Origin of the sequence: Brevundimonas sp. UBA7506 (genome assembly GCF_002479495.1) — a bacterium.
Classification (GTDB): Bacteria; Pseudomonadota; Alphaproteobacteria; order Caulobacterales; family Caulobacteraceae; genus Brevundimonas.
Genome location: NZ_DLNQ01000015.1, coordinates 137,476 through 192,346, shown reverse-complemented (window position 1 = coordinate 192,346; position 54,871 = coordinate 137,476). Strand labels below are relative to the sequence as shown.

The window sequence follows — 54,871 nt, the reverse complement described above, 5'->3', positions numbered from 1 at the left end:
CCGAGCCGCCGGTCACTGTCAGCCGCCCGCCCTCGATCGCCAGCCCGTCGAAGGCCAGCCTGGCCCGTCGTCGCGGGATCAGCCGCGACAAACCGCGCGCCAGGCCTTGCGCCTTCTTCTGCTGGCGCGCCTCCAGCTGGGCCGAGACGGCGCGGGTCAGGGCCCCGACCTCGCGCGCCACCTGGAAGTAGCGGCGCATGAAGCGCTCGACCGCCAGCTCGTCGCCACGCCCGCGCCAGCCCATGCGGCGGGCGATCTCAGGCTGGAAGTCGAAGGTCAGCTTCTCTTCGGCACGGCCCGCCGCCAGATGCAGATGGATGCGCACGCTCCACAGGAAGCCGATGGCCTCGCGGAAGCTGCGCAGCTCGCGCGCGCTCAACAGGCCCTCCAGCGCCGCCTGTCCCCGCTCGCTGTCCGGCGCCAGCGACCGGGCGATCCAGAACAGGGTGTTCAGGTCCCGCAAGCCCCCCTTGCCGTCCTTGACGTTGGGCTCGACGCGATAGCGCACCGCCCCGGTCTTCTGCAGGCGGACGTCGCGCTCCTCCATCTTGGCGGCGATGAAGGGGCGGGGATCGGCCTTGGCGACTTCGGCGCGAAACCGCCGCAGCAGGTTGGCGCCGAGAGCGGCGTCCCCCGCCAGCACCCTGGCTTCCAGCAGGGTGGTGCGCACCGTCATGTCGCTGCGGGCCAGGTCCAGGGTCTCGCCGACCGAACGCGAGGCCGAACCGACCTTCAGCCCCAGATCCCACAGGACATAGTGGACAAACTCGATCACCGCCTCGGCGCGAGCGCCGGCTATCTGGCCGGGCCGCAGGAACAGCAGGTCGAGATCGGAAAAGGGCGCCAGGACGCCCCGCCCATAGCCGCCGACCGCCAGCAGGCTGAGGCGATCCTGCGGCGCCGGATGCAGGACCTCGGTCGCCGTCCGCCACAGGCTGGTCAGCATGACATCGGCGGCGGCGGCGTAGAGGCGCGCCGCCTCGGCCCCGTCGATCCCGCCTTCCAGCCGCCGGGCGACGCGGGCGCGGTCAATGGCGAAACTCTCGCGAAGAACGGCGGTGACGGCGGCGCGGGCGTCGGGCGCCGAGGCGGCCTGAACCAGACGCGGATCGAGGGCCGCCGCGCCGGTCACGAGCGCGACAACCCCTTCAGCCGATACAGCGCCTCCAGCGCCTCGCGCGGCGACAGCTCATCCGGGTCGATCCCAGCCATGGCGTCGTCCAGCGCCGAGTTCATCGGCGCCGGCGCAGGCTCGGCCACGGCGGCGAACAGGGGCAGGTCGTCCAGACGCGCCGCCGCCGCCTTTTCGCTCTCCAGCCGCTCCAGCACCTCGCGGGCGCGACCGACCACGGCCGTCGGCACCCCGGCCAGCTTGGCCACCTGCACGCCGTAGGAGCGGTCCGCCGCGCCGGGCACCGCCTCGTGCAGGAAGACCAGGTCGCCGTTCCATTCGCGCGCCTTCATCGACAGGTTGCAGACGTGGTCCAGCCTTTCCTCCAGCTGGGCCAGCTCGTGATAGTGGGTGGCGAACAGGGTCCGCGCGCGATTGGTCTCGTGCAGGGCCTCGGCCGTGGCCCAGGCGATGGCCAGGCCGTCATAGGTGGCGGTGCCGCGTCCGATCTCGTCCAGCACGACAAAGCTGTGCGGCGTGGCCTGGGTCAGGATGGCGGCGGTCTCGACCATCTCCATCATGAAGGTGGAGCGGCCGCGGGCCAGATCGTCGCCAGCCCCCACACGGCTGAACAGACGGTCCACCACCCCCAGCCGCATGGCGCGCGCGGGCACGAAGGCCCCAGCCTGGGCCAGCACCACCAGCAGGGCGTTCTGGCGCAGGAAGGTCGACTTACCGGCCATGTTGGGGCCGGTGACGATCGACAGGCGCGAGGCTCCGGCGCCGTCGCCGGCCAGGCGGCAGTTGTTGGGCGTATAGGGGTCGCCCTGGGCCGTCACCGCCGCCTCGACCACCGGGTGGCGCCCCGCCTCGACGTCGAAGCAGAGGCTGTCGTCGACCACGGGGCGGACGGCGCCGACCTCTTCGGCCCATTCGGCCAGGGCCGCATGGGCGTCCAGTTCGGCCAGGGCCTCGGCCACGCCCTGCAGCGGTCCGGCCAGACGGGCGACCTCGCGCCGCCAGGCTTCGAAGGTCTCGCCCTCCATGGCCAGGGCCCGATGCCCGGCCTGGCTGATCCTGGCGTCCAGCTCGGACAGTTCGACCGTGGTGAAGCGGACCTGATTGGCCAGGGTCTGGCGGTGGATGAAGGGGCTGTCGGGCCCCGCGCGCAGCAGGTTCTCGGCGGCCTTGGCCGAGGCCTCGAGGAAGTAGCCCAGGACGGCGTTGTGGCGCACCTTGAAGGCCACGCCGCTCTCGGCCACGGCGCGGGCCTCAAGGTCCGCGACCACGCGGCGGCTGTCGTCGCGCAGGGTGCGGGCGGCGTCCAGTTCGGGGCGGTGGCCGGGGTTCACAAAGCCGCCGTCGCGCGCCAGATGCGGCGGCTCCCCCATCAGGCCGTCGACCAGATCGGCCAGCAGGTGCGACAACTCTCCGCCCAGCGTCAGCCGGTCGAGGCAGGCCAGAACCCGCGCGGGCGGCCCGGCCAGAGGATCGCGCGTCGCGGCGGCGAACAGGCCGGCCAAGCCTTGCGCCGTCGTCAGGCCCGAGCGGATGGCCGCCAGATCGCGCGGTCCGCCGCGGCCGAGGGCCAGACGCGAGGTGGCCCGCGCCACGTCGGCCGAGGACCGCAGCCCGTCGCGCAGATCGCGCCGCAGGTCGCGCCGCTCCAGCAGCCATTCCACCGCGTCCAGCCCGGCGTTGATCGCCGCCGGGTCGCGCAGGGGCCGCGAAATGCGTTCCGCCAGGGCCCGCGCCCCGCCCGAGGTGACGCTGCGGTCGATGCAGTGCAGCAGGGAGCCGTCGCGTTCGCCCCTCTGGGTGCGGTCGATCTCGAGGCTGAGGCGCGTCGCCGGATCGATGGCCAGAAAACCGCTCTCGCCCGAGCGGCGCGGCGGGGCCAGGGCCGGGATCTTGCCGGCCTGGGTCGTCTCCAGATAGGCGGCGATCAGGCCGAGCGCCGAAACCTCGGCCTCCTCGAAGGCCCCGAAACCGTCGAGCGCCGAGACGCCATAGAGCCGCTGCACCCGGTCGCGCGCGCCGACCGGCTCGGCCAGGGCCTGGGGCATGGCCTGAACCACCCCGCCGGAGCCGTCCAGCGCCCCCTTCAAGCCGTCGTCAGAAAACAGGCGGTCGGGGACCAGCACTTCGGACGGCCGGAAGGCCGCCAGCGCCGCGCCCAGATCGCTCAGGTCGCAGGCCACCGAGTCCACCGCCCCGGCGGACAGCTCGACGACGGCCACCGCCGCGCGCCCCTTGCGGATCGCCACGGCGGCCAAACGGTTGGCGCCGCGCGCATCCAGCAGGCTGTCCTCGGTCAGGGTGCCCGGCGTCACCACCCGCACCACGCCGCGATGCACCACCGCCTTGGAGCCCCGCTTCTTGGCCTCGGCCGGGTTCTCCAGCTGCTCGCAGATGGCCACCTTGAAACCCATGCGGATCAGCCGCGCCAGATAGCCGTCCATGGCGTGAACCGGCACCCCGGCCATGGGGATGTCCTCGCCCTGATGCTTGCCGCGCTTGGTCAGGGTGATGCCCAGGGCCGCCGCCGCCTTGACCGCATCGTCAAAGAACAGCTCGTAGAAGTCGCCCATGCGGAAGAAGAGGATGGCGTCCGGCTGATCGGCCTTGGCCGCCAGGAATTGCGCCATGACCGGGGTGGTTCCGGCGTCGGGCTTCAGATCGACTTGCGGGGGATGGGACAGGGGCGCGTTCATACGCCGCGCAGGGTGACGGATCGGGGCGCCCGCCTCAAGCGCAGGCTTGCAAACAAGAAAAAGAAATGATCCGTTTCATCGGGGATCGGGGAAAATTTCTATGACAAAGGCCTCGCGCACGCCGCGCAATCTCATCGGCCTGTGGAGCGCGGTCGAGGTCGTGGGCTGGCTCTATGTCGCCTCAGCAACTGCGGGGGTTTTCATCTTGCTCGCCTTGGCCTTCGCGAGCGGGGCAATGGCAGAGACCGCGGCGGTCGCTTCCGTCATCGTCGGCGACCTTATGGCTCTGTTCTATCTGCTCGGCGCCATCCTGACCCTGATCTGGTATTACTGGTCCACTCGCAATCTTCACGCCATGAACCTCAAGGTCGGCAGCAGCCCGCTCTGGGCCGTGCTCTGGTTCTTCATTCCTTTTCTGTCGCTTTGGAAACCCTATGGGGTCACGGCCGACCTCTGGGCGGCTTCGACGCAACCTGACACATGGCGAAAGACCCGGGAGCCGATTTTCCTGCGCTGGTGGTGGGGTCTTTTCCTGGCCGGAAGCATCCTGTCCAGTATCGCCAACGTCTTGCTGCAGCGCGCCTCGCCGGATGGCCTCCTGATCCTGGCCCCCGGACTGGCCTGCCTGGCCGCCAGCGGCGTGATCTTCCTTCGCATGGGGCGCACCGTCAGCCTGCGCCAACGCGATCTCGTTCGCGCGAACTATCGTCGTGCGCCTGCCGAAAACACGCCTCGTTGGGCCGATTGACCCTTACGCGGCGTTGCTGACGTGCAGGCGCAGGCGCGAGGCCACGGCGGCGGGGGCCTCGTCCAGGGCCAGGGCGTCCCAGTCGATGTCGGGCTTGGCCGCGTGCGAGGCGGCGACGATGGCGCGCAGTTCGGCGGCCGAGGCCACGCTGGCGATCACCGAGGCCACGCCGGGCAGGTTCAGGGCATAGGCCAGGGCCGCCTGCATCGGATCGACCCGGGCCTCGGCCAGACGCCGACGCGTGCGCGACAGGGCCATGCCGTGCGCGGCCAGTTCGGGCGGCAGGCTCTCGCGATTGGCGAACAGCAGGCCCTGGGCGAAGACCGAGGCCAGGTGCACCTCGACGCCCTGCGCGGCCAGGGTCTCGATGACCCCTCCGCGCGCGGCGCGTTGATCCAGAATATTGCAGGCGACCTGCACCACGTCAGGCTGGAAGCGGCGGGCGATCAGGGCCGGGCCGTCCTCGACGGTGGCGACGAAGCCGATCTTGCGGAAGACGCCGCGTTCCTTGAGCGCCTGCAGGCGAGCCCACAGGGCGCGGCCCTCGGCCCCGGCCAGATCAGAGGCGTTCTGCACCAGAACGGCGTCGCCGCGCGGCAGGCCCATGCGCTCCAGCGAGCGGCGGGCGCGGGCCTCGACCCGGTCCAGACCGTCGGCCAGGGGCACGGTGCGCACGGTGACGCGGAAGGGAGAAGGGAAGGGCCAGGCCTGACCCAGCAGGCGCTCGACGTCGCCTTCGGGCCGGGTCGCCACCAGACCGACGCCCGCGTCGCCCGCCGTTTGCAGCAGATGGCGCATGGCGTCCTCCCGCTGGCCGGGCGGCAGCGGGCGGGACCGTTCGGGCTCTGTCACCACAGCGATGGCGAGCCGGTCGGCCGGAGAGGGCGGAAGGGCGAATCTCACGACGCTGATCTTCAGCGCCAAAGCTTAAGGGAGATTGACCGAAATCAAGGCTGTTGGTGAACGAACAGGCTTAATCCGCGTCCGGTTGATTGTCCGGATGCGCCGCAATGAAGGCCGGATGGACTTCGGCCCGCATCTCGATCTCCAGCAGATGCGGAAACGGCGTCAGATCCACGTTGAACCGGCGCGCCGAATAGATCTGCGGAATCAGATAGCAGTCGGCCAGGCTCGGGACGCCGCCGAAGCACCAGCCCTCGCCGTGCCGCGCCACGAGCGCCTCCAGCGCCGCGAAGCCGTCGAGAATCCAGCGCCCGGCCCAGGCGTCCACCCCCGTCTGATCGGCGCCCAGCTCGCGCACCGCCTTCAGCACCCGCAGATTGTTCAGCGGATGGATATCGCAGCCGATCAGGGCCGACATGGCCCGCACCAGGGCGCGGTCGGCGGCGTTCGACGGCAGCAGGGCCGGGGTCGGATGGGTTTCCTCCAGCCACTCCAGAATGGCCGGGCTCTGGGTCAGGACCTGGCCGTCGCCGGTCTCCAGCGCCGGAACCAGACCCTGCGGGTTCAAGGCGAGGTAGGCGTCGGATTTCTGCGCCCCCGTCCGCAGATCGACCGGCGCCGTCTCATAGGCCAGCCCCTTGAGACTGAGGGCGATACGGGTGCGATAGCTGGTGCCCGAGCGCCAGTAGCCGTGCAGGATCATGGTTTCACCGTGAAGCGAAGCGGGGCCAGACCGTCGATACGCGCCTCGACCCGGTCGCCGGGAACCAGAGGTCCGACGCCCTCGGGCGTGCCGGTGAAGATCAGGTCCCCCGGTTGCAACGACCACAGCTCCGAGGCCTTGGCCAGAATGCCCGCCGGATCCCAGATCATGTCCGACAGACGGCCCGACTGGCGCGTCTCGCCGTTGACCGTCAGTTCAATCACCGCGTCGGCCTCGGGCAGGGCGCCCAGCGTCAGGGCGCCGCAGGGCGCCGACTGGTCGAAGGCCTTGCCCGCCTCCCAGGGTCGTCCCTTGGCCTTGGCTTCGGCCTGCAGGTCGCGCCGCGTCAGATCGACGCCGACGGCCCAGCCCGCGATGGTCCCGCCTTCACCGACGGCGACGACCAGCTCGACCTCATGGTGCAGGTTGGCGGTGGCCGAGGGATAGGCCGGATCGGCGCCGTCGACGACCAGGGCGTCGGCGGGCTTGGCGAAGAAGAAGGGCGCGGGCTTGTTCGGGTCCGCCCCCATTTCGCGGGCGTGGGCGGCGTAGTTCTGACCGACGCACAGGATGCGCCGGACGGGAAAACGTCGCGGTTCGCCGACAATCGGAAGCGAGGGCGTGGGCGCGGGCGGGAACAGCCATTGGGTCATGGCGTTGGTTCTAGAACGACGGTTCGAACGACGCCAGAAGGCGGCTTGCGCGACGGACAGGGTCTTGCTGCAGTGCAGGAACCTTGGTCGTCGGTGTGGCGTTCGGGGCGGGGGTTCTCTATTTAATCGTCAAGCTTACACAGAAGCGGAGCGCGCATCATGGCCACGACCAAGGCTCGGGAAGACATCAAGAACGATCTCAAGACCCTCAAGGAGGATCTGAAGACCGGCGCGCGCGAGGAAACGCAGCGCCTGAAGGAAAAGGCCGCCGCCGCCGAGGCCCGCCTGCGCGAGCAGGGCGACGAGCTGCGCGAGAAGGCCCGCGGCTACTATGACGACGCCCGCGTGCGCGGCCGGGAGTATTACGACGAAGCCGCCGAGCGCTTCGAGGAAGCCCAGCGCTATGTCGTCGAACGCGTGCAGGAGCGTCCGGTGCAGTCGACCGCCATCGCCCTCGGCGTCGGCTTCGTCCTGGGCCTGCTCATCGCCGGTCGTCGCCGCTGATGATCGGGCGGGGGCTGATCAACCGCGCGGTGGCGACCTTTGTCGCCGCCGGCGCGGGCTTCGTGGCCATGGTCGCCCTGGGCGCCACGGTCTATTATCTGCTGGCGCTGGTCGTCGTGCCTCTGGCGGCGGCGGCCATCACCTCGGCTCTGTTCGCGGTCATCGCCCTGATCATCGCCCTGGTCTTCGTGCGCCGCGCACAAGGCGAGGACGATGAAGAGGAACAGGAGCCCGAGAGTCTGGGCGTGCGCGCCTTCCACCTGTTCCAGGAACGGCCCATTCTGGGCGTAGCCGCGGCCTTGGCCGGCGGCTTCATCTTCCTGCGCAACCCGGCCCTGGCCACCATGGTGGCGGCGGCCTTTACTGAAAAAAGCCGGCCGCGGCGCCGATAAAAGATCGGAACGGCCAAGCCTCCGAGGCGTTGTGAAGTCAGGCGGAACGGTCGACGGGAGGGGTCGACGGTTTTGCTCTCTTCAACACTGTTTCGGAGGGTCGTCCATGCTTCGCTGGGCCATCATTTTCTTCATCATCGCCCTGGTCGCTGCTGTTCTCGGCTTCGGCGGAATCTCGGGCATGTCGTTCGAGATCGCCAAATTCATCGCCATCATCGCCGTGATCCTGTTCGTGGTCTCGCTGGTGGTGGGCGGCATGCGCGGACGCGGCCCGCGCATCTGACGTCGCGTTTCACGTGAAAAAACAAGAGGCCCCGACGATCCGTCGGGGCCTTTTCGTATCTGTCTCAAAGAGCGGCGGCTTCCATTTCGCCGGGCGTCGCCGGATCGGGCGCGGTCTCGACCCGACGCGTGTCCTGACGGCGCGGCAGACGCCAGGTCTGATGATCCTCGAACCGCTTGCCGGTCCAGACCACAGCCGTGACCACGATCTCCTTCGCGTCCCACTCGATCCGGTTGAAGCTGGGCGGCGCCCCGCGTTCGCGATGCGACAGGGTCCCGCAGCCGATGGCGTAGGAACAGCGATCCGACAGATCGATGCCGAGAGCGAACGGCACATGGACATGGCCCGTGGCGATCAGGTCCACCCCCGCCTCGGCGAAGATCAGCGCCGCCTTGTCGCCGCGCTTGACCTCACCGGTCATCGGCGCGCCGATCATCTCGATCAGGGGATGGTGACAGGCGAGGATCCGCAGCGCCCCGATCGGGGCGTGGCGCAGGGCCTCGGCCGCCCGACGCGTCTGGTCCAGGTCGATGACGCCCTTGGACCAGTTGGGCCGGGCCTGCCAGCCGCGCGCCGTGGTCACGCCGCGCACCATCAGATCAGGACTCTTGAACTCGTGATCATGGGCCGGATGGCCGGTCGCCCTCTCGAACGCTCGCCACGGCCAGAACAACCGCGCCATCACGTCCCAGTAGGGCACGTCGTGATTGCCCACGGTGACGAAGACCGGCTGGGGCATGGCCCGCACCCAGTCGCCCGCCGCCGCGAACTCGGCCGGCAGCCCGCGCTGGGTGATGTCCCCGGTGATTAGGACCAGGTCGTGGGGCGTGGCGTGCGCATACTCCAGGGCGGCGGCGACGGCGTGTTGATGCTCGCAACCGAAATGCACGTCCGAGAACTGCAGGACCCGCCCCATCAGACGCTGTCCTCGGCCGCCGGGGGTCGAGGCGCCAGGGCCATGAAGGCTCGCGGCAGGAAGCTGATGCTGGCGTCGCGGCCCAGCAGCATGGGTTCGCCGTCGATCACCGCCGGAATCTTCGAACGCGCCGCAACGCTGATCCGACGCGCCGGCTGGGTCGTTACGTTGGGATCATGGCGCCAGTCGTCGAACAGGGCTCGCGCCGCCAGGCCGAAAGCCTGGGCCGCGTCGGAGGTGGTCATCGCCGCCGCCTCCAGCCCCACCGGCTCGTCCATGGCCTTGGAGATCATCGGGCTGATCAGAACCAGGGCCTCGGCCCGACGCCGGGCGCCGCCGTCAAGGCTGAAACGGATATGGCCGCTGAAGGCGCGCTTCAGCGCCCGACGCCCGTGCATCCAGGCCTGTTTCAGCTTGCCGGTCCGGATCGCCTCGCGCGCGGGCGCCCACAGGGCCGGCGCCCCCAGAATGGCCGCGCAGTAAAAGGCCTCGCCCTCCACCACCCCGCCGGAGACCGCCAGGGGGGCGCCCTCCTCCAGCGCGCGTCGCAGGGCCAGCTTCCAGTCGCCCGTGCCGTATAGCGCCTTGGGCAGCATGTTCATCGTCCCGCCCGGCAGGGGCGCCACCAGCGGCCCCTTGGCCCCGGCCCGCGTCGCCACCGAGCGCGCCGTGCCGTCTCCGGCCAGGACGAACAGGACGTCGGGTCGGGCCTCCAGCGCCGCGGCGATCTGGTCAGGGATCCGGGCGCCTTCCAGAACGACCACGGTCGCCTCGAAATCATAGACCGACAGAATAGCCTCGGCTTCGTCCGCGGCTTGCGGTCCGACCCCGCCGGACAGGGGATTGACCAGTATGGTCACCCTCTTCATCGGGACATGAGGCGTAAGACGGGGCGTCTCGGGCGCATCTACCGGCACGCCGGTTTCAGAGGAAACGTCGATCATGGTCGGCGAACGCCTCGTTTCCCGGCCCGGTTCCGCCAAACCGCAGACGGCGAACAAAATAATGTGAAGCTTGTCGCCGTCGCCCCGGAACCGCCCCGTTTCACCTGCGTTCTTCAGGCTTCAGGGGAGCCCCCTTGGCATGAAGGACAGATCCATGAACAAGGCGATCATCGCCATCGCCGGCGCCGGCCTCCTGGTCACCGCCTGCGCCAGCGACCCGTATTACGGCGGCGGCAGCAACGAAACCGTGCGTCAAGGCGCGATCGGAGCCGGCATCGGCGCCGTCGCCGGCGCCATCATCGGCAACAACGTCGGCGGCGGCAACGCAGCCACCGGCGCGGCCATCGGCGCCCTCGCCGGCGGCGCGGCCGGCGCCATCCGCGGCTCCAGCCAGGACCGCAACAACCAGCAGCGCTATCGCGACAACCAGGGCCGTTATTACTACTGCTACGATAACCGCCAGACCGAATGCTACTGGGAAAACGGCCAGCGTCGCTACTAAGACGACACTGGCGCCCGACGGTTTTTCGGGTCAGGTTCAAGGGGCGGTCCGTTGGTGCGGGCCGCCCTTTTTGCTGACGTGAAATGTGCGCGCCCGGGGCTGGGCGCCTTGTCGAGGGGCTGAATGATGAAACCGATCCTCCCGATCATCGCGGCTGGACTGACCCTGGCGTTGCTGGCGGGCTGTTCCACGCCCGGCGTCTTCAAGAAGCGCAGCGATCTGGTCAGCAATCCCGCCGCCTGCGGCGCCAAGCGGTTCGAAGTCTATTTCGATCAGGACCAGGCCCGTCTCACCACCGCCGCACGCGAGGCCATCAGCCTGACGGCCACCCAGCTTCAGGGCTGCGACGTGACCAAGGTCCAGGTTCTGGGTCTGGCCGACGCCCGCACCGGCACCCCCGCCTCCAACCAGTCGCTGTCCGAGCGCCGCGCCCGTTCGGTGGCCGAGGCCCTGGCCGTCGCCGGCCTGCCCGCCCCCGCCTTCGAGATCGCCGCCGCCGGCGCCGAGGGCGCGGTGGTCAACGGCGTCAACGACCCCCTGCGCCGCCGCACCGAGGTGCTGATCCAGGCCCAGCCGCGGCGCTAGGCGTCCAGGGCTTTCGCGAGGCTGCGTCAGCGCGTCCCTCTTCTTGCGGCGCGGCACGGTGGCTGTCGGGCGGTTCGGCGGTTAAGGTCGCCGCCTGTTCTTCGTCGCCCGGTGTCGCCCCTTGCGTCTTCTCGCCGCCCTTCTCGTCTGGCTGACCTTCACCGCCGCCGCCGTCGCCGCCCCGGCTCAGACGGCGCTGGAGCAGGCGTTGAAGGCCGGGGCCGCCACCATGGCTTCCGGGACGCAGCGCACCGAAAGGATCGAGGCCGAGCTGGTCCCCATGAGCGCCTGGGCCACGCCCGGCGCGACGGCGATCGTCGCCGTGCGTCAGAAGATCAAGCCGGGCTGGCATACCTACTGGCGCAATCAGGGGGATTCCGGCGGCCCGACGACGCTCAGCTGGAACCTGCCCGACGGCGTCATCCCCGGCGACATCCTCTGGCCCCTGCCCGAGCGCCAGCGGCTGCAGAGCCTGATGAACTACGGCTATTCGGACGCGGTCCTCCTGCCCGTTTCGCTTCAGATTCCCGGCTCGATGCAGCCGGGCCAGACGCTGTCCTTGCGCGTCGCCGCCCACTTCTACGTCTGCAGCGACGAGATGTGCGTGCCCGAGGACCTCGATCTGGCCCTCAGCCTGCCGGTGCGCGACAGCGCGGCCCCGCTGGACCCGCGCTACGGCCAGGCCATTCAGGCCGTGGTCGCCTCGGCCCCCCGTCCCGCCGGGATCGAGGCCCGCGCCGCCTTCGCCGACGGCCGGCTGACCCTCAGCGCCGTCGGCGGGCCGCTGGCGGGCGCCACGCCGAAATGGGCCTATTTCTTCCCTTTCGAGGGCGGGATCATCGACCACGCCGCCGCCCAGACCGGCCAGCGCGGCGCACAGGGCCTGACCCTGACCCTCGCCCCCGGACGCGGCCTCGCCGCCAACGGTCTGAAGCCGCCGCTGGCGGGGGTCCTGTCGACCGATCTCGGCGCCTGGGAGATTTCGGCGGAACAGGGCGCCGTCCTGCCCGGCGCCTCGGGCGAGGGCGCGCTCGGCGACGGCGAAGCGGCGCAAGCCTCCGCCTCGTCCACGGCGCCGGTCGCCTTCCTTCAGGCCGCCCTCTTCGCCCTTCTGGGCGGACTGATCCTCAACCTCATGCCCTGCGTCTTCCCCATCCTGGCGATGAAGGCGGCGGCGCTCAGCCGTTCAGCCCACGAACCGGCCGAGGCCCGCCGCGACGGCCTGGCCTTCCTCGCCGGCGTGCTGGCCACCTTCCTGATCCTGGCCGGGGTCCTTCTGGCCCTGCGCGCGGGCGGCCAAGCGCTCGGCTGGGGCTTCCAGCTGCAATCGCCGGGCGTGGTCGCCGCCCTGGCCCTGCTGATGCTGGCCGTGGCCCTGAACCTGTCGGGCGTCTTCCACATCGGCGCGGGCCTGCAAGGCGCGGGGCACGGTCCGCTGGCCCGCCTGCCGGGCGCCGCCGGCGCCTTCTTCACCGGCGTTCTGGCCGTGGTTGTGGCCGCCCCCTGCACCGCCCCCTTCATGGCCTTCGCCCTGGGCGCCGCCCTGCTGATGCCCTGGCCGATGGCGCTCGCGGTCTTCCTGATGCTCGGCCTAGGCCTGGCCCTGCCCTATGTCCTGATCAGCCTCAGCCCGCGTCTTCTGTCGCGCCTGCCCAGACCCGGTCCGTGGATGGAGACGCTTCGGAACCTCCTGGCCTTCCCCATGTACGGCGCCGCCCTGTGGCTGGCCTGGGTCTATGGCCGCCAGACGTCTGACGCGCTCGCCTTGCTGTTCGGCGCGGGCCTGATGCTGGCCCTGGCCCTGTGGCTCTGGGGCCGTTCGCAGGCCGCGCCCGGCAAGGGCCGCCTCGCCGCCATCGCCGCCGCCCTGTCCCTGCTCGCCGCCCTTGGCCTTGGCGTTCTGGCCGCCCGCGCCGCGCCGGCCTCGACCGACGGCGCGGCCTCCTCCGCCCATCTGCCGTCGCAGCCCTGGTCGGAACAGGCCGTGCAAGCCGCCCTGGCCGAAGGCCGCCCGGTTCTGGTCAACTTCACCGCCGACTGGTGCGTCACCTGCAAGATCAACGAGGGCGCGGCCCTGTCCTCGCCCCGCACCGCCGAGGCGATGCAGGCGGCGAACGCGGTCTATCTGGTCGGCGACTGGACCCGTCGCGACGACGCCATCACCGCCGAGCTGCAACGTCACGGCCGCTCGGGGGTGCCGCTCTATCTGCTCTATGCGCCGGGCCGAACCGGGCCGCGCATCCTGCCGCAGCTCCTGACCGAGGGGACCGTCGTCGACGCTCTGAAAGACGCCGCCCGCTGACATTCACTGAAGGAGACCATCCGATGATCCGTATTCTGACCGTCGCTTCCGCCTCGCTTCTCCTGCTCGCCGCCTGCCAGCAGCAGCCCGCCGCCGAGCCCGACAAGGCCGCGCCCGCCGCAACCGAAACCGCCGCCGTCGCTGGGCCGGGCGACATGGCCCCGGCCTTCACCCTGATCGACGCCGAGGGCGTTCAGCGTTCGCTGGCCGACTTCAAGGGCAAGACGGTGGTGCTGGAATGGACCAACGAGGGCTGCCCCTTCGTGAAGAAGCACTACAGCGGCGCCATGCAGGCCCTACAGCGCGATGCGACCGCCGACGGCGTGGTCTGGCTGACCATCATCTCCTCCGCTCCCGGAACCCAGGGCTTCGTCGAGGGCGAAGAGGCGAAGGCCTGGAAGGCCAAGCACAAGGCCGCCTTCACCCATCTGCTGCTGGATCCGACCGGCGAGGTGGGCAAGCGCTATGACGCCAAGACCACGCCGGACATGCGCATCATCGATCCCGAAGGCCGGCTGATCTTCGTCGGCGGCATCGACGACCGGCCGACCAACAAGGTCGAGGATCTGGAAGGCGCGAACAACTTCGTCCGCGCCGCCCTGGCCGACGCCAAGGCCGGCCGTCCCGTTCAAGCCGCCTTCGCCCAGCCCTACGGCTGCGCGATCAAGTATCCGGAGACGGTCGCAAGCTGAGGAAGGTTACTCAGACCCCGCCCCCTCTGCGAAGCGGGATTTCAAAATGGGGCTCAAGTAGCCCGAAGGGCGATAGCCCCAGAACTAATGCCTAGACCTGCTGTCTTTCAGACAGCCGGTCTAGGCGGCGAGGTGATGACCTCGACGTTGTCGTTCAACAGATAGGCCAGTTCCTCCAGCGCGACCTTGCGCTCGGCGGGGTTGGGGGCGGCCTCAAGGGCGGCGACCTTCTTGGGCATGTCTTCCGAGATGCCGCGCAGGATGCATTTCAGATCATTGTCCGTGCCGCGGTCTTTCAGCACCAGATGGCCCTGCATGTCGCGCTCGGCCAGTTCGACCGTCTGCGCCTTGAAGCCGGTGAAGGCGGCGCCGGCGAAGAAGCCCTGACCGTCAGCCTCGCCGGAGGCGATCCAGCCGTCGACGATGGCTTTCAGCGACCCCGAGCGCGTGACCAGATCGGCGAACAGGGGCTCGTGCGCCACCGAAACCGGCGCGTCCGCGGCGACAGGCGGCTGGGCCGCGGCTTCAGCCACGGACGGATCGCTGAGCATCAGCACGGCGGCGAGGATCAGTCCGCAGGACATGGGCATCCCTTCTCACTGGCGGCCGGGTCGAGAGAATTTCCACACGGAAACCCATGTTGACCGGGCCATTGATTGAACTCTTCTAGGCCTGAGCCATAAACAAAGACTTGCAAACGCCGTACCAGACCACGGGACGGCGATGGGGGGAGCCGTCGATGCCGCACGCCGCCTGGACCGAACTGGAAGCCGTGGCGCGCCGCGACGCCGACGCCCGCATCAGTGATCAGTTCGCCGCCGACCCCGCCCGCCTGTCGCGGCTGACCGTGGACGCCGCCGGCCTGCATCTCGACCTGTCCAAGCAGAGCTGGACCCGCGCGGGCTTCGACGCCGCCTTGGCCCTGGCCCGCGCCGCGCAGGTCCCTTCGGCCCGTGGCGAGATGTTCGGCGGCGAGGCCATCAACTTCACCGAGGGGCGCGCGGTCCTGCACCCCGCCCTGCGCGCGCCCGTCGGGGCGGCCTTCCACGCCCTGGGCGAGCCGGTCTCGGCCGAGGTGGACGCCGTGCGCGGCCAGATGCGCGACTACGCCCACGCCGTCCGGTCCGGCATCGAGACGGGCGCCGCCGGCCGCCCCTTCAAGGCCGTGGTCCATATCGGGATCGGCGGCTCGGACCTGGGGCCGCGCCTGATCTGGGACGCCCTGCGCCCGCTCGATCCGGCCATCGAGGTGCGTTTCGTCGCCAACGTCGACTCGCGCGACATGGCCGAGGCCCTGACCGGGCTGGACCCGGCCTCGACCCTGGTCGTGGTCGTCTCCAAGACCTTCACCACCCAGGAGACCCTGGCCAACGCCGAGGTCGCCCGTGCCTGGCTGGCCGCCGCCCTGCCCGCCGAGGGCATGGACAGGCATTTCATCGGCGTCACCGCCGCCCCGGAAAAGGCCGCCGCCTTCGGTTGCGGCCGCACCTTCGCCTTCCGGGACTGGGTCGGCGGCCGCTATTCCCTGTGGTCGGCGGTCAGCCTGTCGTGCGTCATCGGTCTGGGCTGGGACGTCTTCCAGGGCTTCCTCGACGGCGCCGCCGCACTGGACCGGCACTTCCTCGAGGCGCCGTTGGAGGCCAACGCCCCGGTCCTGCTGGCCCTGGCCCAGATCTACAATGTCGACGGCCTGCACCGGCCTGCGCGCACTGTGGCCCCCTACGCCCACGGCCTGCGCCGCCTGCCGGCCTTCCTGCAGCAGCTGGAGATGGAGTCGAACGGCAAGCGGGTGCGCCGCGACGGCTCGCCTGTCGGCCGCCAGACCTGCCCCGTCGTCTTCGGCGAGCCGGGCACCAACGGCCAGCACGCCTTCTTCCAGCAGATCCATCAGGGGCCGCAGGTGGTCCCGGCCGAGTTCGTCATCGTCACCTCGACCGACGGAATGACCTCGGAGGCCCCGCTCTGGGCCAACGCCCTGGCCCAGGGCCAGGCCCTGATGCAGGGCAAGACCGAGACCCAGGCCCGCGCCGAACTGATCGCCTCGGGCGCATCCGAAGCCGAGGCCGACCGCCTGGCCCCGCACAAGACCTTCCCCGGCAACCGGCCCTCGACCGCCGTCCTGATGGACCGCCTGACGCCCCAGACCCTGGGCGCCCTGATCGCGCTTTACGAGCACAAGACCTTCGTCGAGGGGGTGATCTGGGACATCAACAGCTTCGACCAGTGGGGCGTCGAACTGGGCAAGGTTCTGGCCAAGGCGGTGCTGAAGGACGTGGCGGCGGGGTCCCCCTCGCCCGAGCTCGACCCCTCGACCGCGGCCTTGCTGACCCGGCTGCTGAAGTGACCGTCGTCGCGCCGCTCTGGCAGAGGCTGGAAGGTCTGGCCCTGCTGGCCGTCTCGGTGCTGGTCTATGCCCGGTTCGGCGAGGGCTGGCTGCTGTTCGCCGTCCTCTTCCTGACCCCCGACCTGTCCTTTCTCGGCTACCTGGCGGGGCCGCGGGTCGGCGCCTGGGCCTATAATCTGGCCCACAGCCTGATCGGGCCGCTGTTGCTGGCGGCGACGGGCGGGCTGACCGGCGGGGGACTGCCCGTCGCCCTCGCCCTGATCTGGCTGGCCCACGTCGGCTTCGACCGCGCTCTCGGCTACGGCCTCAAGTCGCCGGACAGCTTCGGGATCACCCACCTGGGCCTGATCGGCAAGGCGCGGGCCGCGGCTTAGGCGACCGGAACCCCGGCGTCGGCGTCGTCGTTCCCCGGACTCAATCAGGAAGCCCCGATGTTCAAGCCCCTCTTTATCGCCGCCCTTGTCGGCGCGCTGGCCCTGCCCGCCGTCGCCCAGGACCATTCACGCACCGAGCGAGTCCAGTTCGCGCGGGGAAGCTCGTCCGCCGCCCTGCACGGCAACATCCACGGCTATGACACGGTCGATTACGTCCTGAGCGCGCGCGGCGGGCAGACGCTGAGCGTGCGGCTGCGGACCAGCAACACCTCGGCCTATTTCAACATCGCCCGACAGGGTGCGGACGAGGCCCTGTTCATCGGATCGACCTCTGGCAATCAGTTCACGGGCCGCCTTCCGGCCAACGGCGACTACGTCGTGCGGGTCTATCTGATGCGCAACGCCGCCCGCCGGGACGAGCACGCCAACTACACCTTGAGCATCGGCGTCCGCTGACGCCGGGCACGAAAAAGGCCCGGCGTCGCCGCCGGGCCTTCCTTAGTTTCAGCGCCAGAACCTACCAGCGGCGGTCGTAGCGGTAGTCGCGGTCGCGGCGGTTCTGGTGGCTGCGCCACTCGCCGTGGTTTCGCCAGTAGCGGCCGTCGCGGTAGTAGCGGCCGTCGTTCCGCTCATAGCGGCCGTTGTAGTAGCCGTCGCGGCTGTTGATGCCGTGATCGCGCTCCCAGTGGCCCTGGTTCCGGTAGCAGCGGCCGCCGCGATAATAGTTGCAGCCGTCGCGGTCGCTGTCCGAGGCCACCGCGCCCAGACCGGCGCCCGCCAGGGCGCCGCCGGCGATGTAGCGACCGTCGCCCTGGCCGATGATGGCCCCGGCGACGCCGCCGACGACGGCGCCCAGCACGGCGTCACGGCCGGTGTTGTCGCGATCTCGGTCGCGATAGGACTGGGCGGCGGCGGGGGTCGTGGCCAGCATCGTCAGAGCGATCGCGCCGACGCCGATCTTGGAAATGGTCTTCATGTCGGGGCTCCTTTCGAAAGCCGGTTGATCCGTTGTCCCCTTTCTAGAGAGGCCCCGCTGAACGACCCCAAGGGGTCCCGTTCATATTCAAGTCATCTTGGAGCATCGCCAACCGGGCTCCCGACCCGCAGGTCGAGAGCCTCGACGGCGCGGCGTTAGCGTCCCGCCGGATACTGCATGGCCACGCTGACCCGCGCGTCGCCGCTCGCCGGCACGGTGAACTTGACCCGGTCAAAGGTCGGGGCCGCCCTCAGGGTCTCGCCGCGGAACATGGCCCAGCCCTCGGCGGGCATGCCGTTCGCCATGGCCATTTGCTGATCGCCGTTCATGTCGTGCAGGACCGAGACGGAATAGTCGCCCGGCGGCACGTCCTTCAGGGTCACGACCCGGGTTCCGGCGACCGGCGACTTGATGATCTCGCCGTGATCGCCCTCGTGCTTCAGGAACTGGGCCGAGGTCTGCAGTCCGACCAGCAGGTCGCCGCCGCGCGCCTGGACGCCGGTGACGGTGATGACGACATCCCCGGCCAGGGCCGAACCGGCCCCCGCCAGCACCAGGGACGACAGGGCGGCGGCCAGGGCCGCCTTTTGAACCGCTTGCATTTCTCTCTCCTCCTCTCGTGACCGGAGCCAGGGCGGCCCCTTGGGTTTCACGAAGACAATGAACTTTGTAATTTAAAGTTCTTGGAGTCAACAGGCCGAAATCGGGCGATGTTTCGCCGCCCTCGCCTTGACGCCCCGCAGCCGCCCTCCTACTTGCCCGATGCGTTAGCACTCTTGACGGTCGGCTGCCAAAGGGGCGACCGCCAGGGGGCCGCCCACCATTTCAGAACGCCCCGCTTCGGGGGTTTAAGAGGGAGAAGTCCGATGGCGTTTCGTCCGCTCGGCGATCGCGTGCTGGTCAAGCGCGTGGAAGAAGAATCCAAGACCAAGGGCGGGATCATCATCCCCGACACGGCCAAGGAAAAGCCCCAGGAAGGCGAAGTCGTCGCCGTGGGCCCGGGCGTCCGTGACGAAGACGGCAAGCACGTCGCTCTGGAACTGAAGGCCGGCGACCGCATCCTGTTCGGCAAGTGGTCGGGCACGGAAGTGAAGATCGACGGCGAAGACCTGATCATCATGAAGGAATCCGACGTCCTGGGCGTGCTGTCCTAAGCGAAATCGGTCCGGCGCAACGCGCCGGGCTCAGATATTCGCGTCGGCATAAAGCACCCGACGTCCGTCCTCATCGTCCAGAACATACGCATAAAGACAGGAGCAGCCCGCAATGGCCGCCAAGATCGTAAAATTCAACACCGACGCCCGCGACAAGATGCTGAAGGGCGTCAACGTCCTGGCTGACGCCGTCAAGGTGACGCTCGGTCCGAAGGGCCGCAACGTCGTGATCCAGAAGTCCTTCGGCGCCCCGCGCTCGACCAAGGACGGCGTCTCGGTCGCCAAGGAAATCGAGCTGGAAGACGCCTTCGAGAACATGGGCGCCCAGATGATCCGCGAAGTCGCCTCCAAGGCGAACGACAACGCGGGCGACGGCACCACCACCGCCACCGTCCTGGCTCAGGCCATCGTGCAAGAGGGCCTGAAGGCCGTCGCCGCCGGCATGAACCCGATGGACCTGAAGCGCGGCATCGACCAGGCCGTCGCCGTGGCCCTGGATGAGGTCAAGTCGATCTCCAAGCCCGTCGCCAACAACTCCGAAATCGCCCAGGTCGGCACCATCTCGGCCAACGGCGATGAAGAAATCGGCGCCCTGATCGCCCAGGCCATGGCCAAGGTCGGCAACGAAGGCGTCATCACGGTCGAGGAAGCCAAGACGGCTGAAACCACCGTCGACATCGTCGAAGGCATGCAGTTCGACCGCGGCTACCTGTCGCCCTACTTCATCACCAACGCCGACAAGATGGAGGTCGCCCTCGAAGAGCCCCTCATCCTGCTCCACGAGAAGAAGCTGACCTCGCTGCAGCCCATGCTGCCGGTGCTGGAAGCCGTGGTTCAGTCGGGCCGTCCCCTGCTGATCATCGCCGAGGACATCGAAGGCGAAGCCCTGGCCACCCTGGTGGTCAACAAGCTGCGCGGCGGCCTGCGCGTCGCCGCCGTCAAGGCTCCGGGCTTCGGCGACCGCCGCAAGGCCATGCTGGAAGACATCGCCATCCTGACAGGCGGCCAGGTCATCTCGGAAGACCTCGGCATCAAGCTTGAGACCGTCACGCTCGACATGCTCGGCAAGGCCAAGAAGGTCCAGATCACCAAGGACGACACCACCATCGTCGAAGGTTCGGGCGAGAAGGACGGCATCGAGGCTCGCGTCGGCCAGATCAAGCGTCAGATCGAGGACACCACCTCGGACTACGACCGCGAGAAGCTGCAAGAGCGTCTGGCCAAGCTGGCCGGCGGCGTCGCCGTCCTGCGCGTCGGCGGTTCGACCGAAGTCGAAGTGAAGGAAAAGAAGGACCGCGTCGACGACGCCCTGAACGCAACCCGCGCCGCTGCCGATGAAGGCATCGTCCCGGGCGGCGGCGTGGCCCTGCTGCAAGCCTCCAAGAAGCTGGTCGACCTGAAGGGCTCCAACGCCGATCAGAACGCCGGCATCGCCATCGTCCGTCGCGCCCTGCAGGCTCCGATCCGTCAGATCTCGGAAAACTCGGGCGTCGAAGGCTCGATCGTGGTCGGCAAGGTCATGGACTCGACCGACGCCTCGTTCGGCTTCAACGCCCAGACCGAAGAGTATGGCGACCTCGTCCAGATGGGCGTGATCGACCCGGCCAAGGTCGTCCGTTCGGCTCTGAAGTCGGCCGCCTCGGTCGCCGGCATCATGATCACGACGGAAGCCGCCATCGCTGACGCGCCCAAGAAGGGCGGCGCCGGCGGCGCCCCCGACATGGGCGGCATGGGCGGCATGGGCGGCATGGACTTCTAAGTCCAGGCTAACCAAGGCTAAGACTGCAGAAGGGCGGGATCGAAAGGTCCCGCCCTTTTTTCTTGCCTTCTGGTCAGGAAAAGAAAGGGCGCCGATCCTTGTCCAGCGCGATCGCCACATCCGCTCGCACCCCGCCCGCCAGCATATGCCGGGTGATGCGCTCGAAGGCCTGGATGAAGACGGCCACTTCGGCGCGACGTTCGGGCCGCAGGTCGCCGGGATGCAGGCCCAGCAACTCCGCCTCCTGTTCGCAGCGCCAGTCCAGCACGGCGTCAAACGATGGCGCCTTCAGGAACAGGACGGCGTCGAAGCGGGCGAAAACCTCGGCATAGGGTCCGGCCAGTTCGGCGTTGGCGGCGCGGCGCCAGACCCCCTGCCCGTCCTGCCCGCGTTCCAGCGCATTGATGGGTTCGGCCAGTTCTGCTTCGGCCTGCGCCGCCGCCCCCAGGCACCAGCCCTCCACCAGCACCGCCGTCGGGCGCCCCGCGAACACAGGCCATTGCGCCTCGGGGCGGCGATCATCGGCCAGCTTGTCGAAGGATGGCATGGGCGTGCGGCTGTCCGGCCCGGCAGCGCGCAGGGCGGCGACGGTCGTTTCCAGCAGAACCAGATCGTGCGTCCCCGGCGGACCGCGCACGGCGAACAGGGGGTGGATCGCCCTGCCCTTGGCCTCGCGCTCGGCCTTGGTGAGATAGACGTCGTCCAGCGACAGATGCGCCGCACCGAACCGTTCGGCGGCGGCGCGGGCCAGGGTGGTTTTGCCCGACCCCTGCGCCCCGGCGATCCCGATCAGCGGGACATGCCCCGACCGCGCATGGGCGTGGATCAAAGCCCCGACCGCGTCCAGCAGCCGGGCGTCGACCATGTCAGTGCTGGCTTTGCGGCAGGCGCACGATCAGGCCGTCCAGATCGTCGCTGACGCGGATCTGGCAGGACAGGCGGCTGTTCGGCTCGACGTTCTCGGCGAAGTCCAGCATGGACTCCTCCATGGCCGAAGGGCGGCCCGTCTCCGAGGCGAAGGTCTCGTCCACATAGACGTGGCAGGTGGCGCAGGCGCAGGCCCCGCCGCAGTCGGCGTCGATGCCCGGCACATTGTTGCGGATCGCGCCTTCCATGACGGACAGGCCGTTCTTGACCTCGACCGTGTGCTCGGTGCCGTCGTGCTCGATGTAGGTGATCTTGGCCATGCAGGCGTCTTAGCCTCGCCTGCGCCGGAGGCAAGCCCCGGCGGACGGCGGGCATGAAAAACCCCCGGAGCCTGACGGCGCCGGGGGCTGTTCGGTTGGATGAGCCGGAAGGCTTAGGCCGCCGCGCGCTTGCGGCTCGGCGCGACCATCAGCTTCTTGGTCTCGGCGATCGCCTTGGCCGGGTTCAGCCCCTTGGGGCAGACCTGGGCGCAGTTCATGATCGTGTGGCAGCGATACAGCTTGAAGGGATCCTCGAGGTCGTCGAGGCGCTTCTGGGTCGCGTCGTCGCGGCTGTCCGAGATCCAGCGGTAGGACTGCAGCAGGGCCGCCGGGCCGAGGTATTCTTCCTGGTTCCACCAGTAACTGGGGCAGGAGGTCGAGCAGCAGGCGCAAAGGATGCACTCGTACAGACCGTCCAGCTTCTCGCGGTCGGCCGGCGACTGCAGGCGCTCCGTCTCCGGGTCCGGCTGGTCGGACTGGAGGTAGGGCTGGATCGAGTCGTACTGAGCGTAGAAGAGGCTCAGGTCCGTCACCAGGTCCTTGACCACCGGCTGGTGGGGCAGGGGGGCGATGGTGATGTTGTGCGACGAGCACTCGTCCATGCCCTTGGTGCAGGCCAGGGTGTTGCGACCGTCGATGTTCATCGAGCACGAGCCGCAGATGCCTTCACGGCACGAGCGACGGAAGGACAGGGTCGGGTCGATCTCGTTCTTGATGTGGATCAGGGCGTCCAGAAGCATGGGGCCGTGATCGTCGGACGAGACCTCGTAAACGTCCCAGCGCGGATCGGAATCCGTTTCCGGGTCATAACGATAGACCTTGTAGGTCTTGACGTTCTTGGCGCCGGCCGGGGCCTTGTGGACCTTGCCGGTCGTGGGCTTGGAGCCGCGCGGGAGGGTGAGTTGAACCATCTGCCTGCTCCCTTAGTAAACCCGAGCCTTGGGCTCGATGTACGAGACGTCGTCGGTCATCGTGTACTTGTGCACCGGACGGTAGTCGATCTGGACGCCTTCGCCCGGACGCTTCCAGGCCAGGGTGTGCTTCATCCAGTTGACGTCGTCGCGGTCCGGATAGTCCTCGCGGGCGTGGGCGCCGCGCGATTCCGTGCGGTTGGCCGCGCCTTCGATGGTGACCAAAGCCTGAGCGATCAGGTTATCGTACTCCAGTGTCTCCATCAGATCCGTGTTCCAGATCAGGCCGCGATCCGTGGTCTTGATGTCGGCGCCAGCGGCGTCGATCGAGCGCAGCTTCTGGACGCCTTCATCCAGGGTCTTGCCGGTGCGGAAGACGGCGGCGTCCGACTGCATGGCGCGCTGCATCTCGAGGCGCAGCTTGGCGGTCGGGGTCGAACCCGAGGCGTTGCGGAAGCGGTCCAGGCGGGCCAGATGCTCGTCGGTCTGGGCCTTGGAGGCCGAGGGCACGGCCGAGGCCTTGTCCACCACTTCACCGCAGCGCAGGCCGACGGCGCGGCCGAACACCACCAGGTCGGTCAGGGAGTTGGAGCCCAGACGGTTGGCGCCGTGCACCGAGACGCAGGCGGCTTCGCCCACGGCCATCAGGCCCGGAACCACGCTGTCGGGGTTGCCGTCGCGCAGCGTCAGCACCTCGCCGTGATAGTTGGTCGGGATGCCGCCCATATTGTAGTGGACGGTCGGCAGGACCGGGATCGGCTCCTTGGTCACGTCGACGCCGGCGAAGATCTTGGCCGACTCAGAAATGCCCGGCAGGCGCTGGTGCAGGATCTTGGGATCCAGGTGGTCCAGGTGCAGGAAGATGTGGTCCTTGTTCGGACCCACGCCGCGACCTTCGCGGATTTCGATGGTCATGGAGCGCGAAACCATGTCGCGCGGGGCCAGGTCCTTCACGGTTGGCGCATAGCGCTCCATGAAGCGCTCGCCTTCCGAGTTGGTCAGGTAGCCGCCCTCACCGCGGGCGCCTTCGGTGATGAGGCAGCCGGCGCCATAGATGCCGGTCGGGTGGAACTGCACGAACTCCATGTCCTGCAGCGGCAGGCCGGCGCGCAGCACCATGGCGTTGCCGTCGCCGGTGCAGGTGTGGGCCGAGGTGGCCGAGAAGTAGGCGCGGCCGTAGCCGCCGGTCGCCAGCACCACCATCTTGGCGCGGAACTGGTGCATCTGGCCGGTGTCGAGCTGAAGCGCGGTGACGCCGGTGCAGGCGCCGTCCTGCATGATCAGGTCCAGGGCGAAGTATTCGACGAAGAACTTCACTTCGCGACGAACCGACTGGCCGTACAGGGTGTGCAGGATGGCGTGACCGGTGCGGTCGGCGGCGGCGCAGGTGCGCTGCACAGGGCCTTCGCCGAAGTTGCGGGTCATGCCGCCGAAGGCGCGCTGATAGATCTTGCCTTCTTCGGTGCGGCTGAAGGGCACGCCCCAGTGTTCCAGCTCGTAGACGGCCTTGGGCGCGTTACGGACCAGGTATTCGATAGCGTCCTGGTCGCCCAGCCAGTCCGACCCCTTGACGGTGTCGTACATGTGCCATTGCCAGCTGTCCTCGCCCATATTGCCCAGCGAGGCCGAGATGCCGCCCTGCGCCGCGACAGTGTGCGAGCGGGTGGGGAAGACCTTGGTGACGCAGGCGACCTTCAGGCCCTGCTGGGCGGCGCCGAGGGCCGCGCGCAGGCCCGAACCGCCCGCGCCGACGACGACGACGTCGTATTCGTGATCGATAAGCTCGTAAGCAGCCATGACGGGATCAGACTCCGGCGGGCAGCGGGGCGGAGCCCATCGCCACACGCACGATGAAGAAGATGCTGGCGGCAGCCAGCACGAGGAAGACGAGGTTCGACAGGTTGATCAGGGTCGTCCGGGCCGAGGGCGTCGGGACGTAGTCCTCGATGATCACCTTCCAGGCCAGGCTGGCGAACAGGAAGAAGACGATGGCCGTCACGGCCAGCAGGCCAGTGTTCAGGGCGTTGCCGAACCAGGCGACCACGGCCTCATAGCCGGCGCCGGCCAGGGTGAAGCCCGACGACAGGACCCACAGGCCCAGCGGCATCAGGGCCAGAAGGGCCAGCTTCTCGATCTTCCATTCACCGGCGCCGTGGCGCTCGGAGATCTTCACATTGTTCTTGAACTTGGGGGCGGCGCTCACAGCGAAACCTTTCCGGCGGCGAACAGGACGACCCAGAACAGGACGGTCAGGACCAGGGGGCCCCAGACCGCGATGTTGGCCATCAGATTGGCGGACTTCAGATCAAGGCCCTTGCCGGCGTCGTTGATCAGGTGGCGGGCGCCGTTCAGCAGGAAGGAGAAGACCACCAGCGACAGGCCGAACCAGATGAAGAGACCGAAGGGCGAGGCCGAGCAGGCCAGAACCTTGGCGTAGGCTTCAGGTCCAGCGGCGACCGCCGCGACCCAGGCCAGCAGCAGGACGGCGCCGACGGTGGCCGCGCCGATGGTGACGCGGAACAGGATGGAGGCCGTCATGGTCACGTGCCACCGCCAGACGTCGGTGAAGGGCGACATCGGCGCCACATGGCCATTGGGATGGCGGACGTAGCGGCCAGTGGGGTCGCCCGCACCCTGGGGAAGGTTCGACATGCGAATGGTTCTCAAAAAACCTGTGGAAAAACAGGTCCGGTTGCAGTGCGATAGGCTTTAGTGACCGCAAAGGCCGGGTGTCAACGAACCGGACCGGATAAGCGCTGCGGATCGCAATTTCCTGATCAGGCCTCGCGAATCGCTCGCAACAACGCCGCCAAATCGTCCTCGGACCGACGCACGGCGCCGGGGCGGCCCCAGATGGGGTCGGGCCACAGACCGTCGTCGCGGCGGCGCCCCACGACATGGACATGCAGCTGGCGGGTGACATTGCCCAGAGCCGCCGTGTTCAGCTTGTCCACGGGCCGTCCGGCCGCCTCGGCGAGGGCGCGCACGACCTCGCCCGCCCGCACCACCTCTTCCATCAGGGCCGCCCGCTGATCGCGGCTCAGGTCGTCCAGCTCGACCGCGCCCTCGACACGCGGCAGCAGGATCAGCCAGGCAAAGCGGGCGTCGTCCTGCAGCCGCACCTGGCACAGGGGCCAGTCGGCGGCGAAGACGGACCCGGCCTCGAAGGCGGGATCAGCGTTGAACGGGAAAGACGGCTCAAACATGGCAAAGGCTTCCGTGCGGCGCTGTGATAGGGGGTCAGTGTCACAGGTCAACGAACGAGGAGCAGCGGCCTTGTCTCATTGACTTGAGCATGAAACAACTTGGCGTTGAGAGTTGATCAAGCAGGCATATCATATGAGTCCCCGGAGTGAAGCCATCGCGGCCGCCGCGAACACGGTTTTCAGCCACAATGTTGATGGCTGGGTCGGCAATAGAATTTCCGACATGGTGCGCTTCTGCGATGCGTTTCACGAGCAAGCCGACATTCGCGGAGATATTGCAGAAATCGGCATTCATCATGGAAAGCTGTTCTTCATCCTGGCCGCCGCCGCTCGCCCGGATGAACGCTGCATCGCGGTCGACATCTTCAACAATCAGTCTCTGAACGTCGACAGGAGCGGAAACGGCGACTTCGGCCAATTTTCCACCTACATCGATACCTTGTTCCCTCATATTCGACCGCAGTTGAACATCATTCAGGGGGACAGCATGTCCATCCCTGCAAGCGCGGCCAGCAAGATCCTGGGCAGCGAAAAAATCCGACTGTTTTCGGTCGATGGCGGCCACACCAAGCACCACGTCCTCAACGACATGTGTATCGCGCAGGAGATGCTGGCCGGCGGCGGCTTCGTTCTCCTGGATGACTTCCTGGGTCCCCATTGGCCCGGCGTGACCGAGGGCTTCTTCGAATACATGAAGACCCTGAATCGGCGTCTCGCCCCCTTCATGATCTTTGAGAACAAGCTGTTCCTGACGACCTTCTCGGAGCACGCCGCAGTCCTCGCTGCCGTCCGCGAATTTATCGAGCGCGAGCATGGGGATGAGATTCATCATCGCTGGCGCTATGTCGAACTCTGCGGTTTCAAAGCCTTGGGATGTTACTAAAACGCGCGCCTGGCTGAGGCCGGGCGCGCCACTTGCTTCGCGCCATTCCGGGGTCTAGACCGCCGCCTAAGTTCGCACCCGCAGCAAACCTGGAGACCCCATATGGCTCGCGCGAAGATCGCCCTTATCGGCGCCGGAATGATCGGCGGAACCCTGGCCCACGTGGCCGCGCGCGAAGCGCTGGGCGACGTCATCCTGTTCGACATCGCCGAAGGCACGCCGCAAGGCAAAGCCCTTGACATCGCCGAGGCCTCGGCGGTCTTCGGTCAGGACGTGGCCCTGAAGGGCGCCAACGACTACGCCGACATCGCGGGCGCCGACGTCTGCATCGTCACGGCCGGCGTGCCGCGCAAGCCGGGCATGAGCCGCGACGACCTGATCGGCATCAACCTGAAGGTCATGAAGGCCGTCGGCGAGGGCATCAAGGCCCACGCCCCCAACGCCTTCGTCATCTGCATCACCAACCCGCTCGACGCCATGGTCTGGGCCCTGCAGAAGTTCTCGGGCCTGCCCAAGGAGAAGGTCGTCGGCATGGCCGGCGTGCTGGACTCGGCGCGCTTCGCCTACTTCCTGGCGGAAAAGACCGGCGTCTCGGTGCAGGACATCCACGCCTGGACCCTGGGCGGTCACGGCGACGACATGGTGCCGATGGTGCGTCACTCGACGGTCGGCGGCCTGCCGCTGCCGGACGCCGTCGCCGCTGGCTTCCTGTCGCAAGCTGATCTGGACGCCATCGTCGAGCGCACCCGCAAGGGCGGCGGCGAGATCGTGGCCCTGCTGAAAACCGGCTCGGCCTTCTACGCCCCGGCCGAAAGCGCGATTGCGATGGCCAAGTCCTACCTGCTGGACCAGAAGCGCGTCCTGCCCTGCGCCGTCTGGCTGTCGGGCGAGTACGGCCTGTCGGACCTCTACGTCGGCGTCCCGGCCCTGATCGGCGCGAACGGCGTCGAGAAGATCGTCGAGTTCACCACCAACGACGACGAAAAGGCCATGTTCGCCAAGTCGGTCGAGTCGGTGAACGGCCTGATCCAGGCCTGTAAGGACATCGATAGCTCCCTCGCTTAAGAGCGCTATCGTTCGCGACGCGGTCGCTCACTGCTTGAGCGCCCGTCGCTAGTTTGAAGAAGGGGTCGTGCCGGAAGGCGCGGCCCCTTTTTCATGCGCCACACCCAATGCCGATACCCCCACCGTCATCCTCGGGCTTGACCCGAGGATCGGGCCGTCGTGTGCGCGACGTGGGACGATGATCCGCGCCGGGCGCCGCATCCCTTCGACGGCCTGCCCGCTGAACGCTCGATCCTCGGGTCAAGCCCGAGGATGACGGCGGGGAGGGGGCTAGTTTCAGGCGTGAACCGGCTCTGGCGCCTCGTCGTTATCGCCCCTCTGTTCCAGCCACGAGGCGCTGCGCATCTCGTTCAGGCGCGACACCGTGCGTTCGAACTCGAAGGCGCCGACGCCCTCGGCATAGAGGGCTTCGGGCTCAGCTTCGGCCAACACCACCAGCCGCGTCTTGGCCTCGTAGAGGGCGTCGATCAGGGTCACCAGACGCCGCGCCTCGTGGTGGTTGGCCGGGCTGAGGGTCGGCACGTCGGACAGGAACAGGGTGTGGAAACGCCGGGCGATCGCCAGATAGTCCTGCGGCCCCAGCGGCGACCCGCACAACTCGTTAAAAGTGGCGCGCGCCATGCCGCCGACGGTGCGTTGCACCCGGACCTGACGCCCCAGCACCGGCAGGGCGACCGGCTCTTCCGGCTCGCCGCCCTTGAGATCCGACCACAGGGTCTCGAACCCCGTCCGCGCCGTCTCGTCCAGCGGCGCGAACCAGACCTTCGCCCCGGCCATGCGATCCAGGCGGAAGTCGCGCGCCCCGGCCGTCTCCACCATCTCGCAGCGCTCGCGGAGGATGTCGATAAAGGGCAGGAAGAGCTGGCGGTTGATGCCGTTCTTGTAGAGGTCCTCCGGCGCGCGGTTCGAGGTCACGGCCAGGACCACCCGCTTCTCGAACAGGGCCTCGAACAGTCGGCCCAGGATCATGGCGTCGGCGATGTCGGTGACCTGCAGTTCGTCAAAGCACAGCAGCCGCGCCTCCGACGCGATCAGGGCCGCGATCGGCGGGATGGGATCGTCGCCCTTGCTGGTCCCGAACACGGCCTTGCGGGTGCGGCTGTCGCCCTCACGCCACTGCTTCACCAGATCGTGGATGCGGGCCATGAAGGCGTGGAAGTGGGCGCGCACCTTCTTCTGCTCGGGCGTGGCCGAATAGAAGAGGTCCATCAGCATCGACTTGCCGCGTCCCGGCGGGCCCCAGATGTAGATGCCTTTCACTTCGGGCGGGCGGCCGAACAGGCCCTTTTTCGCCAGGTCCGCCTCCAGACGTTCCAGCGCGGTCAGCAACTCCAGCTGCTTCGGATCGGGGGCGATGACGCCCTCTTCGACGCGGATGTCGTAGGCGTTTCGGATACGGGAGGTCATGGTCAGCGGCATAGCCCCAAGGGGCGGATCAGGGAAGGCGGAGCGGTTTCATGCCTTCTGAAGCGGCAATTTGGCGAAAACCGGTTGCTTCGCGCCTGCGAAAGACCCAAATGCAGAACCGCTTTTCTCCCCAACGCCCTTACAAGGATATTTTCATCATGGGCTATCGCGTCGCCATCGTTGGCGCCACCGGCAATGTCGGCCGGGAAATGCTGAACATCATCGAGGAGCTGAACTTCCCGGTCGATAAAATGCATGCGATCGCCTCGCGAAAATCCAAGGGCGTCGAGGTGGCCTTCGGCGACAAGACGCTGAAGTGCGAGGACCTGGAGCAGTTCGACTTCTCGACCGTGGACGTCGTTCTGATGAGCGCCGGCGGCACGGTGTCCAAGGCCTGGTCGGAAAAGATCGGCAAGGCCGGTCCCATCGTCATCGACAACTCCTCGGCCTTCCGCATGGACGACGAGGTGCCGCTGATCGTGCCGGAAGTGAACCCCGACGCGGTCAAGCTGGCGCGCAAGAAGAACATCGTCGCCAACCCCAACTGCTCGACGGCCCAGCTGGTCGTGGCGCTCAAGCCTCTGCATGACGCGGCCAAGGCCAAGCGCGTCGTCGTCTCGACCTATCAATCCGTGTCGGGCGCCGGCAAGGAAGGCATGGACGAGCTGTGGAACCAGACCAAGGCCATCTACGGCCTGGGCGACGCCACGCCCAAAAAGTTCCCCAAGCAGATCGCCTTCAACGTCATCCCCTACATCGGCTCCTTCCGCGACGACGGCTACACCGACGAGGAAGCCAAGATGTGGGACGAGACCCACAAGATGATCGACCCCTCGATCAAGCTGACCGTGACCTGCGTCCGCGTGCCGGTCTTCGTCGGCCACTCCGAAGCCGTGACGGTCGAGTTCGATCGCCCGATCGAGCCGGACGAGGCCCGCGAAATCCTGCGCGAGGCCCCGGGCGTCCTGGTCATCGATAAGCTGGAGCACGACGGCTACATCACCCCCGTCGACGCCGCCGGCGAGCACGCCGTCTATGTCAGTCGCATCCGCAAGGACCCGACCGTCGAGAACGGCCTGTCGTTCTGGGTCGTGTCCGACAACCTGCGCAAGGGCGCGGCCCTGAACGCCGTCCAGATCGCCCAGTTGCTGGACGAGACCGGCGTCATCACCCCGTCCAGCGGCTATCGCAGCCTGACGGTCTAAGTGAAGGGGGCCTAACGCCCCGCGCGCGGCGCGGGGCTGCTTGAGGCCCGTTTCGTATCCTCTTGAAGCCTCCGCCGCGTTCGCGCGGCGGAGGCCGAAAGGTCCGCCCAGTGACCGCGTCCCCCTCTGCCAACTCGTCCGAAGCCCGCGCCGCCCTGATGGCGGGGGTGGGCTGCTATCTGCTGTGGGGTTTCATCCCTCTGGTCTTCCAGCAGATGGCGCATCAGGGCGCCGACGCCTGGGAGATCATGGGCCACCGCGCCGTCTGGGGCGTGCTGTGGGCGCTTTTGCTGGTGCTCATCGCCCGCCAGTGGACCCAGGTCCTCGCGGTCTTCCGTAAACCCAAGGTGCTGGGCTGGCTGGCCCTGTCGGCGGTGCTGATCGCCACCAACTGGACCACCTATGTCGTGGCGGTGAACAACGGGCGGACGCTGGACGCCTCGCTCGGCTATTATCTCAATCCCCTGCTCAACATGGCCGCCGGCGCCTGGCTGTTCCGGGAACGGATCGACCGCTTCGGCGCCGCCGCCATCGGCCTGGCCGCCGTCGGCGTGGTGCTGCAGACCCTGGCGCTTGGCCACGCGCCCTGGGTGTCCCTGCTGCTGGCCTTCAGCTTCGCGGCCTACGGCATCATCCGGAAACGCGTCTCGGTCGACGCCCAGACCGGGCTCTTCATGGAGTGCCTGCTGTTGGCCGCGCCAGGCCTGGCCTGGGTGATCTTCATAGAGGCGACGGGGCAGGGGCATTTCACCGCCTCGCCGGCCGCCACCTTCTGGCTGCTGTTCGCCGGTCCCGCGACCGTCATCCCGCTGGCCCTGTTCGCCTGGGCGGCGCGACGCATGCCCCTGTCCAGCATGGGCTTCCTGCAGTTCCTGGCCCCGACCATCGTATTCTTCATCGGCATGATCCAGGGCGAGGCCCTGGGCGCCCTGCGCATCGCCTCCTTCGCCTTCATCTGGCTGGGCGCGGCGGTCTTCGCCGTCGGCGCGGTGCTCAAGGTGCGTCGCGCCAGCCGCACCGCCGAGACCATTGTCGCGCCCGAACCCGGCCTGTTGGATGACCCGGCCGAGGACCGTATGGCGGCGTTGGACGACGAAGCGCGTCCTTCGCGTTGAGGTCCGAGGCGGTTCCGTCCTAGAAGAGGCGATGATCCGCGCCCGCTCCCTCGCCGTCCTCGCCATGACCTTCGTCCTGGCGACCGGCTCATCCGCCTGCGCTCAGAGCGTCGGCATGCAGGGCGGCGGCGACGAAGTCATCCGCACGGCGCGCAGCGAGGCGCCGGTCTCCAGCGCGCCGCCGGTCGTCGTGCCGACCACGGCCGAGACCTTCGACGCCGTCAGCAACACCCTGGACGCCGCCGCCGAGGCCTGGTCCTCGGGCGACGTCGAGGCGGTCATGGCCACCTATGTCCAGGACGAGCCGCTGCTGGTCTTCCTCGGCGACACCCCGGTGAAGGGACCCGACGCCGTCCGCGCCGCCCTTGAGGCCCGCGCCGCCCAGCCGGGCGGTCTGGGTCAGATGACCTATGAGTGGTTCGAGACCCTGCAGTTCGACGTCAACACCACCGTGGTTTCGGGCCGGGTGCTCATGCGCCGCGAAGGCAAGACCCATCGTGGCCTGTTCACCCGCGTGCTGCGCCGCACCGAGGACGGCTGGCGCATCGTCCACGACCAGCTGGCCTGGGGCGCGGAAGGCTGAACTTACAGCGCGGCGTAAAGCGCCTCGACCAGGCGCGTGGCGCGCGGATCGCCGATCAGGTGCGGCGACTGGCGCGTCATGACATAGGCGGCCGAAACCCCGGTCGCCTGATCCGCGAAGGCCATGGATCCGCCCCAGCCGCAATGGCCCACGGCCTCAGGATTGGGTCCGAAGACGTCCAGACCCGCGTTGCGGGTGAAGCCCGCCCCCCAGCTCATGACATAGGGCAGGACCTTGTCCTGGCCGTGGATGCGTTCACGCGTCGCCTGGGTCAGTGTGTCCTGCGACAGGACGGGCAGGTCGTCCAGGGCGCCGCCCGTGGCGATGATCGACATCATCCGCGCCAGATCCTTCGCCGTGGCGTGCAGGTTGGCCGAGGGAATTTCCGCCATGCGCCACTCGGTCGAACCGCGTCCGCCGGGCGCCGAGCCCCGGTCGAGGAAGGCGGCCTTCTTGATCGCGTCGATCGGGCCGAGGTCCGGCGCCGCCGCGGGTTTGCGCAGCTGGGCCACGCGGCCGTGCTCGCTCTCGGGCAGGCCAATCCACAGGTCCAGATCGAAGGGCCGGGCGAAGTCCTCGCGCAGGGCCGCGCCCATGCTGCGCCCGTCGACGATGCGGAACAGCTCGCCCGCCAGATAGCCGATGGTGATGGGGTGATAGCCCGAGGCCGTGCCCGGCTCCCAAAGGGGCGTCTGGGCCGCCAGCCTGTCCAGCACCGCCTGGCGGTCGAACCAGATCTCGGGCTCGACCCCGCCGTCGAAGCCCGGCAGGCCCGACTGGTGGCTCATCAGCTGGCCGACGGTCAACCGGTCCTTGCCCGCCGCCCCGAAAGCCGGCCAGTGGTCGGCGACGCGGTCTTCGTAGGACAGCAGGCCCTTGTCGACGCAGCGCGCGATCATCAGCGCCATGATCGCCTTGCCGGTCGAGAAGACCGGGACCAGGCTCTTGTCCGTGAAGGGCGGGCGCCCCGCCGTGTCGGCCGACCCGGCCCAGAGGTCCACGGCCACTTCGCCGTCGATGGTGACGGAGAAGCGCGCCGCCAGTTCGTTCAGCCCCTCGGGCGCATCGACGAAGTTCGCGGCGAAGGCGTCCTTCACCGCATTGAATCGGGCGGGGCAGAGGCCGTGGATTTCGGGCAAGTCGGTCATGACGGGGGTCTAGCGCGTCAGGCCGTCGCGGTCACGGCTTGCGCGCGGCGGCCGAGGCGTTGCGCGCCGCCTCGAACTCGTCGCCGGGCTTCCACGCGGGCCAGTCGCGCGAGTTGGCCAGGGCGGCGCCGACCTCATAGAGCAGTTGAACATCGGCCGCGGCGGCGTCCATCTTCCACTCCGGCGTCCATTCATCCGTGGGCTGATGATAGCGGTTGGCGACATAGTCGCGGCTGGCGGCGTTGTGGCCGGTGAAGCCCGCTGCGGCGAACAGGGCGGGCACGCCCCGGCGCGCCAGGGGGAAATGGTCCGAGCGATAGAAGGCCCCGGCCTGGGGCGCCGGATCGGGGATCAGGCGGCGCCCTTCGCGTCCGGCGAAGACGGCCAGCCGGTCATCCAGATCATTCTTGCCCGCGCCGATGACAACGATGTTGGGGTCGATCTCGGTGCCCGGCAGCAGGCTGTCCATGTTGATGTTGGCCACCGTCGTCTCCAGCGGCCAGACCGGGTTGGCGGCGTAGTATTCGGCCCCCAGCAGGCCTGTCTCTTCCGCCGCCCAGCTGACGAAGACGGTCGAGCGTTGGGGGCGCGGACCCTCGGCGAACAGGCGGGCCAGTTCCAGCACCGCCGCCACCCCGGTCGCGTTGTCGACGGCGCCGTTATAGATGTCGTCGCCGTTCTTGGGCGTGGCGCGGCCATAGGCGTCCCAGTGGGCGCCGAACATGACCGTCTCGTCCGGGTGGGTCGTACCCGGCAGGCGGGCCAGGACGTTGCGGGTCTGCACCCGGTCGGCCTTCTGGCCGAAGTCGATGGACATGGTGACGCCGTCCAGCGCCACGGGGCGGAAGTCGGGCGTGCGGGCCTGGGCTCTCAGCGCGGCGAAGTCGAGACCGGCGTCCTGGAACAGCTTTTCGGCCACCGCGCCCTGGATCCAGCCCTGGGCGGCGACGCGCTCCTTGTCCGGGTCGGCGCGGACGATGTCGAACTTGGGCGCGGTCGAGGAGTTCTGCAGCGTCGACCAGGGATAGCCCGCGCCCGGCGTGTCGTGGATGACCAGAACGCCCGCCGCTCCATGCGCCGCGGCGACCTGGAACTTGTAGGTCCAGCGGCCGTAGAAGGTCATGGCCTGACCGTCGAACTGGCCGGCGACGGGATGGCCTTCCGGGGCGCCGAAGTCGGGGTCGTTGACCAGGACCAGCATGATCTTGCCGGTCAGGTCGACGCCCTTGTAGTCGTCCCAACCGCGCTCGGGCGCGTCCACGCCATAGCCGACGAAGACCAGGGGCGCGTCCTTGAGCGCGATGTGGCTGACCGGCCTATCCGAGGAGACGATGACGTCGGTCGCCCGTTGCAGGGCGGTGGTCTGTCCCTTGGCCGTGACGCTGATGGTCGCCGGTCCGTCCTGACTGGTGCGGCTGACCTGAGCGACCTGAACCCATGACCCCTCGGGGCCTCCGGGCTCCAGCCCAAGCGCCTGGAACTGCTGCGTCAGCCATGCGATGGTCTGGTCCTCGCCGGGCGTGACCGGGGCGCGGCCCTCGAATTCGTCCGAGGCCAGAACCCGCGTCGCCTCGCTGAGCCGCAGGGGGTCGACACGGCCAAGCGGGGCCGTCTGGGCCAGAGCCGAGGTCGAGGTCATCAGGACGGCGATCAGGCCAAGAGCGGCGGCGGAACGGGACATTGACATGAAGCGCACTCGGTCAGCGAGAGAAGGCTGACACGCTGCCCCCTCGCGCCCCGCCTGTCGACCCCCGCCCTTGGTCGATCAGCGCGCCTCGAGCCAGTCCACCGCGCCCTGCGCCGCGACCACGCCGGACGCGAACGAGGCCTGCAGCAGATAGCCGCCGGTCGGCGCCTCCCAGTCCAGCATCTCGCCCGCCAGAAAGACGCCGGGGCGCGACTTGAGCATCAGGCGCTCGTCCACGGCGTCCAGCGTGACGCCCCCGGCCGAGGAGATGGCCCGGCTGAGGCCCTGCACCCCGGTCAGGGTCAGGGGCACGCCCTTGATGCGTTCGGCCAGGGCTTCGGGTTCAGTGGGCAAAAGCCCGGCCTCGCGCAGCAGGGCGAGGGCCAAAGGATCGAGGTGGGCGGCCTTCCTCAGCCAGTTGGACAGGCTGTCCTTGCCGCGCGGCCTCGACAGGCGTCGCGTCAGGGCCTCCTGCGACTGGTCGGGGCGCAGGTCGAGGGTCAGCGCGGCCGATCCGTCGCGCACGACGGCGTCGCGCAGGTCCGCCGACAGGGCGTAGATCGCTCCGCCCTCGACGCCATAGGCGGCGATCATGGCCTCGCCGCGCACCGCGCGCCCGGCGTGGCTCAGGGCGATCCCCTTCAGCGGCTGGCCGGCGAAGCGCTCGCGGAACAGGGGCGACCAGGCGAGGTCGAAGCCGACATTGGCGGGAAGGAAGGGGGCGACGGCGGCGCCGGCCTCTTCCAGAGCCGGAACCCAGGCGGCGTCGGAACCCAGCCTGGCCCAGCTGGCGCCGCCGAGGGCCAGAACCACGGCGTCGGGCCGTTCCAGCCGCTCGCCCTCGGGGGTGTCGAAGCTCAGCGCCCCGTCTGTCCAGCCGGTCCAGCGCGAGCGGGTGCGGACCTCGACGCCCAGCCCCTCCAGCCGCGCCAGCCAGGCGCGCAGCAGGGGCGAGGCCTTCATGGCCTTGGGGAAGACCCGGCCCGACGAACCGACAAAGGTCGCCTGCCCCAGACCCTCGGCCCAAGCGGTCAGGTCGGCGGGCGAGAAGGCGTCCAGCCAGCCGCTGATCCGCGCCCGCGCCGGGGCGTCATAGCGGTTCAGGAAGGGCTTCAGCGCCTCCGAATGGGTCAGGTTCAACCCGCCGCGTCCGGCCATCAGGAACTTGCGCGCCACCGAGGGCATCCGCTCATGCACCGTGACGCGCAGGCCCGCCTGGGCCAGACGCTCGGCCGCCATCAGCCCGGCGGGGCCGGCGCCGATCACGGCGACAGTCGGAGATGTGGAGGAAGGCGCGTCGGTCATCACGCCTTCCTAGACCGGAACGTCCGCGAACGGCATACGCTCTGTCCTCATGAGCGTCGCCTTCACCCGAGAAGAAGATCTGGAAGCCACGGCCGCCGACCTGGTGGACCGCCCGATCTCGCCCCATTCCAACCATGTGACGCCCGAGGGCTTGGCCCAGATCGAGGTCGAACTGGCCGCAGCCCGCGCGGCCTATTCAGGGGCGCAGGTCAAGGGCGCGATCGAGGCCGACCGCACCGCCATGGCCCGGGCCACGCGCGACCTGCGCTACTGGTCGGCGCGTCGGGCCTCGGCGCAGTTGCTGGAGACGTCGCCGGACGGGCGGGTGCGCTTTGGCGGCGCCGTCACCATTGAGCGCGAGGACGGCCGCACCCAGACGTGGCGCATCGTCGGCGAGGACGAGGCCGATCCGGCCAAGGGCTCGGTCAGCCACGTCTCGCCCCTGGCCCGCGCCCTGATGGGCAAGCGGGTCGGCGACGAGGCAAGCGTGGCGGGCCAGTCGGTCGAAATCGTCGCCGTCGATTGAAGGCGACGGCTTAGAAGCCGCCGGTCCCCTTCTCTTTCGCCACCGGCTGGAAGTCGCGCACGAAGCGTTCCAGCAGGCGCACGCTGAAGCCGGCCGACCCGGCGGGTTTGACGTCGCTGGCGCCGCCATAGGCCATGTTGGCGATGTCCAGATGCGCCCAGGGCGTCTCGGGGCGGGCGAAATAGCCGATGAAGTGAGCCCCCGTGCCCGCCCCCGCGCCGCCTTCGCCGGAGTTCTTGATGTCGGCGATGGTCGAGCTGGTGGCCCCGACATAGGAGGGGTGCAACGGCAGGCGCCACAGGCGCTCGCCGGTCGCGTCGCCTGCGACCCGAAGTTGGTCGGCTAGGGCGTCGTGACGGCTGAACAGACCCGCATAGTCATTGCCCAGGGCGCCGCCGACCGAGCCCGTCAGGGTGGCCACGTCCACGATGGCGGCAGGGTTCAGACGGGTGTCAGCCCAGACCACGGCGTCGGCCAGCACCAGACGCCCCTCGGCGTCGGTCGAGATGACCTCGATGGTCTTGCCGTTCATGGCGGTCAGGACGTCGCCGGGCCGGATGGCGTTCCCGTCGGGCATGTTTTCGGCTAGGGCGGCGACGGCGGCCACATCGACCGGCGCGCCTGCCTTGGCCAGGGCCAGGACGGCGCCGACGACGCTGGCGGCGCCCGACATATCCATCTTCATATTGCCCATGTTGGCGCCCGGCTTGATCGAGATGCCGCCGGAATCGAAGGTGATGCCCTTGCCCAGCAGGGCGACGGGTCCGGCGTCGGGCGCGCCCTGCCCCTTGTAGCGCACCACCAGCAGGCGCGGCGGGCGCGCGGAGCCCTGGCCGACGCCGAGCAGCGAGCCCATGCCGAGGCGCTGCATGGCGGGCACGTCCAGCACCTCGATCTCCACGCCGGGCACGCCGGCGAAGGCGGCGCGGGCGCGCTCCACGAAGCTTTCGGGGTAGATGACGTTGGCGGGCTCGTTGGAGATGTCGCGGGTCCAGGCCATGGCCTCGACCAGAGCCGCGCCACGGCGGTAGGCGGCCTGAGCAGCAGCAGGGTCGGCGGTGATCAGCGTGATCCCGCCCGGCGCGGCCGCGTCGCGGCCGGTGGTGCGGTGCAGGTCGGACCGGTACTGGCCGAGGCCGAGGCCCGCAGCCAGTTCGGCGGCGCTGTCGGCGGACAAACCGGCCGTCAGGACGGTCATGGCGCCGGGCTGGGCCATCAGGGCGCGACCCGCGACGGTTCCGGCGGTCTGGACCTCGGCGGTCCTGGCGGCGGCGGGCAGGCCCACGACCAGGATGCGGTCCCAGCCTCCGACGCCGTGCAGGCTGAGCGTCTGACGGGCCTTGTAGTCGAAGCGGGCGGCGGTCAGGGCGGCGGCGATCGCCTGGCGCACGGCGGGCGTCAGGGCCGCGCCGCGCGTGGCGAGGTCACCCTCGGCGCCGAGCGGCAGAACCAGGGCGCCCGAGGGCTCGCCCGGGGCGGCGGCGAAGGTCACGGCGCGCTGCACGGCCGGGGCCGCGCGCGGCGTCAGGGCGGCCGGCGCTTCAACAGCGGCGGCGCGGCGCGATTGCGCCTCGGCGGGCATGGCGACAGTCAGGCTGACGGCCGCCAGAGCAGCAGCGGCGGCGAAGGTCGAAAAACTGGCAGTGCGGCGCATCGGTCGGAGCCCCCTCGGTGTCGATGAAGAGGCTCTTATGGCCAGGGTCGCTGGAGCGGCGCAAACCGTTCCGGCGAGGGAGCGGCTGTCCGCGACGCCGTGTCGCGGCGCGGACAAGGGCTCAGCAGGCGGCGCGGCGAGGCCGCAGCGTCGGCGCGGGCTTGGCGGCGAGCTGGGTCGCTGCAGACTTGCGGGCCTCCAGCAGGGCGCCGATCCAGCCCCACGCGGGTTCCTTATGAGTGCGGTACATCTCTTCCATCGGTCGTCCTCCTTTCGCGTGTTCAGAATATGAGGTTGACGGGCGATGTTCACAAACGAGAGAACAGGGTTCACGCATAAGGCTTGCTTATGATCGATATCCTGGCCCGCATTCCCGTCGACGCCCTGAGGGTGTTCGAAACCGCCGCGCGCCTGCTCAGCTTCACCCGGGCCGCCGAGGCTTTGGGCATGACGCAGGCGGCGGTCAGCTGGCGCATTCGCGATCTGGAGCAGAGGCTGGACCGGCCCCTGTTCGTGCGCGGCACGCGGCAGGTGTCGCTGACGCCGGAGGGGGAGCGACTGGCCACGGCGGCGATCGAGGCCATGACCCTGTTGCGTCGCGCCGTGGCCGATGTGGTCGAGGCCGATCAGGGCGTGCTGGCCATAACCACGCTTCAGACCCTGGCGACCCAGTGGCTGGCGACGCGGCTGGGGTCCTTCCAACTGGACAACCCCGATCTGGCCGTGCGGGTGGACACCAGCCCGACCCTGTCCATGCTGGGCGCCGACGGGCTGGACGTGGCCCTGCGCTTCGGTTCGGGCCAGTGGGCGGGGCTGGAGAGCCGCTTTCTGATGCCCGCCGTCTTCACCCCCCTGTGCAGCCCGGCCATGCGCAACCGGCTGGACCTGCAGACCCCCGCCGATCTGAAGCGGGCCCATCTGGTCGGCGAGCCGCGCGAATGGGCCGCCTGGTTCGCCGCCGCCGAGGTCTCGCCCGCCGACACGGCCCCGCCGCCGCGTCTGACGGCCGATAATCAGGCCATGGAGGTGGCGGCGGCCCTGGGCGATCAGGGCGTGGCCCTGGGCTCGCCCATCCTCTATGCGCGCGAGATCGAACGCGGCCTGCTGGTCCGGCCCTTCGAGCAGACGGTGGCCTTGGCCGAGGGCTACTGGATCTGCTACCCGCCCGCGCGCCGCCTGACCCCCAAGATCGCCCGCTTCCGCGACTGGCTGCTGGACACCGCCCGCGCCGACCCGGCGGTGGTCGCGGGCGCGCGACTGGCCGGACGCGAAGTCGGGCAGATCGGCGGATAGGTCCTCAGTCCGCCGGCATCCGCCCGTAGTTGACGGCGATGCGGCCGATCAGACCCTTGACGATCAGGTCGACGGGCGTGCCCTCGCGATAGTCGCCCTCGGCGACGAAGTTGACTCGGTCTTCCGAGATCAGGCGGTGGATCTTGTTGTGGTCGCGCGGAGTGTTGTCGGGATCATAGACGGCGATGGAGAAGCCGCCCTTGGTGTGCATCATCTTCATGGTCGGGACGTCGGTGTCGCCGTCGCCGAGGAAGATCATCCGGTCGAACGGAATCGGGCGTTCCTCGTCGGGGATGAAGCGGTTGATGCGCTCGTCGTCCCAGTGGTTGTGCACGCCCTTGTTGATGCGGAACAGGTACTGGGTCTTGGTGGTGTAGTTGACGCCGACGGCGGGCCAGACGGCGACCTCGTTTTCGTCATAGGCGTATTTCGAGGCGAAGACGTGGGTGAAGGCCTCGGCGATGGGGCAGCCCTGGATCATCTCCTCCAGCCCCGCCGAGATGATGTAGTGCTCGATCTCCAGACCGTACTGGGCACCGAATTCGTTCATCCGGTCGAACCAGCTGCGGTCCCGCAGACCCTCGAACAGGGCCACGTCGCGGCCGTGATCCTGCAGCGTCTGGCGTGTGACGGGATTGCCCTGTTCGCGCGCCGCGAGCAGCATCATCTGCATGTACATCAGGATGCCGTCGCCGTCGGAGGCGATGGTCCGGGGTCGGACGGTCTCGTTCCAGAACTGGGCCGGCGTCATCCCGATCGAGGGGATGAAGCTGACCTCCTGCATGTTGCCCCGCGCCAGGGTGCCGTCGAAATCATAGATGATGGCGGTCTTGAGCAGGGGGCGGGTCGTGTCGGCCATGGGGGCGTCCTAGAGGGCTTGGACAGGCCCTCTAGCACGACATGGACGAAACATCAGCCCAACAGCAGTTCCGGGGCCGCCGTCGGCGCTGTGGCCTCGACCGGCAGGTGCAGGATGAAGGCCGCGCCCTTGCCCGGCTCGGACTGGACCTCGGCCCAGCCACCGTGCAGCTCGACGAGGGCCTTGACCAGGGCCAGGGCCACGCCCGGCCCGCCGCGCTCACGCCGGACGAAGCGGTCGAAGACGTGGGCCTGCAGGTGATAGGGGATGCCGCGACCGGTGTCCTCGACGCGGATGCGGACCTCGCCCGATCCGACCTCGGCGCTCAGGGTCACGGCCCCGCCTTCGGAGACGGCGCGACAGGCGTTCTCCAGCAGGTGGTCGACGGCCTGGGCGATGCGACGGGCGTCGGCGCGGATCGGCTTGAGGCGGGGCGGGCAGGCGACGGTCAGGACGGCGCCGCGGCCCTCGACCTTGCCGTGTACCTTTTCGGCGCAGGCTTCCAGCAGGTCGCAGACGCGCATGTCGCCCAGCGCCAGCTCCATCTCCCCGGCGTCGATCTGGGCCATGTCCAGAACGTCGTCGATGGAGCGGGCCAGATGGCTGGCGGCGACGCGGATGGCCCCGGCGTGCTGGCGGCTGCGCTCAGGCAGGTCGCCCATGGCCTCCAGCAGTTCGGAATAGCCGACGATGGTGGTCAGCGGGGTGCGCAGCTCATAGGAGACGCTGCCGACGAACTCGCGTTTCAGCGCCTGGCTTTCGGCGAGCGCCGCTTCCTTGGCCGCCAGGGCCTGTTCCAGTTCACGCCGGGCGGTAACGTCGGAGAAGGCCACCAGGGTGGCGCCGTCGGGCAGCGGGCGGGTCTGCCAGGCCACCACCCGTCCGTCGTCGGTGCGCGCCTCGCCCGCGATCGGCACGCGGCTTTCGGGGTCCGGATCCGCCACCCGCGCCTTGAGCCCCAGCCACAGGGCGGCGTCGTCCAGCACAGGCCGACACAAGGCGGCCACGGCGTCGAACTCCCCGGCCTCGGCCAGCTTCTCGGCGGAAACGCCCCAGAAGATCTCGAAGGCGTCGTTGTGGAGCCTCAGCCGGCCGTCCGAACCGAAGACCGCCACCGCGTCGTTCAGCTTGTCCAGGGTGGCCGTCTGGACCTGGATCTGGGCGTTGTAGCGACTGCGCAGTTGCAGCTCGTCAGTGATATCCGAGAAGATCAGCAGGATGCCGCCCAGGGGGTGAGGCTGACGAACGACCCGCAGCGTCCGCCCATCGGGCAGAGACCAGCTGTCATCCGGCGCGGCCTGGGCGGCGCCGTAGAACTCCAGCTCCTGAGCCTTCCACCCCGCATAGTCGATGACCTCGGGCAGCTGGCGCTTCTGGCGCAGGCGGTCCAGCAGCTCGGCATGGGTCGGGCGCTCGTCCAGCCAGGCCGGGTCGATGTTGAACAGTTGCTGGAAGGCGGTGTTGTGGAAAGCCAGCCGCTTGGCCGGGCCAAAGATGGCCACGGCGTCGGCCAGGTGGTTCAGGGTCTCGTCATGGGCCTCGACGTGACGACGCAGGTTGTCGCGCGTTTCCTCGGCCTCGGTCATGTCTATCGCGAAGGCGATGACCGCGCCGCGCCCGCCCGCCAAAGGCTCGGCCAGGATGCGCCAGGCCTTGCGGCGACCGTCCGATGACACCCAGCGGAAGCCTTCCTGGCGCGCGTTCAGACGCGACGCCTCGGCCACCACGACATCGGCGCCTCGGTCGAAGCTGAGGCCGGCTTCGTGCGCCTCGGCCAGGGTTTCGGCCCGGACTTCCGTCAGCCAGGCCTTGTTGGCCCAGATCAGCTGCCCCGCCCCGTCGACCACCCAGGTCGGGGCGGGCGAGGCCTCGGCCAGGGCGCCCAGACCGGCGTCAGCCGCCGTCTCGGCCCCGCCCAGCTTCGACAGCCGCAGCCAGGCCGACCCGCCCAGAGCGCGGCCCTCGACCGCCCAGGCGCCATCGGCGGATTCCAGCAGGGTCTCGAACGGTTCGCCGCGCTGGACCAGCCCCTCCATGTGCCCCGTGTGGGTCTCCGTCAGTGCACGAACGATGACCTCAGCCGCCGCGACGCCCTGACGGCCTGGAGCGAGAACCGCCAGGGCTTCGGGGGCGCCGAACACCGACTGGGCCGCGCCCTCGGGCGTCAGGGCCAGCCGCACGTCGTCGAAGACGTTGAGGGCGCCCTCGCAGGCGGCGGCGTGGGCGCGCTCGCTCGCCAGCCAGACCTCGACCTCGGCCTCGCGCGCGCCCAGGCGCTTGCGCAGCCGCCAGGCCCAGGCGCTGATCGCCAGCGCCAGGCCCGCCGCGCCCGCAGTGGCCACATAGGCGATGTCGGCCTCGGCCATCCTGTCCCCGGAAAATTCGTCGAACGAAGCAGCAGCGCCCTCGAAGGCGCCGACCGATTCGCGTTTACCATACCCTGATTGCGCGATTTGCGATGCGGCGAGACGACGGATTGCAGCCTGCCCCGGCGCGAGCGATATCCGAACCATGACCCAGACCCCGAACCCGGCGTGGAACGATCAGTCCGCCCCCTCACTCGACGACTTCGCGCGCCTGGCCGAGGCCGCCTTCGCCGCACTGCCCGAAATGTTCCGCCAGGCGGCGGGCGAGGTGGTCATCCGAGTCGACGACTTCGCCGACGAAGACGCCTTGGCGGATCTTGAGATCGAGGACCCGTTCGAGCTGACCGGCCTCTATTCCGGGGTCCACATCGGCGAGCGCGACGCCATGGGTCCGGCGGCCGAACCATCGCGCATCTTTCTCTATCGCCGCCCCATCCTCGACGAATGGTGCGAGCGCGGCGACGTCGGCCTGGCCGAGATCATCGCCCACGTCCTGATCCACGAAATCGGCCATCACCTCGGCCTCGACGACGACCAGATCCACGCCATCGAGGACGAGGACTGAGGCCTAGTCGGCGATCCGCTCCAGGCGGGCGGCGAAGAAGCCGTCCACGCCGCCGCGTTCGGCCCATTGCGAGGGCAGGATGCGCAGCCAGCCTTCGGCCGTCAGGGCCTCGTCGGGGGCGCCGATCTCAGTCGGAACGGCGGCGACCGTGCGGAAGGCCGGGTTGCGGCGCAGGAAGGCGATGACCTGGGTCTCGCCCTCTTCGCGTTCCAGCGAGCAGACGCAATAGACCAGACGGCCGCCCGGCTTCACCTTCTCCGCCGCCACGTCCAGCAAGCGATGCTGCACGTCGGCCAGCTTGGCGACCTCGGCGGGGCGAGTGGCGCGCAGGACTTCCGGATTGCGGCGATAGGTGCCGGTAGCGGTGCAGGGCGCGTCCAGCAGGACGGCGTCGAAGGTGCGCGCATCCTCCCAGTCCTCGACCGGGACGGCCACGACCTCGACCGGCAGGCCGGTGCGGTCGAAGTTCTGACGCAGGCGCTTCAGGCGGGCGGGCGAGCGGTCCACGGCCACGACCTGGGCGCCGGCCGCAGCCAGTTGCAGGGTCTTGCCGCCGGGGGCGGCGCACATGTCCAGAACGGTCTCGCCGGGCTTGGCGCCCAGCAGGCGGGCGGGGACGGCGGCGGCGGCGTCCTGGACCCACCAGTCGCCGGCCTCGAAGCCGGGCCAGCCCGCCACGTCGCCGCGCTTGCCGGTGCGGACCGTCCCGCCGGGCAGGACCTCGCCCTCGACGTCCTGGGCCAGGGCGGCCAGATCGACCGAAGGCTTGGCGCTGAGGTCGGTGGCGGGCTCCTCCCGGGTAGCCAAAGCGAGCCCAATCAGATTGGCTTCGCCGTAGGTCGCCTTCCAGCGCGCCGCCAGCCAGTCGGGCAGGTTGGACTCGGCGGTTGTCAGGCCGGGGCCGTCGCGGTCGACGCCGCGCAGGACGGCGTTGACGAGGTTCTTGTAGGGCCGGGTCTTGGCGTCGCGCTCGGCCAGTTTCACGGCGGTCGAGACGGCGGCGAAGGCCGGCGTGCCCAACACCAGGGTCTGGGCCAGGGCGACGCGCAGGATGGTGCGCACCGGGGCCGGCGGCGCCTTCTGCAGGCGGCGATCCAGAATCTGGTCGATCTCGCCCAGACGGCGCAGGGCGGCCATGGCCACGGCGCGGGCGAATGCGCGGTCGGGACCGGCCAGGTCCTTGGCCGGGGACTGGCCGAGGGCCTCATCCAGACCCGTGCGCTTCTCCAGCGCGGCGTTCAGCAGGACGCCGGCGACGAGACGCGCCTCCACGCCGATGTCGGCGTGGGGGTCGTCGGCGACCACCTCGGGCTTGGCCTCACGGCGCGGACGCGACTTTTCAGCCATGCGACGACCGCGCGCGGCCGAACTTTTGCCCTTGGGCGTACCACCACTCATACGGAAACCTGCGTGCCCAGTTCGACCACGCGGCCGGGCGGAATATGGAAGAAGTCGGTCGGATTGGCGGCGTTGCGCATCAGGAAGATGAACAGCTTGTCCTGCCACAAGGGCATGCCCTGACGCGCCGACGGCACCACCGAGCGACGGCCCAGGAAGAAGCTGGTCGACATGATGTCGAACTTCAGACCCTGCTTGCGGCACAGGCCCAGGGCGCGCGGCACGTTTGGCGTCTCCATGAAGCCGTAGGTGATGGTCAGCCGTTTGAAGTCGTCGCTGATCGGCTCCATCGTCACCCGCTGGCTGTCGGCCACGCGGGGCCGGTCGGCGGTATGGACCGTCAGGATGACGTTCTTCTCGTGCAGCACCTTGTTGTGCTTGAGGTTGTGCATCAGGGCCACCGGCGCGACCTCGGGGTCCGAGGTCAGGAAGATGGCCGTGCCAGGCGCGCGATGCGGCGGCCGCGCCTTCAGCATCTCGATCAGGTCATGCAGGGGCAGGCTGTCCTTGCGGGTCTTCTCGGTCAGAATCTGGGTGCCGCGCACCCAGGTCCACATGATCAGCACCAGGCCGCCGCCCAGCACCAGAGGCATCCAGGCGCCGTCGGGGATCTTCAGCAGGTTGGAGGTCAGGAAAACGCCGTCGATGATGCCGAACGGCACAAGGGTGCCCAGCACCGCCCACATCGGCCACTTCCACTTCTTGGTCACCACCGACCATGACATCAGGGTGTTGACCAGCATGGTGCCGGTGACGGCCACGCCGTAGGCCGCCGTCAGATTGTGCGACGACTGGAAGGTCAGCAGCAGGAAGAGCACGCCGATCATCAGCAGGCTGTTGACCGCCGGGACGTAGATCTGGCCGGCCAGGGTCTCGGAGGTGTTGCGGATGTCGATGCGGGGCAGGAGACCCAGCTGGACCGCCTGTTGGGTCACCGAGAAGGCGCCGGTGATGACCGCCTGGCTGGCGATGACCGTGGCCGCCGTGGCCAGGATCAGCATGGGCCAGTAGATCATCTGCGGCACCATGTTCCAGAACGGGTTGTCCGCCGCGCCGGGGTTGTCCAGCAGGAAGGCGCCTTGGCCCAGATAGTTGAGCGTCAGGCAGGGCAGGACCACGAACAGCCAGCCCTGACGGATCGGCGCCTTGCCGAAGTGGCCCATGTCCGCATAGAGGGCCTCGGCCCCCGTCACGGCCAGGAAGACGCTGCCGAGGATGACGAAGCCGAGGAAGCCGTCCTTGAGCAGCAGCTCGACGCCATAGGTCGGCGACAGGGCGCGCAGGATCGAGATGTCGTCGAAGATGTGCGTCAGACCCAACACGCCCAGGCTGAGGAACCAGACGGCGGTGATGGGGCCGAAGAACCTGGCCAGGCCGGCCGTGCCGCGCGACTGGACCAGGAAGAGGGCGATCAGAATGCCCGCCGAGATCGGCAGGATGAAGGGATCCAGTTCGCCGTTCAGGCCGGGCGCGTCCTTCAGCCCCTCGACCGCCGACAGCACCGAGATGGCGGGCGTGATGACGCCGTCGCTGTAGAAGAGGGCCGCGCCGCAGACGCCGAGGATGAACAGCCAGGCGCTGCGCCGGCCGACCGCGTGCTGGGCCAGGGCCATCAGCGACAGAGTGCCGCCCTCGCCCTTGTTGTCGGCCCGCATCAGGAACATGACGTATTTGAACGTCACCACCACCATCAGGGCCCAGAAGGCCAGCGACACCACGCCGATGATGGCCAGCTCGCCGCCGACCCCCTTCTGGGCGTGGCCAATGGCCTCGCGCAGGGCGTAGATCGGGCTGGTGCCGATGTCGCCGAAGACCACGCCGATGGCGCCCAGGATCAGGGCGCGATGCGTCGCCTTGCCGTGTCCCTGCGGAGAGGGAGTCCCGGCGTTCGGTTGTTCGGAAGCGTTTGCGGCGGACGTTGTCGCGTCGCCGCGGGGCGTATCCCCAGCCATGCATGACCTCCGGGCCGCGCGGAGGGCGCGCCCATTAACAGCGGCGGGCCTTTAGACCCTTTCCGTCAGCGGTTCAATCGGGCCTCGGTTCCGCCCGCCGCGCCGCCGACAGAATGCGCCGGTCGGCCTTGGCCTGGACCAGAACTACGACGTTGTCTTCAGACGAGGAATCGCCCGGAAGGGCGAAAAGGACGGGGCGGCCGGTCCAGTCGCCCAGACGATGCACCTGGCGCACCACATTGACGTGGCGCACGGCCTGACCGCGATTGTCGCCCTGGCGCACCTCGACGGTCTGCAGGCCCGGCTGATAGACGACGGCCAGGATTTCGGCCCCGCCGCGCGGCGGGCGGCCCGAACCGACCCCGACCCGGTCGCCGGTCTCGCGGAATTCGATCTCGGGCGGATGCAGGCGCGCGGCGGCCTCGGCGTCGATGGCGGCCTGAAGTTCGGGCGAGCGGGCGCCCGACAGCTGACGCCGCCCATCGACCACCACCTGGGGCGTCGAGACGTTCCGCAGCTTCAAGGCCTGGCGATAGGCCTGCTGGCGGGCGGCGAACTCCGGCTTGGCGAAGGTGTCGGACCAGCCCAGATAGTCCCAGTAGCCGACGCCGTAGGTCAGGGCGATGACTCCCGGCGCGTTCGCCACCGCCTCCAGAGTGCGGTTGGCCTCGGGACAGCCGGAACAGCCCTGGGCCGTGAACAACTCGACCACCACCGGCTGGACCGCGGCGTCGCGTTCGCGCGGCGGCGCGGCGGCGGCGGTCAACAGGCAGAGGCCTGCCGCCGCCATCACCCCGATCCTGATCAAGCCCTTTGCCGTCATCCGACGATCCTAGCCGCTCGGCCCGTCCGCGCCGCTCATAAAACCGTGAAGGGTGAAACCTCACAGACTTCCTTGGCCTATCGCGCTTCGCGTTGCTTGAGGCCGCGTGTCATCCCGGCCGTAGAGCCGGGACCGCCCAGGACGCCGACGTCCGCGCCTTGGGCGATCCCGGATAGCGGCGAAGCCGCTTCCGGGATGACGCCGAGGGTCAGTCCATCAGTTGCTGGGCCAGATAGACGTAATGCCTTGCCCAACGGCGGGCGTTGGCGACCGGATCGGCGTCGTTGGAGTGACCGCCCGCCGTGTCCTCGTAATAGAGGTGGTCGTGGCCCTGGTCGCCCAAGCGCGCCGCGAACTTGCGGGCGTGGCCGGGGTGGACCCGGTCGTCGCGCGTATTGGTGGTGATGTAGACGCGCGGGTATTTCACCTCGGGCCGCAGCTGCTGATAGGCCGAGTAGCGGGCGATGAACTCGGCGTCGCCGGGGATGCGCGGGTCGCCGTATTCACCGATCCACGAGGCGCCGGCGGGCAGGTCCTGATAGCGCAGCATGTCGATCAGCGGGCTTTCGATCACCGCCGCGTTGAACAGCTCCGGGTGCTGGGTGATCGACACCGAGGTCAGGACTCCGCCGTTGGAGCGGCCATAGATGCCAAGGTGACGCGGGCCGGTGATCTTGCGCTGCTCCAGATCGCGGGCCACGGCGGCGAAGTCGTCAAAGGCGCGCTGGCGGTTTTCACGCAGGGCCGCCTGGTGCCAACCGGGGCCGAACTCGCCGCCGCCTCGGATGTTGGCCTGAACGAAGACGCCGCCGTTCTCGAGCCACAGCTTGCCCATCTCCGGCTTGTAGGCGGGCGGGAAGCTGGCCTGGAAGCCGCCGTAGCCGAACAGGATGGTCGGACCGGTCCCGTCCATCGCCAGGGTCTTCGGACGGGTGACGAAGTAGGGGATCTTCGTCCCATCGGTCGAGGTCGCCTCGAACTGCTCGACCACATGGGTGGAGGCGTCGAACTTGGCCGGGGCCGATTTCAGCTCGGTCAGGGCGGCGGTCGAGACGTCCGCCAGGCTGAGGGTCGGCGGGGTCAGGAAGCCCTGGGTCGAGACGAAGACCCCGCCCTTGGCCTTGGAGCTGTCGCCCAGACCCACGGCGCTGTTGGGGGGGACGGCGATGTCAGAGCGCGGCCAGCCCCATTCGCCCTTGTTCTCGAACACGGCCAGGCGACCCACAACATTGTCGTTGATGGCGACCACGACGTGATCATCCATCACGCTCACGCCGCTGACCGATTGGCGCGCGGACGGCGCGAAGATCACGGGCGCCGCGTTGGTGATGACGATCTCTCCGGGCGCCTGCGGATATAGGCAAGGCAGGCAGAAGGCCAGCAGCGATCCAGCCCTGAAGTCAGCCCCTTGGAAGCTCCAGTCCTGCTCGTTTGAGAAGACCAATCGGCCGCTGATGACCCCCTCGACAGAGACCCGTTCCGGCAGGTTCAACTTGACCGGCTTGCCCTCCACCATCTGCCAGATCTCAGAGCGGAAGGTGTCCAGCGGGCGGCTGAACAGCACGGCCTCGACCGCCCCGGCCTTGTCGCGGAAGACCATGGGCGAGACGCCATAGCCGCCGTCCGACTGCTGGCCGCGATAGACCTCGGCCGCATGGGCCAGGGGATGGCCGCGCTTCAGGGATTTGACGATGAAGGGATAGCCCGACTCGGTCATCGTGCCCGGGCCGAAGTCGGTGGCGATCAGCAGGGTGTCGCGGTCCAGCCAGGTCAGGCGGTGCTTGCCCTCGGGGATGACGAAGCCGCCATCCACAAAAGTCTTGGTGGTCAGGTCGAACTCGCGGACCGTCACGGCGTCCTTGCCGCCGTCCGACAGGTTGATCAGGCAGCGGGTCTCGTCGGGGGCCAGGCAGTTGGCGCCCTTGAACACCCAGTCGCGGCCTTCGGCCTTGGCCAGGGCGTCGATGTCCAGCAGGGTCTCCCACTGCGGCTGGTTGCTGCGATAGCTGTCCAGGGTCGTGCGGCGCCAGACGCCCTTGGGATTGGCGGCGTCCTGCCAGAAATTGCCCAGGCCTTCGCCCAGGAAGCTGACGCCGGGAATGCGGTCGGTCGCCGTCAGGATGGCCTCGGCCTGCTGACGGAAGGGTTCGTAGCGGCGGTCGCCGGTCAGGGCCGACAGCGCCTTCTCGTTCGAGGCGGCGACGAAGGCGCGGGCCTCGGCCCCGTCCACCTCTTCCAGCGCCAGATGATCGTCGGCGGCCTTGACCCCCTCGGGCGACAGATCGCGCGGGAAGTGCGGGGGCGGATTGGTCGCAGAGGCGGCGGCGGGATCGACCGGCGCGCTCTCGGCCAAGGCCGGACCGGCGGCGAGGATCAGCACCGGCAGGGCGGCGGACAGGAACAGGGACTTCATGGTTTTCTCCGCTCATCCCCGCGCAAGCGGGGACCCAGTGCTTTGGCCTGATAAGCCGCCGTAGGAATTTTCGCTCATGACCCAGGTTCGAGCGCGAGGCTCAAACCTGGGTCCCCGCTTCCGCGGGGATGAGCGGGCAGGGGGGTTACCGCTGCGCCGGTTCGTCCATCAGGCGGCGCGTCAGATAGGTGTATTCCAGCGCGATGCGGCGAGCCGTTTCGCGCAGGTTGGCGCCGGCCGCGTGGCCGCCGTCGGTGTTTTCATAGAAGAGGACCGGGTAGCCCAGCTCCTCCATCCGCGCCGCCGCCTTGCGCGCGTGGCCGGGGTGGACGCGGTCGTCCTTGGTCGAGGTGTGGATGAAGACCTCGGGATAGGGGTGGCCCGCCGCCAGACGCTGATAGGGCGAATATTCCTCGATCCAGGCGCGCTGTTCGGGGATGTCCGGGTTGCCGTATTCGCCGATCCACGAGGCGCCGGCCAGCAGCTTGTGGAAGCGCAGCATGTCGAACAGGGGCACCTGAATGACCGCCGCATTGATCAGGTCCGGGCGCTGGGTCAGCATGGCCCCCATGAACAGGCCGCCCTGTGAGCCGCCCATGATCCCCAGGTGCGGCTGAGAGGTGATCCCGCGCGTGATCAGGTCCTGGGCCACGGCCTGGAAGTCCTCGTGGGCGCGCTGACGGTTTTCCTGCTGGGCCGCCTGGTGCCATTTCGGACCGAACTCGCCGCCGCCGCGCGTATTGGCGATGACATAGACGCCGCCGCGCTCCAGCCACAGCTTGCCGACCGTCGGCGAATAGCCGGGCAGCAGCGACGACTGGAAGCCGCCATAGCCGTAGAGCAGGGTCGGGTTCGAGCCGTCCATGGCCATGGCGTCCTTATGGACGACGAAATAGGGGATCATCGTGCCGTCGGCCGAACGGGCCTCGAACTGATCCACCCGCATGCCCGTGGCGTCGAACTTGGCGGGCAGGGACTTGGTCAGGGCGACCGCGCCGGTCGCCGCGTCCGCCAGATAGAGGCTGGACGGGTTCAGATAGCCGGCGACGCTGACGAAGATCTTGTCGTCCTGCTCCGAAGCCGAGCCGACGCCGACGGTGACGTTTTGCGGCAGGTCCAGACGGGTGCGCGCCCATTCGCCGGACGGGTTCGGACGGTAGACATAGACCGAACCGCGCACGTTTTCATAAAGCGCCACGACCAGGGTGTTGCGGGTGGCGCTGATGCCCTCGATGGCCTCGCGCTCGCCGGGGCGAATGATCAGTTGCGCCGGGGTCTTGGGATCAGCCAGCCAGGCCTGCAGGTTCCAGGCGATGACGTCGCCGGTCTTGAATTCCTGCCCCGAGGGCGCGGTCCAGTCCTGATCCGTCGTCACCACCATCTGGCCGGCGACCAGGGCGTTGATATTGCCCTTGAGCGGCAGCTCCAGCTTCGTCGTCGAGCCGTCGGCGTTCAGGCGCCAGGTTTCGCTTTCATAGAAGTTGATCCCCCGGTTCAGCAGCACCGCCTGAACCACGCCGTCGGCGTCGCGCAGGGTGTAGCCCGAGACCGAGACGTCGGTCTTCTGGCCGGCGAAGACCTCGACCGCCTGATCGACGCTCTGGCCGCGCTTCATCAGACGCACGGTGCGCGGATAGCCCGAATCCGTCAGCGATCCCTCGCCGAAGTCGCGCGAGATCAGCAGGGTGTCCTTGTCGATCCAGCTGGCGCCGCCCTTGGATTCCGGCAGGCTGATGCCGCCCTCGACGAAGGTCTTCGTCACGCTGTCGAACTCGCGGATGGTGACCGCGTCCTTGCCGCCGTTCGACAGGGAGACCAGGCAGTAACGCTCTTCGGGCGGCAGGCAGCTGGCGCCCTTGTAGACCCAGTTGGCGCCCTCGGCGGCCGACAGGGCGTCGATGTCGAGGATGGTCTCCCAGGTCGGCGTCGCGGTGCGGTAGCTGTCCAGCGTCGTGCGACGCCAGATGCCGCGCACATGCGTCGCGTCCTGCCAGAAGTTGTCGATGTGGCCGTCGTGGGTGAAGCCGGGCGAGGGAATGCGGTCGCGCGACTGCACGATGTCCAGCGCCTGCTGGTGCAGGGCCTCGTAGCGCGGGTCGCCCTGCAGCGTGCCGAGGGAATGCTCATTGTGGGTCTTGACCCAGGCCATGGCGCGCTCGCCCTCGACCTCTTCCAGCCAGATGTAGGGATCGGTCGCGTCGCTGGTCGCGAAGCCCGGCGTGGAGGCGGCGGCGGGCGTGTCGGTCGAATGGGCCATGGCGACGGGAGCGGCTCCGGCGGCGAGAAGAAGGGCGGCGGCGGACGCCAGAGTGCGGATCATGTTTTCATTCCCCAACAGAAATCGGGCGGCACCTTGGCGAGACACGAGGACCGCGGCAAGCGGCGGAAATCTTACAAGCCTGTCATCTTTCGTCGCAGCGACGACGGAACGGGCGTCAATCGCCCTCATCCGGGATGCACAGGATCTGGCCGCAGGCCTTGCAGTGGACGGCGTCGGGATCGTGCTTCTGCAGACCGCACGTCGGGCAGGGGAACTTGACCTTGTGCGGCCGGATCAGGGTCTGGGCCAGGCGGATGAAGAGGGTGATGCCCACCAGCATGACGATGATCGAGATGACCCGGCCCCAGTTGCCCGGCAGGGTGATGTCGCCGAACCCCGTCGTCGTCAGGGTGGCGACGGTGAAATAGAGGGCGTCCAGATAGCCGTTGATGTGCTCGGCCCGCCCGCGGAAATAGGCGTAGACGAAACCGGTCACCACGAAGACGAAGGTCACCAGAGCGGCCAGGGCCCGGGTGATTTCCTCGACCCGCGTGTCGTCGAAGCGGCGGCCGATGGTGCGCCAGAACAGGTCGCTGTTCAGCAGGCTCCACAGCCGCAGCAGCCTCAGGAAGCCGAGGTTGGCCAGCCAGACCGGGAACAGCAGGGTCGCCAGCACGAACAGATCGACCCAGACGATCGGCCGTTTCAGCCAGTCGCGGATGTCGGAATAGGCATAGGCCCGCGCCGCCAGATCCAGCCCCAGAACGGCGGCGATCAGATAGTCCATCACATAGAAGACCCAGCCCGCCTCCTTGAGGATCGGCGTGGCCAGGAAGAAGGCGATGATGGCCAGGTCGATGACGATGACCATCAGGCGGAACTTCACCGCCGCCGGCTGGGAGCCGTGATAGAGGTAGCGCAGCCGCGCCCTCAGCCGCAGACCTTCGGATTTGCCGGTTTCGCTGTGCTCTGACGCCATCGTCGCCAGCGATACATGAACCGGCGAAAAATCCTATATGAAGGCGGACATGACCCAGGCTGCTCGCCCCTATATCCGCATGAACGGCGCCGGAAACGCCTTCATCGTCGTCCAGGCCTTCGAGGAAGGCTTCCACCCGACCGAGGAACAGGTGCGCGCCCTGGCGGACCCAGCGGCGGGTCTGGGCGGCTTCGACCAGTTGATCGGCGTCGAGCCCTCCGAGACCGCCGACGCCTTCATGCGCGTCTGGAACGCCGACGGCTCCATGGTCGAGACCTGCGGCAACGCCCTGCGCTGCGTCGGCTGGCTGCTGCTGGAAGCGACCGGCAAGGAGGAAGTGGTCATCGACACCCTCGGCGGGCCCACCACCGCGCGTCGGGCGGGGGATCATCTGGTGACCGTGGACATGGGTCAGCCCCGTCTCGACTGGTCCCAGGTGCCGATCGCCGAGGAGATGGACACGCGCGGCATCGAACTTCAGGTCGGGCCGATCGACGCTCCGGTCCTGCACACGCCGGGCGCGGTCTCGATGGGCAATCCCCACGTGGTCTTCTTCACCGATCAGCAGGACGACGCCTTCGTGCGCGGCTCGGGCTCCCTGGTCGAGCATCACCCGCTCTTCCCCGAGGGCGTCAATGTCGGCTTCGCCAAGGTCATAGACCACGATCATATCCGTCTGCGGGTGTGGGAGCGCGGGGCGGGTCTGACCCTGGCCTGCGGCACCGGCGCCTGCGCGGCCCTGGTGGCCACCGCCCGGCGCGGCCTGACCGCTCGCAAGGCGACCGTGATCGTCGACGGCGGCGAGCTGATCATCGACTGGGATGAAGCCACCGATCACGTCTTCATGACCGGCCCGGTCGAGATCGAGCGCACCGGGCTCTTGTCATAAAGCTCAGCAATCCGCCGCCTGACGTTGCGTCAACGGTTGTCCCCACCCGTCCCACGATCTAGGAACGAGAGGCGCCTGCCCTTCCCGAGATCGAAATGCCCGAATTGACCGACAAACAGACCTTCTCCGACGACGACGCCCTGGAGTTCCACAGCGCGCCGACCCCGGGCAAGATCTCCATGGCCCCGACCAAGCCGATGGCGACCCAGCGCGACCTGTCGCTGGCCTATTCGCCGGGCGTGGCCGTGCCGGTCCTGGCCATCGCCGAGGACGTGGACAAGGCCTACGACTATACGTCCAAGGGCAATATGGTCGCGGTCATTTCGAACGGCACCGCCATCCTGGGCCTGGGCAACCTCGGTCACATGGCCTCCAAGCCGGTGATGGAGGGCAAGTCGGTCCTGTTCAAACGCTTCGCCGACGTCGACAGCTTCGACGTCGAGGTGAAGACCACCGACCCCGACGAGTTCGTCACCGTGGTCAAGAACATCGGCGACACCTGGGGCGGCATCAACCTTGAGGACATCAAGTCCCCGGAATGCTTCGAGATCGAGGCCCAGCTGCAGGACCTGCTGGACATCCCGGTCTTCCACGACGACCAGCACGGCACGGCCATCATCTCGACCGCCGGCC

Annotated in this window: 53 protein-coding genes and 1 pseudogene (1 of these 54 cut by a window edge); 23 read left to right on the top strand and 31 right to left on the bottom strand. The window is 68.7% G+C overall.

What is annotated here, in order from left to right; all coding sequences use genetic code 11:
• Both glnD and mutS read right to left on the bottom strand, forming a co-directional pair.
• A protein-coding gene (glnD, locus tag B3K53_RS13500) for a [protein-PII] uridylyltransferase (RefSeq protein ID WP_292084978.1) crosses the window boundary here: on the bottom strand, positions 1-1,132 show its beginning. 1,559 nt of this gene lie to the left of the window's left edge; the window shows 1,132 of its 2,691 coding nt (coding positions 1-1,132); it begins with the start codon at positions 1,130-1,132; the stop codon falls past the left edge of the window.
• A complete protein-coding gene (gene mutS, locus B3K53_RS13495) occupies positions 1,129-3,825 on the bottom strand; it encodes a DNA mismatch repair protein MutS (protein ID WP_292084976.1) in 2,697 nt (898 codons plus the stop codon). The genes glnD and mutS overlap by 4 nt, the downstream gene beginning before the upstream one ends.
• Before the next feature lie 100 nt (positions 3,826-3,925).
• Between mutS and B3K53_RS13490 the strand changes: the two genes are divergently transcribed.
• Positions 3,926-4,573: a DUF4328 domain-containing protein gene (locus B3K53_RS13490; protein ID WP_292084975.1), complete on the top strand. Its 648-nt coding sequence runs from the start codon at positions 3,926-3,928 to the stop codon at positions 4,571-4,573.
• 3 nt (positions 4,574-4,576) lie between these two features.
• Here the strand turns inward: B3K53_RS13490 and B3K53_RS13485 are convergent, their stop codons facing one another.
• The 3 genes from B3K53_RS13485 to B3K53_RS13475 form a co-directional block, all read right to left on the bottom strand.
• The gene (locus B3K53_RS13485; protein ID WP_292084974.1) at positions 4,577-5,476 is read right to left on the bottom strand and encodes an aldo/keto reductase; all 900 of its coding nucleotides are present in this window, start codon (positions 5,474-5,476) and stop codon (positions 4,577-4,579) included.
• 70 nt (positions 5,477-5,546) lie between these two features.
• The gene (gene maiA, locus B3K53_RS13480; protein WP_292084973.1) at positions 5,547-6,179 is read right to left on the bottom strand and encodes a maleylacetoacetate isomerase; all 633 of its coding nucleotides are present in this window, start codon (positions 6,177-6,179) and stop codon (positions 5,547-5,549) included.
• On the bottom strand, positions 6,176-6,832 hold the full coding sequence (locus tag B3K53_RS13475; protein WP_292084972.1) for a fumarylacetoacetate hydrolase family protein: 657 nt from the start codon (positions 6,830-6,832) through the stop codon (positions 6,176-6,178). The genes maiA and B3K53_RS13475 overlap by 4 nt, the downstream gene beginning before the upstream one ends.
• 159 nt (positions 6,833-6,991) lie before the next feature.
• Here B3K53_RS13475 and B3K53_RS13470 point away from each other — a divergent pair, with 159 nt between their 5' ends.
• The 3 genes from B3K53_RS13470 to B3K53_RS13460 all read left to right on the top strand — a co-directional run bounded on the left by B3K53_RS13470 (position 6,992) and on the right by B3K53_RS13460 (position 8,011).
• On the top strand, positions 6,992-7,336 hold the full coding sequence (locus B3K53_RS13470) for a DUF883 family protein (protein WP_292084970.1): 345 nt from the start codon (positions 6,992-6,994) through the stop codon (positions 7,334-7,336).
• Positions 7,336-7,728: a phage holin family protein gene (locus B3K53_RS13465; protein ID WP_292084969.1), complete on the top strand. Its 393-nt coding sequence runs from the start codon at positions 7,336-7,338 to the stop codon at positions 7,726-7,728. The genes B3K53_RS13470 and B3K53_RS13465 overlap by 1 nt, the downstream gene beginning before the upstream one ends.
• Before the next feature lie 106 nt (positions 7,729-7,834).
• Entirely contained in the window at positions 7,835-8,011 is a 177-nt protein-coding gene (locus B3K53_RS13460; protein WP_200165181.1) for a DUF1328 domain-containing protein, read from the top strand.
• A gap of 64 nt (positions 8,012-8,075) precedes the next feature.
• Here B3K53_RS13460 and B3K53_RS13455 read toward each other — a convergent pair whose 3' ends face one another.
• On the bottom strand, positions 8,076-8,927 hold the full coding sequence (locus B3K53_RS13455; RefSeq protein WP_292084968.1) for a metallophosphoesterase family protein: 852 nt from the start codon (positions 8,925-8,927) through the stop codon (positions 8,076-8,078).
• Positions 8,927-9,871 carry a diacylglycerol/lipid kinase family protein gene (locus tag B3K53_RS13450; protein ID WP_292084966.1) on the bottom strand — a complete coding sequence of 315 codons (945 nt, stop codon included), beginning with the start codon at positions 9,869-9,871 and terminating at the stop codon, positions 8,927-8,929. The genes B3K53_RS13455 and B3K53_RS13450 overlap by 1 nt, the downstream gene beginning before the upstream one ends.
• Before the next feature lie 154 nt (positions 9,872-10,025).
• On the opposite strand from B3K53_RS13450, the gene B3K53_RS13445 reads away from it, so the two are divergent.
• From B3K53_RS13445 to B3K53_RS13430, 4 genes are all read left to right on the top strand, one after another.
• On the top strand, positions 10,026-10,373 hold the full coding sequence (locus B3K53_RS13445; RefSeq protein ID WP_292084963.1) for a YMGG-like glycine zipper-containing protein: 348 nt from the start codon (positions 10,026-10,028) through the stop codon (positions 10,371-10,373).
• A 126-nt stretch (positions 10,374-10,499) separates the two neighbouring features.
• Positions 10,500-10,958, top strand: coding sequence for an OmpA family protein (locus B3K53_RS13440; protein ID WP_292084961.1), 459 nt, complete (start codon positions 10,500-10,502; stop codon positions 10,956-10,958).
• A 121-nt stretch (positions 10,959-11,079) separates the two neighbouring features.
• Positions 11,080-13,260 carry a protein-disulfide reductase DsbD family protein gene (locus tag B3K53_RS13435; protein ID WP_292084959.1) on the top strand — a complete coding sequence of 727 codons (2,181 nt, stop codon included), beginning with the start codon at positions 11,080-11,082 and terminating at the stop codon, positions 13,258-13,260.
• Between the two features lie 23 nt (positions 13,261-13,283).
• Complete coding sequence (locus B3K53_RS13430) at positions 13,284-13,952, top strand: redoxin domain-containing protein (protein ID WP_292084958.1); 669 nt, start codon at positions 13,284-13,286, stop codon at positions 13,950-13,952.
• A 107-nt stretch (positions 13,953-14,059) separates the two neighbouring features.
• On the opposite strand, the gene B3K53_RS13425 is transcribed toward B3K53_RS13430, so the two are convergent.
• Entirely contained in the window at positions 14,060-14,536 is a 477-nt protein-coding gene (locus B3K53_RS13425) for a hypothetical protein (RefSeq protein WP_292084956.1), read from the bottom strand.
• 155 nt (positions 14,537-14,691) lie between these two features.
• On the opposite strand from B3K53_RS13425, the gene pgi reads away from it, so the two are divergent.
• From pgi to B3K53_RS13410, 3 genes are read left to right on the top strand one after another with little or no spacing between them, the layout of a single operon-like run.
• Positions 14,692-16,296 (top strand): glucose-6-phosphate isomerase, encoded by a 1,605-nt coding sequence (pgi, locus tag B3K53_RS13420; RefSeq protein ID WP_292084954.1) that lies wholly within the window; start codon positions 14,692-14,694, stop codon positions 16,294-16,296.
• On the top strand, positions 16,293-16,670 hold the full coding sequence (locus tag B3K53_RS13415; protein WP_292084953.1) for a DUF4260 domain-containing protein: 378 nt from the start codon (positions 16,293-16,295) through the stop codon (positions 16,668-16,670). Before pgi ends, B3K53_RS13415 begins: the two co-directional genes overlap by 4 nt.
• Positions 16,671-16,727: 57 nt before the next feature.
• On the top strand, positions 16,728-17,126 hold the full coding sequence (locus tag B3K53_RS13410) for a hypothetical protein (protein ID WP_292084952.1): 399 nt from the start codon (positions 16,728-16,730) through the stop codon (positions 17,124-17,126).
• Between the two features lie 61 nt (positions 17,127-17,187).
• Here B3K53_RS13410 and B3K53_RS13405 read toward each other — a convergent pair whose 3' ends face one another.
• Both B3K53_RS13405 and B3K53_RS13400 read right to left on the bottom strand, forming a co-directional pair.
• Positions 17,188-17,646 carry a hypothetical protein gene (locus B3K53_RS13405; protein ID WP_292084951.1) on the bottom strand — a complete coding sequence of 153 codons (459 nt, stop codon included), beginning with the start codon at positions 17,644-17,646 and terminating at the stop codon, positions 17,188-17,190.
• Positions 17,647-17,801: 155 nt separating this feature from the next.
• Positions 17,802-18,248, bottom strand: a complete 447-nt coding sequence (locus B3K53_RS13400; protein WP_292084950.1) for a DUF2141 domain-containing protein — start codon at positions 18,246-18,248, stop codon at positions 17,802-17,804.
• 264 nt (positions 18,249-18,512) lie between these two features.
• Between B3K53_RS13400 and groES the strand changes: the two genes are divergently transcribed.
• Both groES and groL read left to right on the top strand, forming a co-directional pair.
• A complete protein-coding gene (gene groES, locus B3K53_RS13395; protein ID WP_003167913.1) occupies positions 18,513-18,800 on the top strand; it encodes a co-chaperone GroES in 288 nt (95 codons plus the stop codon).
• 112 nt (positions 18,801-18,912) lie between these two features.
• Positions 18,913-20,559 carry a chaperonin GroEL gene (groL, locus tag B3K53_RS13390; protein WP_292084948.1) on the top strand — a complete coding sequence of 549 codons (1,647 nt, stop codon included), beginning with the start codon at positions 18,913-18,915 and terminating at the stop codon, positions 20,557-20,559.
• Positions 20,560-20,632: 73 nt separating this feature from the next.
• On the opposite strand, the gene B3K53_RS13385 is transcribed toward groL, so the two are convergent.
• The 7 genes from B3K53_RS13385 to B3K53_RS13355 form a co-directional block, all read right to left on the bottom strand.
• The gene (locus B3K53_RS13385; protein ID WP_292084947.1) at positions 20,633-21,424 is read right to left on the bottom strand and encodes a kinase; all 792 of its coding nucleotides are present in this window, start codon (positions 21,422-21,424) and stop codon (positions 20,633-20,635) included.
• 1 nt (position 21,425) lies between these two features.
• Entirely contained in the window at positions 21,426-21,746 is a 321-nt protein-coding gene (locus B3K53_RS13380) for a 2Fe-2S iron-sulfur cluster-binding protein (RefSeq protein ID WP_292084945.1), read from the bottom strand.
• A gap of 113 nt (positions 21,747-21,859) precedes the next feature.
• The gene (locus tag B3K53_RS13375; protein WP_292084944.1) at positions 21,860-22,657 is read right to left on the bottom strand and encodes a succinate dehydrogenase iron-sulfur subunit; all 798 of its coding nucleotides are present in this window, start codon (positions 22,655-22,657) and stop codon (positions 21,860-21,862) included.
• A 12-nt stretch (positions 22,658-22,669) separates the two neighbouring features.
• A complete protein-coding gene (sdhA, locus tag B3K53_RS13370; protein WP_292084942.1) occupies positions 22,670-24,454 on the bottom strand; it encodes a succinate dehydrogenase flavoprotein subunit in 1,785 nt (594 codons plus the stop codon).
• A gap of 7 nt (positions 24,455-24,461) precedes the next feature.
• Positions 24,462-24,860: a succinate dehydrogenase, hydrophobic membrane anchor protein gene (locus tag B3K53_RS13365; protein WP_292084940.1), complete on the bottom strand. Its 399-nt coding sequence runs from the start codon at positions 24,858-24,860 to the stop codon at positions 24,462-24,464.
• Positions 24,857-25,309, bottom strand: coding sequence for a succinate dehydrogenase, cytochrome b556 subunit (sdhC, locus tag B3K53_RS13360; RefSeq protein WP_414632907.1), 453 nt, complete (start codon positions 25,307-25,309; stop codon positions 24,857-24,859). Before sdhC ends, B3K53_RS13365 begins: the two co-directional genes overlap by 4 nt.
• Before the next feature lie 125 nt (positions 25,310-25,434).
• A complete protein-coding gene (locus B3K53_RS13355) occupies positions 25,435-25,863 on the bottom strand; it encodes an HIT domain-containing protein (protein ID WP_292084939.1) in 429 nt (142 codons plus the stop codon).
• Between the two features lie 112 nt (positions 25,864-25,975).
• Between B3K53_RS13355 and B3K53_RS13350 the strand changes: the two genes are divergently transcribed.
• A complete protein-coding gene (locus B3K53_RS13350; protein ID WP_292084938.1) occupies positions 25,976-26,746 on the top strand; it encodes a class I SAM-dependent methyltransferase in 771 nt (256 codons plus the stop codon).
• A 102-nt stretch (positions 26,747-26,848) separates the two neighbouring features.
• On the top strand, positions 26,849-27,811 hold the full coding sequence (mdh, locus tag B3K53_RS13345) for a malate dehydrogenase (protein ID WP_292084937.1): 963 nt from the start codon (positions 26,849-26,851) through the stop codon (positions 27,809-27,811).
• A 276-nt stretch (positions 27,812-28,087) separates the two neighbouring features.
• On the opposite strand, the gene zapE is transcribed toward mdh, so the two are convergent.
• Positions 28,088-29,218 (bottom strand): cell division protein ZapE, encoded by a 1,131-nt coding sequence (gene zapE, locus B3K53_RS13340; protein WP_292084936.1) that lies wholly within the window; start codon positions 29,216-29,218, stop codon positions 28,088-28,090.
• Between the two features lie 158 nt (positions 29,219-29,376).
• Here zapE and B3K53_RS13335 point away from each other — a divergent pair, with 158 nt between their 5' ends.
• The 3 genes from B3K53_RS13335 to B3K53_RS13325 all read left to right on the top strand — a co-directional run bounded on the left by B3K53_RS13335 (position 29,377) and on the right by B3K53_RS13325 (position 32,121).
• Positions 29,377-30,423 carry an aspartate-semialdehyde dehydrogenase gene (locus B3K53_RS13335; RefSeq protein WP_292084935.1) on the top strand — a complete coding sequence of 349 codons (1,047 nt, stop codon included), beginning with the start codon at positions 29,377-29,379 and terminating at the stop codon, positions 30,421-30,423.
• A 110-nt stretch (positions 30,424-30,533) separates the two neighbouring features.
• On the top strand, positions 30,534-31,538 hold the full coding sequence (gene rarD / locus B3K53_RS13330) for an EamA family transporter RarD (RefSeq protein WP_292084934.1): 1,005 nt from the start codon (positions 30,534-30,536) through the stop codon (positions 31,536-31,538).
• Positions 31,539-31,569: 31 nt separating this feature from the next.
• Positions 31,570-32,121: a YybH family protein gene (locus B3K53_RS13325; protein ID WP_292084933.1), complete on the top strand. Its 552-nt coding sequence runs from the start codon at positions 31,570-31,572 to the stop codon at positions 32,119-32,121.
• A gap of 2 nt (positions 32,122-32,123) precedes the next feature.
• Here B3K53_RS13325 and B3K53_RS13320 read toward each other — a convergent pair whose 3' ends face one another.
• The 3 genes from B3K53_RS13320 to B3K53_RS13310 form a co-directional block, all read right to left on the bottom strand.
• A complete protein-coding gene (locus B3K53_RS13320) occupies positions 32,124-33,269 on the bottom strand; it encodes a serine hydrolase domain-containing protein (RefSeq protein ID WP_292084931.1) in 1,146 nt (381 codons plus the stop codon).
• 31 nt (positions 33,270-33,300) lie between these two features.
• Entirely contained in the window at positions 33,301-34,956 is a 1,656-nt protein-coding gene (locus B3K53_RS13315; protein ID WP_292084930.1) for a M28 family peptidase, read from the bottom strand.
• A 78-nt stretch (positions 34,957-35,034) separates the two neighbouring features.
• Positions 35,035-36,261 carry an NAD(P)/FAD-dependent oxidoreductase gene (locus B3K53_RS13310; RefSeq protein WP_292084929.1) on the bottom strand — a complete coding sequence of 409 codons (1,227 nt, stop codon included), beginning with the start codon at positions 36,259-36,261 and terminating at the stop codon, positions 35,035-35,037.
• Positions 36,262-36,310: 49 nt separating this feature from the next.
• On the opposite strand from B3K53_RS13310, the gene greA reads away from it, so the two are divergent.
• Entirely contained in the window at positions 36,311-36,787 is a 477-nt protein-coding gene (greA, locus tag B3K53_RS13305; protein ID WP_292084928.1) for a transcription elongation factor GreA, read from the top strand.
• A 10-nt stretch (positions 36,788-36,797) separates the two neighbouring features.
• Here the strand turns inward: greA and B3K53_RS13300 are convergent, their stop codons facing one another.
• Both B3K53_RS13300 and B3K53_RS13295 read right to left on the bottom strand, forming a co-directional pair.
• Complete coding sequence (locus B3K53_RS13300; RefSeq protein WP_292084927.1) at positions 36,798-38,441, bottom strand: leucyl aminopeptidase; 1,644 nt, start codon at positions 38,439-38,441, stop codon at positions 36,798-36,800.
• Between the two features lie 121 nt (positions 38,442-38,562).
• A complete protein-coding gene (locus B3K53_RS13295; RefSeq protein WP_292084926.1) occupies positions 38,563-38,700 on the bottom strand; it encodes a hypothetical protein in 138 nt (45 codons plus the stop codon).
• 89 nt (positions 38,701-38,789) lie between these two features.
• Between B3K53_RS13295 and B3K53_RS13290 the strand changes: the two genes are divergently transcribed.
• Positions 38,790-39,734 (top strand): LysR substrate-binding domain-containing protein, encoded by a 945-nt coding sequence (locus B3K53_RS13290; RefSeq protein WP_292084925.1) that lies wholly within the window; start codon positions 38,790-38,792, stop codon positions 39,732-39,734.
• Positions 39,735-39,738: 4 nt separating this feature from the next.
• Here the strand turns inward: B3K53_RS13290 and B3K53_RS13285 are convergent, their stop codons facing one another.
• Positions 39,739-40,593 (bottom strand): HAD family hydrolase, encoded by an 855-nt coding sequence (locus tag B3K53_RS13285; protein ID WP_292084924.1) that lies wholly within the window; start codon positions 40,591-40,593, stop codon positions 39,739-39,741.
• 53 nt (positions 40,594-40,646) lie between these two features.
• Entirely contained in the window at positions 40,647-42,959 is a 2,313-nt protein-coding gene (locus tag B3K53_RS13280) for a sensor histidine kinase (RefSeq protein ID WP_292084923.1), read from the bottom strand.
• 145 nt (positions 42,960-43,104) lie between these two features.
• Here B3K53_RS13280 and B3K53_RS13275 point away from each other — a divergent pair, with 145 nt between their 5' ends.
• Positions 43,105-43,524: a metallopeptidase family protein gene (locus B3K53_RS13275; RefSeq protein ID WP_292084921.1), complete on the top strand. Its 420-nt coding sequence runs from the start codon at positions 43,105-43,107 to the stop codon at positions 43,522-43,524.
• 3 nt (positions 43,525-43,527) lie between these two features.
• Here B3K53_RS13275 and B3K53_RS13270 read toward each other — a convergent pair whose 3' ends face one another.
• The 6 genes from B3K53_RS13270 to B3K53_RS13245 form a co-directional block, all read right to left on the bottom strand.
• On the bottom strand, positions 43,528-44,871 hold the full coding sequence (locus B3K53_RS13270; RefSeq protein WP_292084920.1) for an RsmB/NOP family class I SAM-dependent RNA methyltransferase: 1,344 nt from the start codon (positions 44,869-44,871) through the stop codon (positions 43,528-43,530).
• A gap of 47 nt (positions 44,872-44,918) precedes the next feature.
• Positions 44,919-46,874, bottom strand: coding sequence for a potassium transporter Kup (locus B3K53_RS13265; protein WP_292084919.1), 1,956 nt, complete (start codon positions 46,872-46,874; stop codon positions 44,919-44,921).
• 73 nt (positions 46,875-46,947) lie between these two features.
• On the bottom strand, positions 46,948-47,664 hold the full coding sequence (locus tag B3K53_RS13260) for a DUF1223 domain-containing protein (protein ID WP_292084918.1): 717 nt from the start codon (positions 47,662-47,664) through the stop codon (positions 46,948-46,950).
• Positions 47,665-47,905: 241 nt separating this feature from the next.
• Positions 47,906-50,110 (bottom strand): prolyl oligopeptidase family serine peptidase, encoded by a 2,205-nt coding sequence (locus B3K53_RS13255; protein WP_292084917.1) that lies wholly within the window; start codon positions 50,108-50,110, stop codon positions 47,906-47,908.
• Between the two features lie 145 nt (positions 50,111-50,255).
• Positions 50,256-52,430 carry a prolyl oligopeptidase family serine peptidase gene (locus B3K53_RS13250; protein ID WP_292084915.1) on the bottom strand — a complete coding sequence of 725 codons (2,175 nt, stop codon included), beginning with the start codon at positions 52,428-52,430 and terminating at the stop codon, positions 50,256-50,258.
• Between the two features lie 115 nt (positions 52,431-52,545).
• The gene (locus B3K53_RS13245) at positions 52,546-53,349 is read right to left on the bottom strand and encodes a potassium channel family protein (protein WP_292084914.1); all 804 of its coding nucleotides are present in this window, start codon (positions 53,347-53,349) and stop codon (positions 52,546-52,548) included.
• Between the two features lie 49 nt (positions 53,350-53,398).
• Between B3K53_RS13245 and dapF the strand changes: the two genes are divergently transcribed.
• Positions 53,399-54,238 carry a diaminopimelate epimerase gene (gene dapF, locus B3K53_RS13240; protein ID WP_292084913.1) on the top strand — a complete coding sequence of 280 codons (840 nt, stop codon included), beginning with the start codon at positions 53,399-53,401 and terminating at the stop codon, positions 54,236-54,238.
• 95 nt (positions 54,239-54,333) lie between these two features.
• Positions 54,334-54,871: pseudogene (locus B3K53_RS13235) on the top strand (NADP-dependent malic enzyme); the annotation flags it as partial.

What these genes read in the sequence shown, in the direction of transcription:
- sdhA (WP_292084942.1), bottom strand. Translation starts at nt 24,454, where the DNA reads ATGGCTGCTTACGAGCTTATCGATCACGAATACGACGTCGTCGTCGTC.
- B3K53_RS13295 (WP_292084926.1), bottom strand. Translation starts at nt 38,700, where the DNA reads ATGGAAGAGATGTACCGCACTCATAAGGAACCCGCGTGGGGCTGGATC.
- B3K53_RS13430 (WP_292084958.1), top strand. Translation starts at nt 13,284, where the DNA reads ATGATCCGTATTCTGACCGTCGCTTCCGCCTCGCTTCTCCTGCTCGCC.
- B3K53_RS13440 (WP_292084961.1), top strand. Translation starts at nt 10,500, where the DNA reads ATGAAACCGATCCTCCCGATCATCGCGGCTGGACTGACCCTGGCGTTG.
- B3K53_RS13455 (WP_292084968.1), bottom strand. Translation starts at nt 8,927, where the DNA reads ATGGGGCGGGTCCTGCAGTTCTCGGACGTGCATTTCGGTTGCGAGCAT.
- pgi (WP_292084954.1), top strand. Translation starts at nt 14,692, where the DNA reads ATGCCGCACGCCGCCTGGACCGAACTGGAAGCCGTGGCGCGCCGCGAC.
- B3K53_RS13335 (WP_292084935.1), top strand. Translation starts at nt 29,377, where the DNA reads ATGGGCTATCGCGTCGCCATCGTTGGCGCCACCGGCAATGTCGGCCGG.
- B3K53_RS13400 (WP_292084950.1), bottom strand. Translation starts at nt 18,248, where the DNA reads ATGCAAGCGGTTCAAAAGGCGGCCCTGGCCGCCGCCCTGTCGTCCCTG.
- sdhC (WP_414632907.1), bottom strand. Translation starts at nt 25,309, where the DNA reads ATGTCGAACCTTCCCCAGGGTGCGGGCGACCCCACTGGCCGCTACGTC.
- B3K53_RS13375 (WP_292084944.1), bottom strand. Translation starts at nt 22,657, where the DNA reads ATGGTTCAACTCACCCTCCCGCGCGGCTCCAAGCCCACGACCGGCAAG.
- B3K53_RS13325 (WP_292084933.1), top strand. Translation starts at nt 31,570, where the DNA reads ATGATCCGCGCCCGCTCCCTCGCCGTCCTCGCCATGACCTTCGTCCTG.
- zapE (WP_292084936.1), bottom strand. Translation starts at nt 29,218, where the DNA reads ATGACCTCCCGTATCCGAAACGCCTACGACATCCGCGTCGAAGAGGGC.
- B3K53_RS13445 (WP_292084963.1), top strand. Translation starts at nt 10,026, where the DNA reads ATGAACAAGGCGATCATCGCCATCGCCGGCGCCGGCCTCCTGGTCACC.
- B3K53_RS13265 (WP_292084919.1), bottom strand. Translation starts at nt 46,874, where the DNA reads ATGGCTGGGGATACGCCCCGCGGCGACGCGACAACGTCCGCCGCAAAC.
- maiA (WP_292084973.1), bottom strand. Translation starts at nt 6,179, where the DNA reads ATGATCCTGCACGGCTACTGGCGCTCGGGCACCAGCTATCGCACCCGT.
- B3K53_RS13460 (WP_200165181.1), top strand. Translation starts at nt 7,835, where the DNA reads ATGCTTCGCTGGGCCATCATTTTCTTCATCATCGCCCTGGTCGCTGCT.
- B3K53_RS13300 (WP_292084927.1), bottom strand. Translation starts at nt 38,441, where the DNA reads ATGCGCCGCACTGCCAGTTTTTCGACCTTCGCCGCCGCTGCTGCTCTG.
- dapF (WP_292084913.1), top strand. Translation starts at nt 53,399, where the DNA reads ATGACCCAGGCTGCTCGCCCCTATATCCGCATGAACGGCGCCGGAAAC.
- mutS (WP_292084976.1), bottom strand. Translation starts at nt 3,825, where the DNA reads ATGAACGCGCCCCTGTCCCATCCCCCGCAAGTCGATCTGAAGCCCGAC.
- B3K53_RS13355 (WP_292084939.1), bottom strand. Translation starts at nt 25,863, where the DNA reads ATGTTTGAGCCGTCTTTCCCGTTCAACGCTGATCCCGCCTTCGAGGCC.
- B3K53_RS13405 (WP_292084951.1), bottom strand. Translation starts at nt 17,646, where the DNA reads ATGAAGACCATTTCCAAGATCGGCGTCGGCGCGATCGCTCTGACGATG.
- greA (WP_292084928.1), top strand. Translation starts at nt 36,311, where the DNA reads ATGAGCGTCGCCTTCACCCGAGAAGAAGATCTGGAAGCCACGGCCGCC.
- B3K53_RS13270 (WP_292084920.1), bottom strand. Translation starts at nt 44,871, where the DNA reads ATGGCTGAAAAGTCGCGTCCGCGCCGTGAGGCCAAGCCCGAGGTGGTC.
- mdh (WP_292084937.1), top strand. Translation starts at nt 26,849, where the DNA reads ATGGCTCGCGCGAAGATCGCCCTTATCGGCGCCGGAATGATCGGCGGA.
- B3K53_RS13465 (WP_292084969.1), top strand. Translation starts at nt 7,336, where the DNA reads ATGATCGGGCGGGGGCTGATCAACCGCGCGGTGGCGACCTTTGTCGCC.
- B3K53_RS13255 (WP_292084917.1), bottom strand. Translation starts at nt 50,110, where the DNA reads ATGAAGTCCCTGTTCCTGTCCGCCGCCCTGCCGGTGCTGATCCTCGCC.
- B3K53_RS13245 (WP_292084914.1), bottom strand. Translation starts at nt 53,349, where the DNA reads ATGGCGTCAGAGCACAGCGAAACCGGCAAATCCGAAGGTCTGCGGCTG.
- B3K53_RS13380 (WP_292084945.1), bottom strand. Translation starts at nt 21,746, where the DNA reads ATGGCCAAGATCACCTACATCGAGCACGACGGCACCGAGCACACGGTC.
- B3K53_RS13275 (WP_292084921.1), top strand. Translation starts at nt 43,105, where the DNA reads ATGACCCAGACCCCGAACCCGGCGTGGAACGATCAGTCCGCCCCCTCA.
- B3K53_RS13280 (WP_292084923.1), bottom strand. Translation starts at nt 42,959, where the DNA reads ATGGCCGAGGCCGACATCGCCTATGTGGCCACTGCGGGCGCGGCGGGC.
- B3K53_RS13450 (WP_292084966.1), bottom strand. Translation starts at nt 9,871, where the DNA reads ATGATCGACGTTTCCTCTGAAACCGGCGTGCCGGTAGATGCGCCCGAG.
- B3K53_RS13320 (WP_292084931.1), bottom strand. Translation starts at nt 33,269, where the DNA reads ATGACCGACTTGCCCGAAATCCACGGCCTCTGCCCCGCCCGATTCAAT.
- B3K53_RS13260 (WP_292084918.1), bottom strand. Translation starts at nt 47,664, where the DNA reads ATGGCGGCGGCAGGCCTCTGCCTGTTGACCGCCGCCGCCGCGCCGCCG.
- B3K53_RS13490 (WP_292084975.1), top strand. Translation starts at nt 3,926, where the DNA reads ATGACAAAGGCCTCGCGCACGCCGCGCAATCTCATCGGCCTGTGGAGC.
- B3K53_RS13290 (WP_292084925.1), top strand. Translation starts at nt 38,790, where the DNA reads ATGATCGATATCCTGGCCCGCATTCCCGTCGACGCCCTGAGGGTGTTC.
- B3K53_RS13470 (WP_292084970.1), top strand. Translation starts at nt 6,992, where the DNA reads ATGGCCACGACCAAGGCTCGGGAAGACATCAAGAACGATCTCAAGACC.
- B3K53_RS13385 (WP_292084947.1), bottom strand. Translation starts at nt 21,424, where the DNA reads ATGGTCGACGCCCGGCTGCTGGACGCGGTCGGGGCTTTGATCCACGCC.
- B3K53_RS13250 (WP_292084915.1), bottom strand. Translation starts at nt 52,430, where the DNA reads ATGATCCGCACTCTGGCGTCCGCCGCCGCCCTTCTTCTCGCCGCCGGA.
- groL (WP_292084948.1), top strand. Translation starts at nt 18,913, where the DNA reads ATGGCCGCCAAGATCGTAAAATTCAACACCGACGCCCGCGACAAGATG.
- B3K53_RS13410 (WP_292084952.1), top strand. Translation starts at nt 16,728, where the DNA reads ATGTTCAAGCCCCTCTTTATCGCCGCCCTTGTCGGCGCGCTGGCCCTG.
- B3K53_RS13310 (WP_292084929.1), bottom strand. Translation starts at nt 36,261, where the DNA reads ATGACCGACGCGCCTTCCTCCACATCTCCGACTGTCGCCGTGATCGGC.
- B3K53_RS13315 (WP_292084930.1), bottom strand. Translation starts at nt 34,956, where the DNA reads ATGTCAATGTCCCGTTCCGCCGCCGCTCTTGGCCTGATCGCCGTCCTG.
- groES (WP_003167913.1), top strand. Translation starts at nt 18,513, where the DNA reads ATGGCGTTTCGTCCGCTCGGCGATCGCGTGCTGGTCAAGCGCGTGGAA.
- B3K53_RS13285 (WP_292084924.1), bottom strand. Translation starts at nt 40,593, where the DNA reads ATGGCCGACACGACCCGCCCCCTGCTCAAGACCGCCATCATCTATGAT.
- B3K53_RS13425 (WP_292084956.1), bottom strand. Translation starts at nt 14,536, where the DNA reads ATGTCCTGCGGACTGATCCTCGCCGCCGTGCTGATGCTCAGCGATCCG.
- B3K53_RS13475 (WP_292084972.1), bottom strand. Translation starts at nt 6,832, where the DNA reads ATGACCCAATGGCTGTTCCCGCCCGCGCCCACGCCCTCGCTTCCGATT.